56 protein-coding genes and 1 other annotated feature (1 of these 57 running past the window's edge) are annotated in these 57671 nt (G+C 59.0%); of the genes, 52 read left to right on the top strand and 4 right to left on the bottom strand.

Annotated features, from left to right (window positions below):
• Positions 1-404 precede the first annotated feature (404 nt).
• Together ACFOTD_RS30070 and ACFOTD_RS30075 are read right to left on the bottom strand one after the other, a co-directional pair.
• On the bottom strand, positions 405-833 hold the full coding sequence (locus ACFOTD_RS30070; protein ID WP_378123657.1) for a VOC family protein: 429 nt from the start codon (positions 831-833) through the stop codon (positions 405-407).
• Between the two features lie 107 nt (positions 834-940).
• On the bottom strand, positions 941-1258 hold the full coding sequence (locus ACFOTD_RS30075) for an ArsR/SmtB family transcription factor (RefSeq protein WP_378123658.1): 318 nt from the start codon (positions 1256-1258) through the stop codon (positions 941-943).
• 120 nt (positions 1259-1378) lie between these two features.
• On the opposite strand from ACFOTD_RS30075, the gene ACFOTD_RS30080 reads away from it, so the two are divergent.
• Complete coding sequence (locus ACFOTD_RS30080; protein WP_378123659.1) at positions 1379-2785, top strand: MFS transporter; 1407 nt, start codon at positions 1379-1381, stop codon at positions 2783-2785.
• Between the two features lie 40 nt (positions 2786-2825).
• On the top strand, positions 2826-3992 hold the full coding sequence (locus ACFOTD_RS30085; protein ID WP_378123660.1) for a GNAT family N-acetyltransferase: 1167 nt from the start codon (positions 2826-2828) through the stop codon (positions 3990-3992).
• Between the two features lie 108 nt (positions 3993-4100).
• Here the strand turns inward: ACFOTD_RS30085 and ACFOTD_RS30090 are convergent, their stop codons facing one another.
• Positions 4101-4235: a hypothetical protein gene (locus ACFOTD_RS30090; RefSeq protein WP_378123661.1), complete on the bottom strand. Its 135-nt coding sequence runs from the start codon at positions 4233-4235 to the stop codon at positions 4101-4103.
• Between the two features lie 258 nt (positions 4236-4493).
• On the opposite strand from ACFOTD_RS30090, the gene ACFOTD_RS30095 reads away from it, so the two are divergent.
• The 12 genes from ACFOTD_RS30095 (at position 4494) to pssA (ending at position 18032) form a co-directional block, all read left to right on the top strand.
• Positions 4494-4952 (top strand): CtsR family transcriptional regulator, encoded by a 459-nt coding sequence (locus ACFOTD_RS30095; protein WP_378123662.1) that lies wholly within the window; start codon positions 4494-4496, stop codon positions 4950-4952.
• Positions 4953-5005: 53 nt separating this feature from the next.
• Positions 5006-5527 carry a protein-arginine kinase activator protein McsA gene (gene mcsA / locus ACFOTD_RS30100; protein ID WP_378123663.1) on the top strand — a complete coding sequence of 174 codons (522 nt, stop codon included), beginning with the start codon at positions 5006-5008 and terminating at the stop codon, positions 5525-5527.
• Between the two features lie 12 nt (positions 5528-5539).
• Positions 5540-6604 carry a protein arginine kinase gene (locus ACFOTD_RS30105; RefSeq protein WP_378123664.1) on the top strand — a complete coding sequence of 355 codons (1065 nt, stop codon included), beginning with the start codon at positions 5540-5542 and terminating at the stop codon, positions 6602-6604.
• Positions 6605-6643: 39 nt separating this feature from the next.
• On the top strand, positions 6644-9112 hold the full coding sequence (locus ACFOTD_RS30110) for an ATP-dependent Clp protease ATP-binding subunit (RefSeq protein WP_378123665.1): 2469 nt from the start codon (positions 6644-6646) through the stop codon (positions 9110-9112).
• Between the two features lie 234 nt (positions 9113-9346).
• Entirely contained in the window at positions 9347-10039 is a 693-nt protein-coding gene (locus tag ACFOTD_RS30115) for a response regulator (protein ID WP_378123666.1), read from the top strand.
• Positions 10040-10048: 9 nt separating this feature from the next.
• Positions 10049-11170 (top strand): sensor histidine kinase, encoded by a 1122-nt coding sequence (locus tag ACFOTD_RS30120; RefSeq protein ID WP_378123667.1) that lies wholly within the window; start codon positions 10049-10051, stop codon positions 11168-11170.
• Positions 11171-11290: 120 nt separating this feature from the next.
• The gene (locus tag ACFOTD_RS30125; protein WP_378123668.1) at positions 11291-12226 is read left to right on the top strand and encodes an ABC transporter ATP-binding protein; all 936 of its coding nucleotides are present in this window, start codon (positions 11291-11293) and stop codon (positions 12224-12226) included.
• A 13-nt stretch (positions 12227-12239) separates the two neighbouring features.
• A complete protein-coding gene (locus ACFOTD_RS30130; RefSeq protein ID WP_378123669.1) occupies positions 12240-13358 on the top strand; it encodes an ABC transporter permease in 1119 nt (372 codons plus the stop codon).
• A 2-nt stretch (positions 13359-13360) separates the two neighbouring features.
• Positions 13361-14506: an ABC transporter permease gene (locus ACFOTD_RS30135; protein ID WP_378123670.1), complete on the top strand. Its 1146-nt coding sequence runs from the start codon at positions 13361-13363 to the stop codon at positions 14504-14506.
• Between the two features lie 160 nt (positions 14507-14666).
• Positions 14667-16037 carry a DNA repair protein RadA gene (gene radA, locus ACFOTD_RS30140; protein WP_378123671.1) on the top strand — a complete coding sequence of 457 codons (1371 nt, stop codon included), beginning with the start codon at positions 14667-14669 and terminating at the stop codon, positions 16035-16037.
• A 14-nt stretch (positions 16038-16051) separates the two neighbouring features.
• Positions 16052-17146, top strand: coding sequence for a DNA integrity scanning diadenylate cyclase DisA (disA, locus tag ACFOTD_RS30145; protein WP_378123672.1), 1095 nt, complete (start codon positions 16052-16054; stop codon positions 17144-17146).
• 145 nt (positions 17147-17291) lie between these two features.
• Positions 17292-18032, top strand: a complete 741-nt coding sequence (gene pssA, locus ACFOTD_RS30150) for a CDP-diacylglycerol--serine O-phosphatidyltransferase (protein ID WP_378123673.1) — start codon at positions 17292-17294, stop codon at positions 18030-18032.
• Between the two features lie 475 nt (positions 18033-18507).
• Here pssA and ACFOTD_RS30155 read toward each other — a convergent pair whose 3' ends face one another.
• A complete protein-coding gene (locus ACFOTD_RS30155; protein WP_378123674.1) occupies positions 18508-18903 on the bottom strand; it encodes a nucleoside triphosphate pyrophosphohydrolase family protein in 396 nt (131 codons plus the stop codon).
• A 285-nt stretch (positions 18904-19188) separates the two neighbouring features.
• Between ACFOTD_RS30155 and ACFOTD_RS30160 the strand changes: the two genes are divergently transcribed.
• The 38 genes from ACFOTD_RS30160 to rpsS form a co-directional block, all read left to right on the top strand.
• Positions 19189-20295, top strand: coding sequence for a PIN/TRAM domain-containing protein (locus ACFOTD_RS30160; RefSeq protein ID WP_378123675.1), 1107 nt, complete (start codon positions 19189-19191; stop codon positions 20293-20295).
• 167 nt (positions 20296-20462) lie between these two features.
• The gene (ispD, locus tag ACFOTD_RS30165; protein ID WP_378123716.1) at positions 20463-21167 is read left to right on the top strand and encodes a 2-C-methyl-D-erythritol 4-phosphate cytidylyltransferase; all 705 of its coding nucleotides are present in this window, start codon (positions 20463-20465) and stop codon (positions 21165-21167) included.
• Entirely contained in the window at positions 21164-21643 is a 480-nt protein-coding gene (ispF, locus tag ACFOTD_RS30170; protein ID WP_378123676.1) for a 2-C-methyl-D-erythritol 2,4-cyclodiphosphate synthase, read from the top strand. The genes ispD and ispF overlap by 4 nt, the downstream gene beginning before the upstream one ends.
• Positions 21644-21675: 32 nt before the next feature.
• On the top strand, positions 21676-23160 hold the full coding sequence (gene gltX / locus ACFOTD_RS30175; protein ID WP_378123677.1) for a glutamate--tRNA ligase: 1485 nt from the start codon (positions 21676-21678) through the stop codon (positions 23158-23160).
• 873 nt (positions 23161-24033) lie between these two features.
• The gene (gene cysE / locus ACFOTD_RS30180; protein WP_378123678.1) at positions 24034-24849 is read left to right on the top strand and encodes a serine O-acetyltransferase; all 816 of its coding nucleotides are present in this window, start codon (positions 24034-24036) and stop codon (positions 24847-24849) included.
• A gap of 6 nt (positions 24850-24855) precedes the next feature.
• Positions 24856-26259, top strand: coding sequence for a cysteine--tRNA ligase (gene cysS, locus ACFOTD_RS30185; protein ID WP_378123679.1), 1404 nt, complete (start codon positions 24856-24858; stop codon positions 26257-26259).
• Entirely contained in the window at positions 26256-26741 is a 486-nt protein-coding gene (locus ACFOTD_RS30190; RefSeq protein ID WP_378123680.1) for a Mini-ribonuclease 3, read from the top strand. Before cysS ends, ACFOTD_RS30190 begins: the two co-directional genes overlap by 4 nt.
• 353 nt (positions 26742-27094) lie before the next feature.
• On the top strand, positions 27095-27898 hold the full coding sequence (rlmB, locus tag ACFOTD_RS30195) for a 23S rRNA (guanosine(2251)-2'-O)-methyltransferase RlmB (protein WP_378123717.1): 804 nt from the start codon (positions 27095-27097) through the stop codon (positions 27896-27898).
• A complete protein-coding gene (locus tag ACFOTD_RS30200) occupies positions 27885-28436 on the top strand; it encodes an NYN domain-containing protein (RefSeq protein WP_378123681.1) in 552 nt (183 codons plus the stop codon). The genes rlmB and ACFOTD_RS30200 overlap by 14 nt, the downstream gene beginning before the upstream one ends.
• A 222-nt stretch (positions 28437-28658) precedes the next feature.
• Positions 28659-29315: an RNA polymerase sporulation sigma factor SigH gene (sigH, locus tag ACFOTD_RS30205; RefSeq protein ID WP_378123682.1), complete on the top strand. Its 657-nt coding sequence runs from the start codon at positions 28659-28661 to the stop codon at positions 29313-29315.
• Positions 29316-29699: 384 nt separating this feature from the next.
• A complete protein-coding gene (gene rpmG, locus ACFOTD_RS30210; RefSeq protein ID WP_271754013.1) occupies positions 29700-29849 on the top strand; it encodes a 50S ribosomal protein L33 in 150 nt (49 codons plus the stop codon).
• Positions 29850-29869: 20 nt separating this feature from the next.
• Positions 29870-30079: a preprotein translocase subunit SecE gene (gene secE / locus ACFOTD_RS30215; RefSeq protein WP_277568446.1), complete on the top strand. Its 210-nt coding sequence runs from the start codon at positions 29870-29872 to the stop codon at positions 30077-30079.
• A gap of 26 nt (positions 30080-30105) precedes the next feature.
• Positions 30106-30639: a transcription termination/antitermination protein NusG gene (nusG, locus tag ACFOTD_RS30220; protein ID WP_090117935.1), complete on the top strand. Its 534-nt coding sequence runs from the start codon at positions 30106-30108 to the stop codon at positions 30637-30639.
• A 108-nt stretch (positions 30640-30747) separates the two neighbouring features.
• Positions 30748-31173, top strand: coding sequence for a 50S ribosomal protein L11 (gene rplK / locus ACFOTD_RS30225; RefSeq protein ID WP_090117934.1), 426 nt, complete (start codon positions 30748-30750; stop codon positions 31171-31173).
• Between the two features lie 108 nt (positions 31174-31281).
• On the top strand, positions 31282-31977 hold the full coding sequence (gene rplA / locus ACFOTD_RS30230) for a 50S ribosomal protein L1 (RefSeq protein WP_277533364.1): 696 nt from the start codon (positions 31282-31284) through the stop codon (positions 31975-31977).
• 49 nt (positions 31978-32026) lie between these two features.
• Positions 32027-32188, top strand: a sequence feature (ribosomal protein L10 leader region).
• A gap of 63 nt (positions 32189-32251) precedes the next feature.
• A complete protein-coding gene (gene rplJ / locus ACFOTD_RS30235; protein ID WP_378123683.1) occupies positions 32252-32755 on the top strand; it encodes a 50S ribosomal protein L10 in 504 nt (167 codons plus the stop codon).
• 76 nt (positions 32756-32831) lie between these two features.
• Positions 32832-33191, top strand: coding sequence for a 50S ribosomal protein L7/L12 (gene rplL / locus ACFOTD_RS30240; RefSeq protein WP_090117931.1), 360 nt, complete (start codon positions 32832-32834; stop codon positions 33189-33191).
• Between the two features lie 82 nt (positions 33192-33273).
• A complete protein-coding gene (locus ACFOTD_RS30245; protein WP_378123684.1) occupies positions 33274-33879 on the top strand; it encodes a class I SAM-dependent methyltransferase in 606 nt (201 codons plus the stop codon).
• 485 nt (positions 33880-34364) lie between these two features.
• On the top strand, positions 34365-37907 hold the full coding sequence (gene rpoB, locus ACFOTD_RS30250) for a DNA-directed RNA polymerase subunit beta (protein WP_378123685.1): 3543 nt from the start codon (positions 34365-34367) through the stop codon (positions 37905-37907).
• 140 nt (positions 37908-38047) lie between these two features.
• Positions 38048-41665, top strand: a complete 3618-nt coding sequence (gene rpoC, locus ACFOTD_RS30255) for a DNA-directed RNA polymerase subunit beta' (RefSeq protein WP_378123686.1) — start codon at positions 38048-38050, stop codon at positions 41663-41665.
• 209 nt (positions 41666-41874) lie between these two features.
• Positions 41875-42186 (top strand): hypothetical protein, encoded by a 312-nt coding sequence (locus ACFOTD_RS30260; RefSeq protein ID WP_378123687.1) that lies wholly within the window; start codon positions 41875-41877, stop codon positions 42184-42186.
• A 338-nt stretch (positions 42187-42524) separates the two neighbouring features.
• Entirely contained in the window at positions 42525-43403 is an 879-nt protein-coding gene (locus ACFOTD_RS30265; protein ID WP_378123688.1) for an ATP-binding cassette domain-containing protein, read from the top strand.
• Positions 43404-43405: 2 nt separating this feature from the next.
• On the top strand, positions 43406-44110 hold the full coding sequence (locus tag ACFOTD_RS30270) for a hypothetical protein (RefSeq protein WP_378123690.1): 705 nt from the start codon (positions 43406-43408) through the stop codon (positions 44108-44110).
• Positions 44111-44225: 115 nt separating this feature from the next.
• Positions 44226-45263: an iron-hydroxamate ABC transporter substrate-binding protein gene (locus ACFOTD_RS30275; protein WP_378123691.1), complete on the top strand. Its 1038-nt coding sequence runs from the start codon at positions 44226-44228 to the stop codon at positions 45261-45263.
• A gap of 77 nt (positions 45264-45340) precedes the next feature.
• Positions 45341-46345: a FecCD family ABC transporter permease gene (locus ACFOTD_RS30280; protein ID WP_378123692.1), complete on the top strand. Its 1005-nt coding sequence runs from the start codon at positions 45341-45343 to the stop codon at positions 46343-46345.
• Positions 46342-47352, top strand: coding sequence for a FecCD family ABC transporter permease (locus ACFOTD_RS30285; RefSeq protein WP_378123693.1), 1011 nt, complete (start codon positions 46342-46344; stop codon positions 47350-47352). The genes ACFOTD_RS30280 and ACFOTD_RS30285 overlap by 4 nt, the downstream gene beginning before the upstream one ends.
• Before the next feature lie 185 nt (positions 47353-47537).
• Positions 47538-47792 (top strand): ribosomal L7Ae/L30e/S12e/Gadd45 family protein, encoded by a 255-nt coding sequence (locus tag ACFOTD_RS30290; RefSeq protein WP_378123694.1) that lies wholly within the window; start codon positions 47538-47540, stop codon positions 47790-47792.
• Between the two features lie 153 nt (positions 47793-47945).
• Positions 47946-48365, top strand: coding sequence for a 30S ribosomal protein S12 (gene rpsL / locus ACFOTD_RS30295; protein ID WP_090117921.1), 420 nt, complete (start codon positions 47946-47948; stop codon positions 48363-48365).
• Between the two features lie 57 nt (positions 48366-48422).
• Positions 48423-48893, top strand: a complete 471-nt coding sequence (gene rpsG, locus ACFOTD_RS30300) for a 30S ribosomal protein S7 (protein ID WP_090117920.1) — start codon at positions 48423-48425, stop codon at positions 48891-48893.
• A 36-nt stretch (positions 48894-48929) separates the two neighbouring features.
• Positions 48930-51005 carry an elongation factor G gene (gene fusA / locus ACFOTD_RS30305; protein ID WP_378123695.1) on the top strand — a complete coding sequence of 692 codons (2076 nt, stop codon included), beginning with the start codon at positions 48930-48932 and terminating at the stop codon, positions 51003-51005.
• Positions 51006-51098: 93 nt separating this feature from the next.
• Positions 51099-52289, top strand: coding sequence for an elongation factor Tu (gene tuf, locus ACFOTD_RS30310; RefSeq protein ID WP_271754036.1), 1191 nt, complete (start codon positions 51099-51101; stop codon positions 52287-52289).
• A gap of 316 nt (positions 52290-52605) precedes the next feature.
• Entirely contained in the window at positions 52606-54219 is a 1614-nt protein-coding gene (locus ACFOTD_RS30315; RefSeq protein WP_378123696.1) for a methyl-accepting chemotaxis protein, read from the top strand.
• A 352-nt stretch (positions 54220-54571) separates the two neighbouring features.
• The gene (gene rpsJ, locus ACFOTD_RS30320; protein WP_027087350.1) at positions 54572-54880 is read left to right on the top strand and encodes a 30S ribosomal protein S10; all 309 of its coding nucleotides are present in this window, start codon (positions 54572-54574) and stop codon (positions 54878-54880) included.
• A 56-nt stretch (positions 54881-54936) separates the two neighbouring features.
• Positions 54937-55557: a 50S ribosomal protein L3 gene (gene rplC, locus ACFOTD_RS30325; protein WP_090117916.1), complete on the top strand. Its 621-nt coding sequence runs from the start codon at positions 54937-54939 to the stop codon at positions 55555-55557.
• Between the two features lie 30 nt (positions 55558-55587).
• Positions 55588-56211 (top strand): 50S ribosomal protein L4, encoded by a 624-nt coding sequence (gene rplD / locus ACFOTD_RS30330; RefSeq protein WP_378123697.1) that lies wholly within the window; start codon positions 55588-55590, stop codon positions 56209-56211.
• Positions 56211-56504, top strand: a complete 294-nt coding sequence (rplW, locus tag ACFOTD_RS30335) for a 50S ribosomal protein L23 (RefSeq protein ID WP_090117914.1) — start codon at positions 56211-56213, stop codon at positions 56502-56504. Before rplD ends, rplW begins: the two co-directional genes overlap by 1 nt.
• 29 nt (positions 56505-56533) lie before the next feature.
• Positions 56534-57361, top strand: coding sequence for a 50S ribosomal protein L2 (gene rplB / locus ACFOTD_RS30340; RefSeq protein ID WP_378123698.1), 828 nt, complete (start codon positions 56534-56536; stop codon positions 57359-57361).
• Positions 57362-57398: 37 nt separating this feature from the next.
• Positions 57399-57671, top strand: partial view of a 30S ribosomal protein S19 gene (rpsS, locus tag ACFOTD_RS30345; protein WP_271754045.1) — the 5' portion only. The gene runs 9 nt beyond the window's last position; the window shows 273 of its 282 coding nt (coding positions 1-273); its start codon is at positions 57399-57401; its stop codon lies beyond the right edge, outside the window.

A 57671-nucleotide genomic window follows, 5' to 3' on the forward strand; every position in this document is an offset into this window, starting at 1 on the left:
GCAACGCAGTTTGCACGCATTCGCTCCGTCGTCTCCACGCTCCTCAAACAAAACCTTTCCGTCCTCAAATCCCTCTCACTCGCCATTCACGGGCAGTTTCAGTTCTAACTCACCTAAGTAGTAACCAACTGTGCAGGTATTTCGATCCGGAACGGCGACACGCTGGGGAAAAGATGCAAATATGCAGGTAAAATCAAGGCCCACGCCGGAAATGAGGCTATTTAAGGAAATTAACTGCACTTTGGCATTTATTCTATCCAAACGGGTCCACATCGGCGTAAAAAGATGTATATCTGCAGGTATTGCAGTAAAGGAACGCGGGCGACGACACGCGGACACACTGGAACGGCTGACGGATGAGCCGGTTTCATTTTCGCATGGCGGGCTAGCGTCCTTGTCGGGCGCTAGCTGCGCCGTCTCGAAGTGAAGCACTGGAACGTGACGCCGAACTTGTCCTTAACGACGCCGTAGGCAGGGCTGAAGTGAAAGGCGCCGAGCGGCGTGATCGCTTCTCCATCTTCGAGTAGCGCATGGTACATACGCGTAGCCTGTTCGGCATCGGAGGTCGTAATACAGACCGTGAGCAGGTCTCCTTGGCGCGGGCTCTTTCCCGGCTCGGAGTCGGCGACCATGAGCTGGGCCTCGCCGATTTTTAATTCGCTGTGCGCGATCCTTTCTTTCACGGCTTCCGGCATATTGCCGTCCGACGCGCCGGGGCCGGCGCCGAAGGTCTGGCTGAACGTCACTTCTGCGCCAAGCGCTTTGACATAAAAATCGATGGCTTCCCGAGCACGGCCGTCTAATTGAATAAAGGGTACAAATTGAACGCTCATTGCGATCAGCTCCTTGGCTCTTATTGGGTCGCCGAACGGCGTCCTCAAGAAAAGCTTACCCGCTGATAGTGACAAGTCCTGTCATCAATGCATAAAAAACTGAGAGCTTAAAGCTCGTCGGTTTCTTCGTAAGAAGCTAAGACCGCATTTAGCAGCCCTGGGAAGCGCGCCTCCAGATCTTCTTCACGCAGGGATAAAAGGCGTTGGGTACCGTGAGCCCGCGTCCGTACGACGCCGGCTTCGCGCAGCGTGCGGCTGTGGTGGGAGACCGTGGACTTGGCGATCGGCAGCTCGATATCGCCGCAGGCTCGTTCGCCGTTCTGCCTCAGCTTATAGACGAGCATAAGGCGAACCGGGTCGCTAAGCGCATATAGAACGGATGAGAGCTGGATATCCGCTGTATCCGGATGAAAGAGCGGCTTCATGGCGGAGCCCTCCTTGGTTTAGATTCGTAATTGCATTTTAGCACAAGGGATGTTATATTTCTATTGTTCGATAATCATAGAACATTAAAACATTGAAATAAGCGAATGGAGATGAACGAAATGAACGCAACAAGGGCCGTTAACGGCGCAACTGGGGGAACGGAAAATCCGGCGTTTAAGTCGGAGAAGGTCGCTACGTTTATTCTTGGCCTGGCTATGGTACTCGTTATTATGAATACGATGATGTTCAATCTGGCGCTGCCGGACGTCACGCACGACTTCGAGCTATCGCCGTCAAGCGCATCGTGGATCGTGACCGGTTATTCTATCGTATTCGCGATTTCATCCATTACGTACAGCCGGCTGTCGGACTACGTGCCGATCAGACGGCTCGTCGTGATCAGCCTGCTGCTCTTCGGTCTTGCCGCTATCGTCGGTCTATTCGCCAACAGCTTCCTGATGCTGCTTATCGTACGGATCGTGCAGGCGACGGGAGCAGGCGCGATTCCTTCATTATCGCTGGTGCTTATCAGCCGGTATGTACCGGTTGAGCGCAGAGGCGCCGCGATGGCAATCATTATGTCCGCCGCATCGCTCGGTCTCGGACTGGGTCCGGTCGTCGGCGGAGCCGTCGTACAATACCTCGGCTGGCACTTCCTGTTTGCCGTCAGCGCTCTTACGCTCATCCTCGTGCCCCTGCTGGCGATCGTACTGCCGCGCGAACGCAAGGGCGCCGGCTCGCTCGACTTGCCGGGCGCGCTGCTGGCCGCGATCAGCACGACGGGCCTGCTCTTATTTTTGACGAACCACCAATGGTACATGCTCGCCGGCGGAGCCTTGGCGCTGATCTTGTTCGCCGTCCGCATCCGAACGGCCCGTAATCCATTCGTGATGCCGGCGCTGTTCGCGAACCGCAAGTACCTGTTGCTCAGCGCAGTCGGCGTCGCGGCGTATCTGTCCAGCTTCGCCACGCTGTTTCTGCTGCCTCAGATCCTGGTGCATCTCCACGGTCTCAGCGCGATCGAGTCGGGTCTCGTGATCTTCCCGGGTTCCCTGCTCGCGCTTCTGATGTCCCGGAAGGTCGGCGGCATCATCGACCGCAGCGGCAACGCGGCGATTATCCGTTACGTCCCGGTGCTTATCCTGCTCTCCGTCGCCTTGTTCGCGCTGTTGTCCGGGACGTCATACATGTCGATCCTGCTGATCTACATGCTGCTCAGCCTCGGCTTCACCTTCATGACCAGCAGCATCTCCAACGAGATGTCGCGGCTGCTGCCGGCCTCGCAGATCGGCTCCGGCATGGGGCTGTTCCAGCTTCTCCAGTTCGTGAGCGGCGCCTTCGGCGTAGCGTTGTCCGCGAGCGCGATCGACTGGCAGAAAAACCTGCCGCTGCACGAAGCCTACAGCAACATCTATTGGGGGCTGGTCGTCGTCGTGCTGCTGTCCATCGGCTGCGCCTACCTTTACCTCCGCGGCAGAGGCGCGAAGCCTGTGCTTGCTCCGGCCGTGCAAGCGGAACGTCCTTAAGCTATGATAGTTGTAGCATGAGGGAGGTTGGGAAAATCGCATGGACATTCGCCATTTGACGCTCGAGGATTTCGACGAGCGAATCGCATTATCCGAATTCGCCTTTCAATTCAAGCTGCCGCAGGACCGTCGGGAGACGGAGCTGCAGTACTTCCGGCCCGAGGAGCATCTTGGCGCCTTTGACGATCAAGGCAAGCTGCTGTCGGCGCTGATCCTGCTTCCGTTTCGCGTATGGGTGAACGGCACCAGCATGGAAATGGGGGGCATCGCGGGCGTGGCGACCTGGCCCGAGGCCCGTCGCCACGGCTGCGTATCTCGTCTCTTGCGCGCATCGTTGGAGAAAATGCGCGAGCAAGGGCAGACGGTCAGCATGCTGCATCCGTTCGCCTTTCCCTTCTATCGCAAATACGGCTGGGAAATGACTTGCGAGCGCAAAAAATACGAGCTCGAGCCGCGTCACTTTCCGGCGAAAAGAAATGAGCCCGGAAACGTCGAGCGCATAGCGCCGGATACGGCGGCGGTCGCGGGGCTGTATGCCAAAGCGGCATTGCGATATACGGGCACGCTGGACAGAACCGAGGAGTGGTGGACGCGCAAGCGGTGGAGCACGCCGGGCCTGCTTGCCTTGTATCGCAACGAGGCGGGCGAGCCGGAAGGCTATCTCCATTATCAGGTGGAAAATCGGGTCATGACGGTGCTCGAGTGGGTATCCGTCACGGAAGGGGCCCGCAGAGGGCTGTGGGACTTCGTCGGCAACCATGATTCCATGATCGACCGGCTCCTGTTGACGATGCCTTCGGATGACCCGCTGCCGTTTCTGGTCGCCGATCCCCGCTTCAAGCAGGAAACGCATCCGTACTTCATGTCGCGAATCGTAGATGCCGAAGCGTTCGTATCCCAATACCGGTTCGCCTCCGGCGCGGAAGATTCGCTGCTGCTTCGCCTCCAGGATGCGCATGCCGCCTGGAACGACGGTACGTTCCGGCTGTCGATCGGGGCGGACGGGAAAGCGGAGATGGCTCGCGCGGAAGACGATTCCGCTGCTGCGGTCACGCTCGATATTCAGACGCTGACCGCGCTGCTATTGGGCGGGCGCCGTCCGGGATTGTTGGCCGAGGCCGGAAGACTGGGCGGCGATTCGTATGTCGTCGATCTGCTCGAGCGCCGCGTGCCGAGATACGATACGTATTTGATGGACTTTTTCTGAAAGACCGAGAAAGGCGCATTGCCAATTCGTCCAATTTGGGCGGCATTTGCATTGCGCCTTTTGCAACCATTGCAGCTCGGTGACTGCTGCTCAAGTAGGAGGCCGGCGCTACGACTTTGGACCTTTGGCAGCTTCGTACCTGTCGAGCGCCTCCTGGACGAGATCCCTGCCGGGGAGCTTCGAATTGATACGCAGCAGTAGAACGATTGCGATTACGAGCAGAATCGTATTAACAATGGCCATGAAGGATCACCGCTTCCAATGAGATTTATAATGTAAATGATAACCAGTTCGGTAGGAGAAGAAAAGCGCAAGCACACGATCGTTAAACAGACCCGAATCGGTGCATACTGAGGAGGAGAGCGACTAGGCGCCCGCTGCCGGACGGAATAACCGGCGGGGTTGCATTTTATTATAAAGTGCGTATAATATGGTTATAGTCAAAGAAAGTCAAAGTCAGAAGTCGAAGCCGTTCTCCGGAAAGGGGGTTAGGCTCTTGCTATGCGTAACATATCCGATCTGATCGAGCACTATCTGAAGCAGATTTTGCAGAGCAGCGCAGGCTCGATCGAGATTCAGCGGGGTGATCTCGCGGAGAGGTTCTCATGCGTGCCCTCCCAGATCAACTACGTCATCAGCACGCGGTTTACGCTCGAAAAGGGGTATAGTGTAGAGAGTAAACGAGGAGGCGGAGGCTACATCCGCATTCAGCGCGTGGACCTCCCCTCGCTGGAAGCCGTGCAGCGTCTGCTGCATCAGAGCGCAGGCAGCCGTATTGACGAAAACAAGGCCAACGGTTTGATCTATCAGCTCGAAGAGGCCGGCATCGTTACCGCCCGGGAGGCGCATCTAATGCGCACCGCGCTGTCAACGGAGGCGCTGCCGCTTAAGCAGCCGTTGCAGGACGAGCTGAGGTCCAACCTGATGCGGGTCATGCTGCTGGCGCTTCTCGCGCGTTAGATTTTTCCAATATCATGTTACCTAACCTATATAGCCGTGGGGAGGAGATCAAGGTGGTATGCCAGGAGTGCGGCCAGAGGCCGGCTACGCTTCATTTTTCAAAGTACGTCAACGGAGAAAAGACGGAGCTGCACATATGCGAGGCATGCGCGAGGGAGAAGGGCGAGCTCATTCCGGGCACGTCGTCAGGCTTTTCCATCCATAATCTGCTCTCCGGCCTCATGGACTTCGACCCCTCCGGATTGTCCGGCGCCAAAGCGCAAGTCCAACAGCAGCAGCGCTGCGAGGGCTGCGGGATGACGTACGGTCAGTTCAGCAAGCTCGGCCGGTTCGGCTGCGCCCATTGCTACAAGCAGTTCGCGGAACGGCTCGATCCTTTGTTGAAGCGGGTGCACGGGAATACGGTCCATGTAGGCAAAGTACCGAAGCGGGCCGGCGGACTGGTCAGGCTGCGTCGCGAGATCGACGGCTTGAAGCGGGAGATGCAGAGCCGGATCGAAGGCGAGGATTTTGAATCCGCGGCCGACCTGCGCGACCGCATCCGCGAGCTCGAGCGCGAAGTCCAGAACGGTTAGGGGGCACGGCACATGGGTAATCGGAAATATACCGCGGAGGCGCTGAGCCCCTGGATGAAGGAAGACGCGCCGGATCGCGACGTCGTGCTGAGCAGTCGGGTCCGCATCGCCCGGAACTTGCGGCATCTGCCGTTTCCGATGATGTCCAGCGCCGACCAAGCTTCCGAAGCGATGGATCGGCTGCTGTCGGTAAACGAGAGCGGCAGGCTGAACGGGCTCGGGGAAGTCAGCAGCGTGCGCCTGTCCGAGCTGAGCGAGCTGGAGAAACAGGTGCTGGTGGAAAAGCATCTGATCAGCCCGGCGCTTGCGAATCAGGCCCAACATGCCGCGCTGATGCTCGGCCCCGGCGAAGACGTCAGCCTGATGGTGAACGAAGAGGACCATTTGCGCATTCAATGTCTGCATGCGGGATTTCAATTAAAGGAGACCTGGGATACCGCGAGCAAGATCGACGATATCTTCGAGGAGGCCGTCGACTATGCCTTCGACGAGAAGTACGGCTTCCTGACCAGCTGTCCTACTAACGTCGGCACGGGCATTCGCGCTTCTGTCATGATGCATCTGCCTGCGCTCGTCATGACAGGGCAGATCAACCGGATCCTGTCGGCGGTCACGCAGGTCGGTCTGGCGGTCAGGGGCATGTACGGCGAAGGCAGCGAAGCGACGGGCAACCTGTTTCAGGTATCCAACCAAATCACGCTCGGCCAGTCCGAGACCGAGATCATCGACCATCTGCATGCGGTCGCCCGCCAGATCATCGAGCACGAGAAGGCGGCGCGGGCCAAGCTGATGGGCGAATCGAGACTCAAGGTCGAGGACCGCATCAAAAGGTCGTACGGCATTCTGAGCTATGCGGCCGTCATCGATGCGAAGGAAGCTTCTCAGCGTCTGTCGGATCTGCGGCTGGGCATCCATCTGGGCCTGCTGCCCGAGGTGGAAGAGGGAACGCTTAACGAGCTGCTCGTCTCGATCCAGCCGGGATTTTTGCAGCAGGCGTACGGTGACGCGCTTAGTCCGGAGCAGCGGGACATGACCCGCGCCCAAATGATCTCGTCCAGACTGGCAACTCATGCCTAAATCATCTATTCTTATATTATACGGAGGAGGTGCTGTCTCATGATGTTCGGACGATTCACCGAACGCGCACAAAAGGTTCTTGCATTGGCACAGGAAGAAGCGGTGCGCTTGGGACACAACAATATCGGCACGGAGCACATTTTGCTCGGTCTTATCCGCGAAGGCGAGTCCATCGCCGCCAAGGCGCTGATCGCGCTGGGCCTCGGACTCGAGAAGATCCAGGACGAAGTCGAATCCCTCATCGGACGCGGCCAGGAGCAGCCGACCAACATCGCTTACACCCCGCGCGCGAAAAAGGTCATCGAGCTGTCGATGGACGAAGCGCGCAAGCTCGGCCATACGTACGTCGGCACGGAGCATATCCTGCTCGGTCTGATCCGCGAAGGCGAGGGCGTGGCGGCACGCGTGCTCAATAACCTCGGCATCAGCCTGAACAAGGCGCGCCAGCAGGTATTGCAGCTCCTCGGGAGCAGCGAGAGCGTATCTCAGAATCACGGGCCTTCTAACAATGTAAGCACGCCTACCCTCGACGGCCTCGCCCGCGACTTGACGGCGAGCGCCCGCGACAACAATATCGACCCGGTCATCGGGCGCGCCAAGGAGATCGAACGCGTGATCCAGGTGCTCTCCCGCCGGACCAAGAACAACCCGGTCCTCATCGGCGAGCCCGGCGTCGGCAAGACGGCGATCGCCGAAGGTCTGGCGCAACGCATCGTGAACAACGAGATTCCCGAGACGCTGCGCGACAAGCGCGTCATGACGCTCGACATGGGCTCCGTCGTCGCCGGTACCAAGTACCGCGGCGAATTCGAAGACCGTCTGAAGAAGATCATGGACGAGATTCGCCAAGCCGGCAATGTCATCCTGTTCATCGACGAGCTGCACACGCTGATCGGCGCCGGAGGCGCGGAAGGCGCGATCGACGCGTCCAATATTCTGAAGCCGGCGCTCGCGAGAGGCGAGCTCCAGTGCATCGGCGCGACGACGCTCGACGAATACCGCAAGTATATCGAGAAGGATGCCGCGCTCGAGCGCCGCTTCCAGCCGATTACCGTCGACCAGCCGTCGCCCGAAGAAGCGATTCAGATTCTGAATGGCTTGCGCGATCGCTACGAGGCGCATCACCGGGTCAAGATCACGGACGAGGCGATCGAAGCCGCAGTCAAGCTGTCCGACCGCTACATTACGGACCGCTTCCTGCCGGATAAAGCGATCGACCTGATCGACGAAGCCAGCTCGAAGGTGAGACTGCGCTCGTATACGGTACCGCCGAATCTTAAGCAGCTCGAAGCGCGCCTTGAAGATATCCGCAAGGAAAAGGACGCCGCCGTGCAAAGCCAAGAGTTCGAGAAGGCTGCGGCGCTGCGCGACACCGAGCAGAAGATCCGCGAGGAGCTCGACTCCACGAAGAACCAGTGGAAAGAAAAGCAAGGCCGCACGGACTCCGAGGTGACGCCGGACGATATCGCCCAGGTCGTCGCGAGCTGGACCGGCATTCCGGTCGTCAAGCTGGCCGAGGAAGAAACCGAGCGCCTGCTCAAGCTGGAGAGCATCCTGCATGACCGCGTCATCGGCCAGGAAGAAGCCGTCAAGGCCGTCTCCCGCGCCGTGCGCCGCTCCCGTGCGGGACTCAAGGATCCGAAGCGTCCGATCGGCTCGTTCATCTTCCTGGGCCCGACGGGCGTCGGCAAGACCGAGCTGGCCCGCGCGCTGGCCGAAGCGATGTTCGGCGACGAGAACGCGGTCATCCGCATCGACATGTCGGAGTACATGGAGAAGCACTCGACGTCCCGTCTCGTCGGCGCGCCTCCAGGATACGTCGGCTACGAGGAAGGCGGTCAGCTTACCGAGAAGGTTCGCCGCAAGCCATACTCGGTCGTCCTGCTCGACGAGATCGAGAAGGCGCATCCCGAAGTGTTCAACGTGCTGCTGCAGGTGCTCGAAGACGGCCGTTTGACCGACTCCAAGGGCCGCACGGTAGACTTCCGCAACACGCTGATCATCATGACGTCGAACGTCGGCGCCGATCAGATCAAGCGCAACTCCTCGCTCGGCTTCACCGCCGTGCAGGATTCGGGCAAAGACTACAACAACATGAAGGATAAGGTGCTCGGCGAGCTGAAGAAGTCGTTCCGCCCCGAGTTCCTGAACCGGATCGACGAGACAATCGTCTTCCACCCGCTCGCCGAAGAGCACATCGCGCAGATCGTCACGCTCATGGCGGACGACCTCAAGAAGCGTCTCGTCGAGCACAACGTCAAGTTCGAGCTGACCGAGGCGGCCAAGAACTTCCTCGCCAAGGAAGGCTTCGATCCGGCCTACGGCGCGCGCCCGCTGCGCCGCGCGATCCAGAAGCACATCGAGGATCGCCTGTCCGAGGAGCTGCTGCTCGGCAAGATTCAAAAGGGCGACTCGCTCGAGATCGACGAGAAGGAAGGCGCGCTGGTCGTGAACACCACGAGCCCATCCTCCTCGGAAGAGAACGAAGCGGTCAAGAACAACAGCTGATCCAATAGCATGCAACGTCCGCGCCGGCGGGACACTCGTTAGAGTCGTCCCCCGGCGTTTTTTACGTTGGCGGGCCGTTCTAACTCCCTGGCCCTTCTGCGTTCGTGCACCATTGTTGTGCACGAACGATCCCGCGCCTCACCCGCGACCGGCACGCCTACTTCAATCTAACCGATTGCGCCGCGCACTCGCAGCGCTTATGATCAACATAGACCTAAAGCGAGGTGGAAGAGTTTGCCGATCAAAGTGCTGATCGCCGACGACAACTCATTTATCCGGGAAGGGATGAAGATCATCCTGACCAGCTTCGAGGAGTTCGAGGTGGTGGGGACGGTCGAGGACGGTGCCCAGGCCGCCGCGTTCTGCGAAGCGCATGCGCCGGACGTGGCGCTGCTCGACGTTCGCATGCCGAACATGAACGGCGTGGAGGCGGCGCGGCTCATCGCGGCCAACACGAAGACCAAGCCGCTCATTCTGACGACCTTCGACGACGAAGAGTACATTCTCGAAGCGATCAAAGCGGGGGCAAGAGGCTACCTGCTGAAAAATAACGACCCGGAGCGGATTCGCGACGCCATCAAAAGCGTGCATAACAACCACGACGTGCTCCAGGACGTCGTGCTGGACAAGATCAAGGCGCAGCTCGCGCAGGGCGCAGCCCCGCAGCAGCCGGCCCCGGCCGCGGCACGGTCCATCAAGCCGGGCGAAGCGATCGACCGCAGCCTGTTCACCGAGCGCGAGCTCGACATTATGGAGCAGATCGCCCGCGGCTTGTCGAACAAGGAGATCTCGCGCAAGCTGTTTATTTCCGAAGGCACCGTGGCGAACTATATTACCTCGATCTTAAACAAGACGGGCCTCGAGCATCGCACGCAGATCGCGATCTACTACCTCACGGGCGAAGCTCGCGTGCCGGAAGAGGAGTAGGAAGCGCCGATGGAGCTATGGCTGCTCGGGAACAAAGCCGCTCTGCTGCTATTTATCGGATACGTGCTGTACGGCGCGCCCCATGAAGGGGCTTTCCGGCCGGCTTATATGCTCGTCCTGTTATTGTACACGTGCCTGAGCTTTGGCCTTCCGCCCCTTAGGCGGATCAACAAGGCGTCGCTCGCGTTGTCGGCGCTGTCCGCCGCCCTCGCGATCTACGGTTCGCTGGAGCTGCATCCGCTGTTCCTGCTGCTGGCCATCCCGAATCTGTACGAAGCGGCTTCGGGACTTGGCGCCGCCAACTGGCAGTCCGCCGTCGTGCTGGCCGCGGCAGGCTTGCTGCTGCCTGCACCGTACAGGCCGACCTATGCGCTGGCGGCTGCGCTTTGCTTTATGCTCTATATCTCGACCTGCAAGCTGTACGCGCGGCTTGCCCTTCGCGAGGAGGAGCGGGACAAGCTCCAGGAAGACGCGCGCAGGCTGACCCGCGCGCTCACGGACAACGAGGAATACGCGCGCCAAGCCGAGTACACGATCAAGCTGGAGGAGCGGGGGCGGCTGTCGCAGCAAATCCACGACGAGATCGGACATTCGATGGCCGGCGCGCTCATTCAGATGGAGGCGGCCAGGCGGCTGCTCGACACGAACCGGACCAAGGCAGAAGAGCTGCTGGGCAATGCCATCGTCATCTCCAAAGAAGGCCTGGAGCGCATCCGCCTGACGCTGAAGCAGTCCAAGCCGCCTGCCGAGCAGCTCGGCATCGGACGCCTGCAGCTGTTCGTGGACGAGCTATCCGCCAAGCAGGACATTCGGGCGACGCTGAATTACGCTGGCGATCTGGATACAATTACCCAGCTCCAGTGGCGCATCATCCAGGCGAACGTCACCGAGGCGGTTACCAATTCGCTCAAGTACAGCGGCGCCGAGTCGATCGCGGTCGAGGTGCTCGTCTTAAACAAATTCGTCAAGGCGGTCGTGCGCGACGACGGACGCGGGGCGGACAAGGTCGTCAAGGGACTCGGCATCGTCGGCATGGAAGAGCGGGCGGCAACGGAAGGCGGGACGATTATCGTCGACGGCTCCCGCGGCTTCAGCGTGACGACGCTGCTTCCCGTACGCGCAGGCTCATGAGATTCTCATGAGCCAATCATATGAGATTTCTCATGCCAAAGGATGAACTTATGCACTGACATAAGAGCGTCCTTTTTTTTATGATTAGATTAACAAATGAACGACGGGAGCGAATGCGCGATGAACATTATCGAGATCGGCGGACTGACCAAGAAGTTCGGAGACTTTGCGGCGGTGGACAATATGACGCTCAATCTGAAGGAAGGAGAGATCTTCGGCTTCCTCGGCGCGAACGGGGCCGGCAAGAGCACGACGATCAGCATGATCGCCTCGCTGCTCCGTCCGACGAAGGGCGAGATCAAGTTTCTCGGTAAAAACATCGCCAAGCACGCGCATTTCGCCAAGATGAACATCGGCATCGTGCCGCAGGACCTGGCTATTTACGAGGATATGACCGCCTTCGAAAACGTGAAGTTTTTCGCCGGGCTGTACGGCTTCCGCGGAAGCGAGCTGAAGGCTCGGGTGGAGGAGGCGCTCAGCTTCGTCGGACTCGGCGACAAGCACAAGGAGCTGCCCAAAAACTTCTCGGGCGGCATGAAGCGCCGGCTCAACATCGCCTGCGCCATCGCGCATCGGCCGAAGCTGATCATCATGGACGAACCGACGGTCGGCATCGACCCGCACTCGCGCAACTACATTTTGCAATCGGTCAAAGAACTGAACCGCATGGGCTGCACGATTCTCTACACCAGCCACTACATGGAAGAGGTCGAGGAGATATGCACGCGCATCGCGATCGTCGACCACGGCAAGATCATCGCGGACGGCACCAAGGAACAGCTCAAGGCGATCATTACGGATTCCAAGGAAATCTGGATCGACGTGAAGAGCATCGAAGGGCTGGATCAGGAGCGTCTCAAAGAAATCCGCGGCGTCCTCGCCGTCCGGATCGAGGAACAACGGATCAAGATTCAATCGCGCGCAGAGATCGCCAACTTGAACGATATCGTCCAGCAGCTCATCCGCGACGGCATGGAGATTCGGGCGGTAGAAGAGCAGGCGCCGAATCTCGAAACGGTATTCCTGACGCTGACCGGCCGCAATCTGAGAGACTAAGGGGGACAAGAGCGTGAATACGCTGCATATCGCAAAAAAAGAAATCGTGTCGGCGCTGCGCAACAAGTCCACCTTTCTCTTCATGCTCGCCTTTCCGATCGCGCTCATGCTCATCCTGGGGCTGGCGTTGTCCAACGCCTTCTCGGGCAGCATCGAGATCGGCGACATCAAGATGGCTTATTCGATCGACCAGGCGAGTCCGGCGCTGGCTGCCGGATGGGAGAGCTTCGCCAAAGCTGCCGAGGACAGCGGAGTTTCCATTCAGCCGCTGCCTCCCGGACAGGACGGCAAGCAGGCCGTCGCGGAAGCGCAATACGCGGCTTTCGCCGACGTCTCCGACAAGGGCATCGCATACTACGACAACAGCCGGAGCACGATCGAGAGCAACATCCTGCAGGGCATGCTGACCTCTTTCGCAGACCGTTACAATTTGGAGGCGGCCTTTGCGAGGGCGGGCGCATCCCCACAAACGGACGGCAGCGGCCAATCGCCCGCTCAACTCGTGAAGGCAACGTCGCTTACGGCGGACAGCCAGCCGAATTCCATGGACTACTATGCGGTCGCCATGACGACCATGATTGCCTTGTACGCGGCGCTTAACGCCTCCGCGCTCATCGAGAGCGAACGGACCCGCCACACGATCGTCCGGCTGTCCGCCGCTCCGGTGTCCAAGGCCGAGATCTTCGCCGGCAAGGTGCTTGGCAGCACCGCCATCAACGCGATCTTCATCGTCGCCGTGATGCTGATCAGCCATTTCGCGTTCGGCGCGAACTGGGGGAATCATCCGGGGCACGTCCTGCTTGTCCTGATCACGGAGGTGCTCATGGCGATCGGCTTCGGCCTCGCGGTCGGCATGATCTTCCGCAGCAAAGCGTCGCATTCGTTCCTGCTCATCTTCATCCAGATCGCCTCGTTCGTAGGCGGCGCATACTTTCCGGTGAATGACTTTACCGGCTTTATCGGCGCCGTATCCTACTACTCGCCGCTGCGCTGGAACAACGCCGGCGTCATCGAGACGGTGTTCGGCGGACATACCGCCCCGGCTTTGCAGGCCGCCGGTTTTAATCTTGCGGGAGCCGTCGTCCTGCTCGCCGTATGCATGTTCCTGATCCGCAGAAGGGAGACGATCTAACCGTGAAAACGATCCTCTGGCTCATGGCCCATACTTTTCGCAACACCTTCCGCAAACGCTCGAATATGATTTTGTTTCTGCTGCCCGTCGCCGGCGTCCTGATATCCGCCGCTCTCTACGGAAACGCCGGCGGCACGGGTCTCCGCATCGGCATCGTGCAGCAGGACGGCGCAGACGCCGTCGGCCGCGACGTCGCCGCCTTCATCGGCGCGCTCGACGGCGTCAAGGTGACGGAGACGTCGGACGCCGATCTGAAGGATCAGATCGCGGCCGGCAAGCTGGATGCGGGCATCGTCATCCCGGCAGGGTTCGGGGAGACGCTCAAGGCGGGTTCGCCGCGGCAGCTCGAGCTGCTGTCCGTCAAAGGCGCGCAGGTGACGGCTTACGTCCAGGCCATGTTGGACGGTTATCTGAACAACGTCGCTTCGATCGCCGCGGAATCGCAGGGAGACAAGGCACGCTTCGAGCAAATCTACGGCGAGTATACGCAGGGCGGCTTTAAGGTCAACCGCGAACGCCTGAACGACGCTTCCAACGTCAAAGACACGACGTACCAGTCGCTGGGCTTCCTGGTCGCCTTCATCATGTTCTCGTCCGTCAACATGTCGGAGATGATTCTGCGCGAGAAAGAAAACCGCACGTTCCTGCGCCTCCTCTCCTCGCCGGTCACCGCCAGGTCGTACGTCGCGGCGAACGTCGCGGTCAATATCGTCGCCATGGTATGCCAGATCGCCCTGACGCTGACCTTCATGCGGGCGGTGCTCCATATCGACTCTGGCGTGCCGGTCATGCAGCTCGCCTTGGTCCTGGTGCTGTTCGGCCTCGGCGCGATCGCGCTGTCGCTGCTCATCGTCTCGCTCTCCAAGTCCAAGGGCCAGTCCAGCGCGCTGCAAAACCTTATCATAACGCCGACATGCGTGCTTGCCGGCTGCTACTTCCCGATGGATATCATGCCCGACGCCATCCGCAAGATCGGCGCGTTCCTCCCGCAGCACTGGCTGCTCGATACGGTGAACCGCCTGCAGCACGGCGACAGCTTCGGCAGCCTGTACATGAATCTGCTCGTGTTGGCCGCCTTCGCCGCCGCCTTCGCGGCGATCGCGATCTTCCGGTTCAGCCGCAACAACGACACGAGAACCTTCGTCTAACCATTGCCGCGGAAACGCCGCCAAGGCCGCTCTACCTATAATCCGTCGCCAGGTTGGTTCCCGGCGGCGGATTTTGGCGTTCGGGCGGGCGCCGGACTTTAACCGGGGAGAGCAAGTGTGATACACTTCTTGTAACTAGCGAAATAATGAAGGGAATCCCATGGCCAAGCTGAAAATCAAGTTCGTCTGCACCGAATGCGGCACCGAATCGCCCAAGTGGATGGGGAAGTGCCCGGGGTGCGGCGCCTGGAACACGATGGTGGAGGAAGCCGAGCAGGTCGTCAAGGCGAACGTCGGCCGCAGCAGCGAGCTGACCCGGACGAAAGAAAGTGCCCAGTCCATCATACACATAGAAAGCGGCAAGGAACCTCGGATCCCGACGGGAAACGGGGAGCTTAACCGCGTGCTCGGCGGCGGGCTCGTGCCGGGCTCGCTGCTGCTCGTCGGCGGCGACCCGGGCATCGGCAAGTCGACGCTCCTGCTGCAGACGTCGAACACGCTTGCGGGCCAAGGTCTTACCGTGCTGTACGTGTCGGGGGAAGAATCCGTCCGCCAGACCAAGCTTCGCGCCGACCGGCTGGGCGCGCTTAGCGAGCGCCTGTTCGTGCTGTGCGAGACGAACCTGGATCTCGTGGAGCAGTCCATTGAGGAAGTGAAGCCGGACTTTCTCGTCATCGACTCGATCCAGACCGTCTACCGTCCCGACGTGCCGTCCGCGCCGGGCAGCGTCGCGCAGGTGCGCGAGTGCACCGCCCAGTTCATGCGCATCTCCAAACAGGGCGGCGTCGCGACCGTGCTCGTCGGCCATGTCACCAAGGAAGGCGCGATCGCCGGCCCGCGGCTGCTCGAGCATATGGTCGACTGCGTGCTCTATTTCGAGGGAGAACGCCATCATTCTTACCGGCTGCTCCGCGCGGTCAAGAACCGCTTCGGCTCGACCAACGAGATCGGCATCTTCGATATGTCGGAGGAAGGTCTGCGAGAGGTGTCCAACCCGTCCGAGCTGTTCCTCACCGAGCGGCCGCTCGGCGTGTCCGGCTCGACGGTCGTCGCGAGCATCGAAGGGACGCGGCCCGTGATGGTCGAGCTGCAGGCGCTCGTGGCGCCGACGCACTTCCCTTCGCCGAGGCGCATGTCCTCGGGCCTGGACCATCATCGGATATCGCTCGTTATCGCGGTACTCGAGAAGCGCATGGGCATGTTTTTTCAAAATCAGGATGCATACGTAAACGTCGCCGGCGGCATCAAGCTGGACGAACCGGCGGCCGACCTGGCCGCCGCGGTCAGCCTGGCGTCGAGCTTTCGCGACCTGCCTACCAAGCCCGACGACGTCGTTTTCGGCGAGGTGGGACTTACGGGAGAGGTACGGGCGGTCTCCCGCGCCGAGACGCGCGTCAAGGAAGCGCTCAAGCTCGGCTTCAAGCGGGTCATCCTGCCCGAAGCGAGCATGAAGGGCTGGCAGCCGCCCGCGGGCATCCGGCTGGTGCCTGTCAAGTCCGTAGCCGAGGCGCTCAAGGCGGCATTGGAATAGGGGGAACGAATCGCGTGACGAAGGAGATCAAAGACAAAGAACGCGAGCAGCAGGACGTCATGAACCAGCTGCTCCGGATGGTCGCGCCGGGCACGCCGCTGCGCGACGGGCTCGAGAACGTGCTGCGCGCCAAGACCGGCGCGCTCATCGTCGTCGGCTACGGCCCCGAGGTCATGGAGGTCGTCGACGGCGGTTTTTCGATCAACTGCGACTTCAGCCCGAACTATCTGTACGAGCTCGCCAAGATGGACGGCGCGATCATCCTGAGCGAAGACGCCAAGCGCATTTTGTACGCCAATACGCAGCTGATCCCCGATCCCTCGATCTCCTCGATCGAGACGGGCATCCGGCACCGTACCGCCGAGCGGGTGGCGAAGCAGACGGGGCAGCTCGTCGTCTCCATTTCCCAGCGGCGCAATATCATCACCCTGTACCAGGGACAGCTGCGCTACGCGCTCAAGGACATGGCCGTTATCCTGACCAAGGCGAACCAGGCGATCCAGACGCTGGAGCGTTACCGGGTGGTCTATACGCAGACGCTGACGGATCTGTCCGCGCTGGAGTTCGAGAACCAGGTGACGATGCACGAGGTCGTCTACGCCCTGCAGCGCGCCGAGATGGTGCTGCGCATCCGGATGGAGATCAAGCGGTACGTGCTCGAATTGGGCAACGAAGGCCGTCTGATTAACATGCAGATGGAGGAGCTGGTCGGCCATGCCGAAGAAGAAGCGCGTCTCTTGCTCAAGGATTACGCCAAGGACGCCTCGGAGGAGCGCATCCGCGAGATTCAGCACGCGCTCAAGAAGCTGAACTCAGACGAGCTGTTGGATTCGGTGCTCATCATCCGGCTGCTGGGTTACGTGTCGCTGAGCGCCGTCGCGGAGGAGGGGCTGCCGTCCCGCGGCTATCGGATCCTCGGCAAGATCTCGCGTCTGCCGGCCGTCATTATCCACAATCTCGTCGATCGCTTCGGCGCGCTGACGCATATCGCCCAAGCTTCGATCGAGGACCTCGACGAGGTCGACGGCATCGGGGAAGTCCGCGCCAGAGCGATCCGGGACGGACTGAAGCGGATTCGGGATCAGGTGTTCATTGACAGACAGATATAGGCATCATACAATGGGGAATGTTGCCTGCGGAGACGATATCTGCATCCGCTCGCACCCGGCTCTTAGACTAGCCCGGCCGGGTCCATGCCGACTCGTGCGTTGGCGACAGGTCCGATCGGGTATAGTAAAGTAGAGGTGAAGTCCAATGTTTGCAAAGTCATTGCCGAACCTGTTCACCATAGGCAATTTATTTTTAGGCGTATTATCGATCATATTGGCGTTTAACGATCGTGCGGACGGCGCGGCCCTGCTCGTCATCATCGCGATGCTGCTCGACGGTCTCGACGGCCGGGTAGCCCGGGCGCTGAACGTTCAGAGCGAGTTCGGCAAGGAGCTGGATTCGCTGTCCGACGTCATCTCGTTCGGCGTCGCGCCTGCCTTCATCATGTACCAGGCTGCCTTTACCGATGTCAATCCGGCGCTAGCGTGGATTATCACCGCCATCTTCCCGATCTGCGGCGCCTTGCGTCTTGCCCGCTTCAACGTGATCGAGGGCATCCCCGGATACTTCATCGGACTGCCGATTCCGGCGGCCGGCGGCGTGCTGGCGACGCTGGCGCTGTTTCACGCCGATCTGCACGTGTACCTGCTGCTCGTCGCCACGCTGGCGCTGTCCTTCCTGATGGTCAGCAGCCTGAAGTACCCGAACTTCAAGAAGCTTGGGCTGCCCAAGGCGGCGATCTGGGCGGTGCCTCTCGTCGTCGCGGCCGCGGTGATCCTGGCGTTCATGTTCCCGCACGCGATTCCGAACTTCATCCTTGTGATGCTGCTCCTGTACGCGCTCTGGGGCTTAAAAAAAAACGTTGAGCGGATGTTCTCCGGCGCCTACAAGCGCCTGCGCCGCAAACGCCGCAAAAACGAGGAGCGTCCCCGCCGCGGCGCGTAGAAGCTGCGCGGGCCGACTTGAGCAAGGCAATAAAAAAGCCATCCTTCGCCATTTCGGCGCCGGACGGCTTTTTTTATTACATTCAGGCGGCGATTCGCGCCAGGTAGGCGTATATTAGGCGTGCCGGAGTTGCTTCGGAAGTTTGGAGGGTCGAAAAAGCTGCATTTTTACATGTATTTTTCACCAACACACTACTCTTCACAAAATACCTGCAATTATGCAGGTAAATGTAAAGCGCAAACCGGAAATGGGGCTGACGGGGGATAATGCCTGCATTTTCGCATCTATTCTTCTAAGATGGATAGATTCCGGCGAAATTGGATGTATATTTGCAGGTATTTCGGCGAATAAACGACGTTGGCGACCATGGTCCGGCCTATCGGAACGGCTGTCGGATGACCGCAATAAAAAAAGAGACCGCCAGGGCGATTCTCCCTGACGGTTCTCTTAGCGTGCGCGGACGTCCGTTCCCGATCTAGGTCAGGTTAAACCATCCGAGCGTGCTGCACTTTTCCGATTCCTTGGTGACGACTTCATCCAGGTTGACGCCAAGCAGATTGCAATAAGCGGACAGATAGAACAGATTCTTGCCCATCTCCGAACGGATGATGTCGGCGCATTGCTCGCAGAGCTCGCCTGCCATGTGGGACTTGGTCTGGCGTATGGCTTCGCCGAGCTCCAGGTCGGGGGAGAAACCCTGCTGCCTGGCATTCAGCTCGATGCACCCGCATTCGGTGATGGACTTGGACACAGCCCGGTTGACCGAAGCGTTCGATTGACTGTACTTGGTCATAACATCCAGCAAGCTGCGGTGACGAAGCAAAAGCTCAGACACCTGCTGCTGAAATTCCTGCAGTGTTGGCGCGCTCATCCCATCCACCTCGATTGCCTGTATTGGCGTTGCATAGAACTCATTATAGAACAAGGGCTTCCGTAATACAAAACAATACAAAACGAAAAGCGACCGGACTGCTGCGCATCGGAATGAAAAGCAGTCAGACAAGCCCCATCCCTTCAATAGCTGCTCCCTTCTATAGCTGCTCCCATCAAAAAGCTTGAGCCGACACATTCGCTTTCCGCTCCCGAGACAGGATTAATCCGCCTGAATTTGGACCATACTGGTAGCAAATCAGGTTATTCTTGGGAGTGATACTTTATGTTGATGAAACGATTGATACAAGCCTTCGGGCTGCTGGCGGGTCTTGCGATCGGACAAGGGTTCGCGTCTTCTGCCGGCGCGTCCGGCGGTAGCCGGACGTCCTGGATGGGCGGCGCGCTCGGCGCGGCGGCTTACGGCGGAGGGATCGGCGCCTACGCGACCTGGATCGGCGCGGCATTGGGGCTGCTCGTCGCGACGGCTTGCGCGGGACCGCTCTCGGAGCTGCTGCGCAGGGGCGTCGAGCGGCTCTCGGTTATGCCTGCCACGCAGCTGATCGCAGGGCTCGCGGGCGGCGGTACGGGGCTCGTCCTCGCGATGCTGCTCATGCCTTATCTCGGCGCCGTTCCGCGCGTCGGCGCGCTGCTCTCCGCGGCGACGGCGCTGACGTTCGCCTACGCGGGGACGCATATCGGCCTGCGCAAGCAGGAGGAGGTCGCGGGCTGGAGCGCGGACAGGCGCAAGCCGGAGCCGCCGGCAGAGGATGCCCCTAGATTCGAGGAGCATAAGATCTTGGATACGAGCGTCATTATAGACGGCCGCATCGCCGACATCTGCAAGACGGGGTTCATCGAGGGCACGCTGGTCATTCCCGAGTTCGTGCTGGAGGAGCTTCAGCATATCGCGGATTCTTCCGACCTGCTCAAGCGCAACCGCGGCCGCCGGGGACTCGACATTCTGAACAAGATTCAAAAGGAACTGGACGTAAAGGTGCTCATCTACGAGGATACCGGCGACGAGACCGGCGAGGTCGACAGCCGTCTCGTGAAGCTTGCGAAGGCGATGCGTGGCAAGGTCGTCACCAACGACTTCAATCTCAACAAAGTATGCGAGCTGCAGGGCGTATCCGTGCTGAACATCAACGATCTGGCGAACGCCGTGAAGCCCGTCGTGCTGCCGGGCGAGGAGATCGTCGTGCAGGTCATCAAGGACGGCAAGGAGCACGGCCAAGGGGTCGCGTACCTCGACGACGGCACGATGATCGTGGTGGAAGGCGGGCGAGACTTCATCGGCACGACCATGGAAGTGCTCGTCACGAGCGTCTTGCAGACGTCGGCGGGCCGGATGATTTTCGCGAAGCCGAAGCTGCTGGAGCGGGCTTTGTAAAAGGACGACTCGTCCCCACCTCTTGGAAAATGAACGCCGACCGGGTATGATGGAAGGGTATACGGGCGGGACCCGCTGGGGTCCCGTCCTTCTTCACGATTGCGGACGGTGCAGGGGGCTTTAGGCCGTCCGTCCGCGATCATGCCAAGGGGAAAGAGGGCATGGACATGGATTGGGGAGCGGTCATCGTCGCGGCGGGCAGCGGGAAGCGCATGGGCGCCGGAATGAATAAGGCGTATCTGCCGCTGGACGGACGCCCGGTGCTGGCGCATACGCTGGAAGCGTTCGAAGCTTGCGAAGCGGTGAGCGAGATCGTGATCGTGGCGGCGGCGGGCGAAGAAGCGCAGGCCGAGGCGCTCGCGCGCGAGCGCGGCATCCGCAAGCTGACGGCCGTCATCCCCGGCGGCGCCGAGCGGCAGGACAGCGTGTACGCCGGCCTGGCGGCGCTGCGTGCCGAGGGCGCGCTCGTCCATGACGCGGCGCGGCCGCTCGTGACGCCGGAGCGGATCGCGGCCTGCTGCGCGGCGGCGGAGGCGAGCGGCGCTGCCGCGCTGGCGGTGCCGGTCAAGGACACGATCAAGCTGTCCGACGGCGGCGGAATGATCGTGTCGACGCCGGAGCGGAGCCTGCTGTGGGCGGTCCAGACGCCGCAGGCGTTCCGCCGCGCGGAGCTGATGGAGGCGCACGAGCGCGCCCGCCGCGAAGGCGCGCAGGCGACGGACGACGCGATGCTGCTGGAGCGGCTCGGCCGCAAGGTTGCGATCGTGGAGAGCGATTATTCCAACTTGAAAATTACGACGCCGGAGGACCTGCCCATCGCTGAATTGCTGCTGGAACGGCGCCGGCGCGACGGATCGGAGCGAATCGGATGATTAGAGTAGGACAAGGCTTTGACGTGCATCAACTGACCGAGGGGCGCGCGTGCATCATCGGCGGCGTGCATATCCCGTACGAAAAGGGATTGCTCGGCCACTCCGACGCGGACGTGCTGCTGCATGCAATAAGCGATGCCGTGCTCGGCGCGCTGGCGCTCGGCGATATCGGCAAGCATTTTCCCGATACGGACGAGGCCTTTAAGGACGCGGACAGCGTCGGGCTGCTCGAGCGGGTATGGGCGCTCGCGACGGAGCGCGGCTACCGGCTCGGCAACGTCGACGCGACGATCATCGCCCAGGCGCCCAAGATGGCGCCGCATATCCCTGCGATGGTCGACGTGATCGCGCGCGCGCTCGGGGGCGAAGCCGATCAAGTGAACGTGAAGGCGACGACTTCGGAGCGGCTCGGTTTCACGGGCCGCGGCGAGGGCATCGCCGCGCAGGCGGTCGTCTTGCTCGTTAAGGAAGCTTAAAGACTGGAACGGGAACGGGAGGAGCAATGAACATGAGCAACGGACAAACCGGCAAGGTCAGGGTTCGCTACGCGCCGAGCCCGACTGGGCATCTGCATATCGGCAACGCGCGCACCGCTATTTTTAACTACTTATTCGCTCGCCATCACGGCGGGGACTTCATCATCCGGATCGAGGACACCGACGTCAAGCGCAACGTCGCAGGCGGCGAGGAGAGCCAGCTGACCTATCTCAAATGGCTCGGCGTCGATTGGGACGAGAGCGTGGACCGGCACGGGGATTACGGTCCGTACCGGCAGACCGAGCGTCTGCATATTTACGACGAGTTCACCAAGCAGCTGCTCGAGCGCGGGCTCGCTTACCGCTGCTATGCGACCGAGGAAGAGCTCGAGGCGGAGCGCGAGGAGCAGCTCGCGCGCGGCGAGACGCCGGCGTACTCTGGCAAGTACCGCGATATTACGAAGGAGCACGAGGAGCAGCTGATCGCAGAGGGACGCATTCCGGCGATCCGGTTCCGCGTGCCGGAAGGGCGTACTTATACTTTTGACGACATGGTCAAAGGCGAGATCACGTTCCGTTCGGAGGACTTCGGAGACTTCGTCATCGTCAAGCGCGACGGCATACCGACCTACAACTACGCGGTGGCCGTGGACGATCATCACATGGCGATCAGCCACGTGCTGCGGGGCGAGGACCACATTACCAATACGCCGCGCCAACTGATGATTTACGAGGCGCTTGGCTGGGAACCCCCGGTGTTCGGCCACATGACGCTCATCGTCAACGAGAGCCGCAAGAAGCTGTCCAAGCGAGACGAGTCGATCGTCCAGTTCATCGAGCAGTACGACGGTCTCGGCTATTTGCCGGAGGCGCTGTTCAATTTCATCACGCTGCTCGGCTGGTCGCCGGAGGGCGAAGAGGAGATTTTCACCCGCGAGCAGTTCATCGAGATCTTCAAGTCGGAGCGGCTGTCCAAGAGCCCGGCCGTGTTCGATACGGTGAAGCTCAACTGGATCAACCAGCATTATCTGAAAAGCGTCTCGCCGGAGCGTCTGCTCGAGCTGTGCCTGCCGCATCTGAAAAAGGCGGGCCGCATTGCCGAGCAGCCGGACGATAGCGAGATGGCCTGGGCCGCGGCGCTCGTGACGCTGCTGCGCGAGCATCTGCGTTACGGCGCGGAGATCGTGCCGCTGTCCGAGCTGTTCGTCCGCGAGCGGATCGAGGTCGACGACGAGGCGCGCGAAGTGCTGGCGGATCCGCAGGTGCCGACGGTGTTGCACGCGTTCGCGGGGCAGATCGAGGCCGCCGGCGAAGAAGGCTTCACGGTCGAGGGCATGAAGGCGCTCATCAAGGCCGTGCAGACGGAGACCGGCGCCAAGGGCAAAGGCCTGTTCATGCCGATCCGGGTGGCGCTGACCGGCCAGATGCACGGGCCGGACCTGAACGGCACGATCTGGCTGCTCGGCCGCGACCGCGTGCTCTCGCGGCTGCGGGAGACGGCGGCTTCGCTCGGCTGATCGGAGAGCGCTAGGGTCGGCTGCCGGCGGGCCGGGGCTGGCATTATAGAACGGAGAGGCGTTCTTGCTGGGTATAGCGAGTGAAGAAGGGATAGCGTAACTTTTTGCCGCTATTGCCTCGGATGCGGCGGAATAGCGATGTACGACATCGTTATTTGGCTGCGGATGTGAGAATGCGGCGGAATAGCGATGTTCGACATCGTTATTTGGCCGTGGATGTGAGAATGTGACCGAATAGCGATGTGCGACATCGTTATATGGCTGCGGATGTGAGAATGCGGCGGAATAGCGATGTGCCCCAGGCAGCGTGCAATGACGCTTGAACGGTCCTGTGTGTTGCTGCCGGACACGGTGCCCTTGCGTTGTATAACGCTAGCGGACAATAATTCCAGCCCGCGCTCCGCGCTTGCCCGCTCGCGCCCCTTGCCACCTGCCGGACCTTGCACTATACTTGCTGTAATAGCGACGAACAGGAGAGTACGCCACGACGAGGAGCGGCCAGAGAGGACTGCCTAGGGTGAGAGCAGTCTCGTATCCGACGTGGGGGAAATGCGCCTGGGAGCCGCAGCGCCGAGCGGAGCGCCGGTCGCCGCCGATTCGATTCCATCGAATCGGCCGGCCGGCAAGCTTGTGTTAGGCGTTGCCGGGGGGGCCCCGTTAACGGCCGAATGAGACGGGCGATCCGCCGCGCCTTGCTGGAAGAGCAAGAGCGCCGATCGCGCCAAGCAGAGTGGGACCGCGTCCGAAGACGCCTCTGCAGCGAGAGCTGCCGGGGCGTCTTTTTTTTGCGCATAACGCGCGCCGCCGCGCAGCTCCCGCGATTGTTTCGCATCCTGCGGTAGTTATGGCAGCACATATCAAGGGGGGAAGAACATGGGCTTCTGGGAAACGGTGCGTTCCGACGTAGAAGCGGTGTTCGAAAACGATCCGGCGGCCCGGAGCCGGTTCGAGGTCATCTTCACGTATTCGGGGCTGCACGCCATCTGGGCGCACAAAATCGCGCACGGCTTTTTTAAAAGAAGATGGTTTACCGCGGCGCGCGTCATCTCGCAGGTGAGCCGGTTCATGACCGGCATAGAGATCCACCCCGGCGCGAGAATCGGGCGCAAGCTGTTCATCGACCACGGGATGGGCGTCGTCATCGGGGAGACCTGCGAGATCGGGGACGAGGTCGTTATCTACCAAGGCGTGACGCTCGGCGGGACCGGCAAAGAAAAAGGCAAGCGCCACCCGACGATCGGCAACCGCGTCGTCATCGCTTCGGGCGCCAAAGTATTGGGTTCGTTCAAAGTGGGCGACAATTCCAATATAGGCGCGAATTCCGTCGTGCTCCGGGAGGTGCCGCCGGACAGCACGGTCGTCGGAATTCCGGGGCGCGTCGTTAAGCGGGGCGGACAACGGATCGGCGACCGTCTCGACCATACGAACCTGCCGGACCCGGTCATCGAGACGTTTCGCTTCATGCAAAAGGAAATCGACGATCTCAAGGGCGAGCTGGAGCATCTGAAGCGGGAACGCAACGGATACTTCGATCCGCCGCCGCTCAAGCTCAAAGCGAGATGCGACTCGGCAACCGACAGCGGCGACGGCCAGCCGGCCGAAGGCGATGCCGCGCCAGGGGACGACCGCGAGCGCCAAGCGGAGCCCGTGTATTCTTCCGCCCGTTCAAGAACATCAAAGGAGCCATAATCGAACATGACCCTTCGCATTTACAACACGTTGACCCGCGAGGCCGAACCATTCGTGCCTCAACAGCCCGGCCAAGTCACGATGTACGTATGCGGACCGACCGTATACGGGTATATTCATATCGGGAACGCGCGTCCCGTTATCTTTTTCGATGTCGTGCGCCGGTACATGGAGCATATCGGCTACAAGGTCAATTACTTGACTAACTTCACCGACGTCGACGACAAGATGATCCGGCGCGCGGAAGAGATGGGCATCACGGTACCCGAGCTCGGCGAGATGTTTATCAAGGCTTTCATCGAGGATACGACCGCGCTCGGCGTCATTCCGGCTACGCAAAATCCGCGGGTGACGGACACGATCCCGGAGATAATTTCGTTTATCCGAACGCTTGAGGAAAAGGGCTTCGCCTACGAGAGCGGCGGAGACGTCTATTACCGGACCGCGCGGTTCCCCGACTACGGCAAGCTGTCGCACAAAAACCTTGCGGATCTGCAGTACGGCATCCGGATCGAGGTCGACGAGCGCAAGGAAGCGCCGCAGGATTTCGTCCTCTGGAAGGCGGCCAAGCCGGGTGAGATCAGCTGGAGCAGCCCATGGGGCGAGGGGCGTCCGGGCTGGCACATCGAGTGCTCGGCGATGGTGCTTAAGTACGCGGGCGAAACGCTCGACATCCACGGCGGCGGCAACGACCTGCAGTTCCCGCACCACGAGTGCGAAATCGCGCAATCCGAGGCGTTGACGGGCAAGCCGCTCGCACGCTACTGGATGCATAACGGCTTCGTCAATATCGACAACGAAAAAATGTCCAAATCCATCGGCAACGTGGTCAATCCGCGCGAGTTGCTGCAGAAGACGAGCGCGCAGGCGATCCGCTATATTATGCTGACCGGCCATTACCGGAGCCCGATCAATTTCAGCGACGAATCGGTCGCGCAGGGCGAAAACAGCATTCAGCGTCTCGCCAACGCGCGCGACAACCTGAAGCATCGGCTGTCCTCCGTCTCCGAGCTGGTGCCGGCCGATCCTTCCGTGGCCCCGAGGCTTGCGCAGTTCCGGGCGGCGTTCGACGCCAAGATGGACGACGACTTCAACACGGCCGACGCGATCACGGTTTGGTTCCAGACGGTGTCCGACGCCAATACGTATCTTAAGCGCGATGCGGCGTGCGCGGCGGATATTCACGCGTATCTTGAACTTATCGCGGCGTTCGACCGGGTGCTCGGACTGCTGCCGCCGGAGGCGGGCGCAGAGCTGCTGGACGCGGAGGTCGACAGCCTGCTCGCCGAGCGCGCCGACGCGCGCAAGCGCCGCGACTTCGCGAGGGCGGACGAGATTCGCGACCTGCTGGCGGACAAGGGGATCATCCTCGAAGATACGGCACAGGGGATGCGGTGGCGCCGGAAATGACGGAGCTTCGCACGCATGTGCCGTCGCTTCCGGTCATCGCGCCGGAGCTGCCTTCGGATCAGCCGGTCAATCTGCTCAATCCGATCGTGCTTGCCTACGTTGGGGACGCCGTGTTCGAGGTGTACATCCGTCAGCGGCTGATCGCCTCTTCGTCGCGCAAGCCGCATGAGCTGCACAAGGCGGCAACCAGGTACGTATCCGCCGCCGCGCAGGCGCGGCTGCTGGTGCGGTGGGGGCCGCTGCTGACGGAGGAAGAAGCCGACATCGCAAGGCGCGGCCGCAACGCGAAGTCGGGGGCGCCCCCGCGCAATGCGGATCCGGGCGATTACCGCCACGCGACCGGTTTGGAGGCGCTGGTGGGCTATTTGTATTACCGAGGGGAACGGGAGCGGCTCGAGAAGTTGATAGGGCTGGCCTTCGAGCCCGAAGAAACGAAGCCGGAGGGGTCCGCGCGACCCGGGCGAAAGGAAGAGACGACATGAGCAGCAATCGCAGCAATCGCCCGGGAGGACCGGGGAAAACGGATCGTCCCGCGCGTGGCGCGGGCGGGCCGACCGCCAATGGCGGGGCCGCCGCAGGGGGACGGGACGGACGCCGTCAGGCGGAAGGCCGATCGACCGGCCGGGACGAGGGGCGGGCCGATCGGCGCGCGGCGGACAAGCCGACTGCCGGGGGCGCACGCAAGCCCGCGGGCGGCGCCTACAAGCCCGGCTTCGCGGCGGACCGCAGAGGCGGATCCGGGCAACAGGCGCAGGGCCGCCGGCATGAAGCAGACGCTGCCGAGCGCGAGGCTCGCGCTCGCGTCGCAGCTTTTGAGGATGAAGCGGCCGATGCCTTGCCGGCGGACGATGCGGAAAGCGAAGGCGAGCAGTACCTGGCCGGCAAGCATCCGGTGCTCGAAGCGCTTAAAGCGGGCCGCGCGCTGAACAAGATCTGGCTCTCGAACCAGGCTCAGAAAAGCCTCGTTCAGCCGATCCTGGAAGAGGCCAAGGGGCGCGGCGTTGTGGTCCAGTATGCGGACAAACGCAAGCTGGACAGCCTGGCGCCGGGCATCCAGCACCAAGGGGTCGTGGCACAGGCGGCGGCGGTATCTTACGCCGAGCCGGAAGAACTGCTCGCGCGGGCGGCCGAGCGCGGCGAGGCGCCGCTCATCGTGCTTCTCGACGAGGTCGAGGATCCGCATAACCTCGGCTCCATCCTGCGGTCGGTCGACTGCACGGGCGCCCATGGCGTCATCGTGCCCAAGCGCCGCAGCGCGAGCCTCACGGCCGTCGTCGCCAAGACGAGCGCCGGCGCGGTCGAGTACGTGCCCGTCGCGCGGGTATCCAACCTGGCGCAGACGATCGACCGGCTGAAGGAAGCAGGCGTCTGGATCGCGGGCGCGGCCGGCGAGGCGAAGGCCGACGTCTACGCCACGGACCTGACTGGACCGATCGCCATCGTTATCGGAAGCGAAGGCAAGGGCTTGTCCCGCCTGATCCGCGAGAAATGCGATTTTTTGATCTCCCTGCCGATGTTCGGCAAGCTCAACTCGCTCAACGCTTCGGTAGCCGCGGGCATCATCCTCTACGAAGCCGTGCGTCAGCGGCTCGCGAAGCGCGGCGGCGATCCGGGCAGTGGCGGCCATGCTTCGCCGTGAGGACGTTCTCATCGTCGACGGCTACAACATGATCGGCGCGTGGCCAGAGCTGGACCGCCTGAAGGCGACCCGGCTGGAGGACGCGCGCGACCGGCTGCTCGACATGCTGGCGGATTACCAGGGGTACCTGGGACTGAAGGTCATAGTCGTATTCGACGCGTTTCGCGTGCCCGGCGCGGGCGCCAAGCTCAAGCAGCATCGGCTCGGCGTCGTATACACCCGCGAGAAAGAAACGGCGGACGAATGCATCGAGCGCCTCGTCGGCGAAGTGACTTCGGTCCGGCGGGACGTATACGTCGCTACTTCCGACCAGACCGAGCAGCACGTGGCGTTCGGTCGCGGCGCGCTGCGGCTGTCCGCGCGGGAACTGCTGCTCGCGGTGGAAGAAAGCCGGCGCGAGATCGGCAAGACGATTCGCAAGGCGCCGCCGCCCAAGCGCAATCCGTTGGGCGGCGTGCTAAGCGACGACGTGGCGCGGGTCTTGGAGCAGTGGCGCCGGGGCGAGCGTGCGTCCGACGATTCGGGCGGCAAGTCCTAGGACGGGAGCAGGGCGGGACCTGTCTCCCGCCGCTGCCCCGGCGATCGTTGCGCCCGAAGTAGGCTGCAAGTCTCTTGGCCAAAACGCAAACACATGTCCGCATTGCCCGGAAGCCTTGAATTATAAGGGTTTTCTTCATTGACGCTATCGGCTGCATCAAGTATATTGGTAATAGTTTGGTAGATCCAGAGTGTATCCTTTTAAAGTCTTGAAGCCGGAGGGATGACCGTGAGCGTCGACGTTAACGACCTTGTCACATATGAATACGACTTCAAGACCGACGAGGATATCGTCGAGTCGGTACGCGCGGGCGATGCCGAGGCACTGGAGTATCTGATCAATAAATACCGCAATTTCGTCCGGGCGAAGGCCCGTTCTTATTTTTTGATCGGTGCGGAGCGCGAGGATATCGTGCAAGAGGGCATGATCGGCCTTTACAAGTCGATCCGCGACTTCAAGGGGGACAAGCTGGCCTCCTTCAAGGCGTTCGCGGAGCTGTGCATCACGCGCCAGATCATCACCGCGATCAAGACGGCGACCCGTCAGAAGCATATTCCGCTCAACTCTTATGTTTCCCTGGACAAGCCGATCTATGACGAGGACTCTGACCGTACGCTGCTGGATGTCATCTGCGGCTCACGCGTCTGCGATCCCGAGGAGATGATCATCAACCAGGAGGAGTTCTACGGTCTCGAGGACAAGATGTCCGAGATTCTGAGCGACCTGGAACGCAAGGTGTTGATGCTTTATCTGGACGGGCGCTCCTACCAGGAGATCGCCGTCGACCTCGATCGCCACGTCAAGTCAATCGACAATGCCCTTCAGCGCGTGAAGCGCAAGCTCGAGCGATATCTAGAGGTCAGGGACATCGGTCTGTAGGCCGGCCGAAGCCGTCAGCTACATAGGGGAAGCGTACAGAGGCAGCGCCGGACGGCAGGCTGCTTTTTTCGTTTTTTCAGCGGCTGCGCCGTTCCGGGTTTAAAGACCGCTTCAGGTGGGCTAGAATAATAGAGAGCTCTGTGGCCGCAGAGTCTTAATAACGTCCCGCACCTGCCGCCCGTACTCGATTGTCAAGCTTTCTCGTTGACATTGCGTATGGGCTATGATAAATTACTTTAGTAACCTTAAGGTGGAGTTTTATGCGCAGCCCTGAATATGGTGTGATACGCCAGGTGTCGTTGTCGTACGTAACGGCTTAGGCGTATTAACCCGGATTCAATGTCTTTTTTTTTGTGATCTGGCACAGCCCGGGAGGTGGAACAGATGCGGGTAATCATCACTCTCGCTTGCACGACCTGCAAGCAGCGGAATTATGCGACGACCAAGAACAAGCGCACGCACTCCGATCGCATCGAACTGAAGAAGTTCTGCAAGTTCTGCAATGAGCACACGGCTCATCGCGAGACTCGCTAAGCTCTAGGAGGTTTTGGGACGTGACTTTCCTGGCCAAAATGAAACAGAGCTTTGGGTCCTTTACTTCGTTCTTTGCCGATAGTTGGAGTGAACTGAAGAAGGTCCGTTGGCCCAAGCGTAAAGAGTTGATCAGCTACACGCTCGTCGTTATTGTGACGGTGCTGATCGTTACGATTTACTTCTGGGTGCTGGACGTCATCATTTCGCGCTTGATCGACCTCGTCATTTAACGCGGAACCCAAAGGTGGCTTTTCCGATGGAAAAAAGATGGTATGTAGTACACACGTACTCCGGTTACGAGAACAAGGTTAAGACGAACCTGGAGAAACGCGTGGAATCGATGGGCATGCAGGACAAGATTTTCCGTGTGCTCGTGCCCATGGAGGAAGAGCTCGTCAACAAGGACGGCAAGAAAAAGACCGTGATGCGCAAGGTGTATCCGGGCTACGTCCTCGTCGAGATGGTCCAGACGGACGATTCCTGGTACGTGGTCCGCAACACGCCCGGCGTTACCGGGTTTGTCGGATCGACCGGATCGGGATCGAAGCCTACGGCCCTGCTGCCCGAAGAAGTGGATCAGATTCTGAAACACATGGGCATGGAGGAACCGAAGCCGGTCATCGACTTCGAATTGAAGGAGAATGTCCGCGTCAAGGTCGGTCCTTTCGCGAACTTCGTCGGGTCGGTCGAAGAGATCCTTCACGACAAGAGCAAGCTGAAGGTGCACGTCAACATGTTCGGCAGAGAAACCCCGCTTGAGCTGGATTACACTCAGGTGGAGAAGATATAATAGTCTGGCGGATGGGGGCGTTCGCGCCGCCGCTCGCAGGTTTCTGGATTTGAGCGGGAGGGACCAAGCATCCCGTTATACCGCATTTTGAGCTGGAGGTGCAACAACATGGCAAAAAAGGTCATTAAAATGGTCAAGCTGCAGGTGCCGGCCGGCAAGGCTAACCCTGCGCCGCCTATCGGTCCCGCACTGGGTCAAGCAGGCGTTAATATCATGGCCTTCTGTAAGGAATTCAACGCGCGTACGGCTGACCAAGCCGGCCTGATCATTCCGGTCGTCATCACCGTATTCGAAGACCGTTCCTTCACGTTCGAGACGAAGACGCCGCCTGCGGCAGTATTGCTTCGCGTCGCTGCTGGCATCCCTAAGGGATCCGGCGAGCCGAACAAGAAGAAGGTCGCTACCGTTAAGCGTGCGAAAGTTCGCGAGATCGCCGAGCAGAAGATGCAGGATCTCAACGCGGCTTCCGTCGAAGCGGCTATGCGTATGGTCGAAGGCACGGCGCGCAGCATGGGCGTCGTCATCGAAGACTAATTGCAGCGGACCTGATATAGGGATCGCGATCGCGCTTCGGACCGTCCTTGGGACGAAGAGCGAAGTGGGAGGAGACTTCCGTTACTACCACACAAGGAGGAGAACTACATGGCTAAGCACGGCAAGAAGTACCAAGAAGCCGCCAAGCTGATCGACCGCGACGCAACTTATGAAGCTGCGGAAGCGATCGAGCTTGTGAAGCAAGCGGCCAAGGCTAAGTTCGACGAGTCCGTCGAAGTAGCTGTCCGTCTCGGCGTCGATCCGAGAAAGCAAGACCAGAACGTGCGCGGCGTCGTCGTCCTGCCTCACGGCACGGGTAAGACCCAGCGCGTGCTTGTATTCGCCAAGGGCGACAAGCTCAAAGAAGCCGAAGCCGCTGGCGCTGACTATGTCGGCGACACGGACCTCATCAACAAGATCCAGCAGGGCTGGTTCGAATTCGACGTCTGCGTAGCGACGCCGGACATGATGAGCGAGGTCGGTAAGCTCGGCCGTATCCTCGGCGGTAAGGGCCTCATGCCTAACCCGAAGGCCGGCACGGTTACGAACGACGTGACCAAGGCCGTCCAAGAGATCAAGGCCGGTAAGATCGAGTACCGTCTGGACAAGGCAGGTCAGATTCACGCTCCGATCGGCAAGGTATCCTTCGATTCGGCGAAGCTCGCCGACAACCTGAAGGCCCTGGTCGACGCGCTGAACCGTGCCAAGCCATCCGCTGCGAAGGGCGTATACCTGAAGAACATCTCGATTTCCTCGACGATGGGCCCAGGCGCGCGTCTCAACGTTTCGGCATACCGTCTCTAATCGCCAGCTTCTGGCGGTTGACAGACCGAGTATGGACGTGTTACTTTAATCAAGTTGAATATTGATACCGTAGACCGTAGGTGCCGCGAGGCTTAATTTCCTACCGAGGTGTGTGCATACATTCGTTACCCGTCCTTGCCTTGCAGGGATGCGTAAGATTAATGTAACGTCATGCCTCCGCGATGTCTGCGGGGGCATTTTTAATGCCTTCGTGAAGGCTGTAGCCTTATAGACGATCGATACGGTGAAGTCCTACGACCAGGAGGTGTACCAAATGGCAAATGCAAAGATTATCGAAGCCAAGCAGCAGGAAGTCGAAGCGATCGCTGCCAAGCTGAAGTCCAGCGCGAGCACGGTTGTTGCCGATTACCGCGGCCTGAACGTCGCTCAAGTCACGGAACTTCGCAAGCGTCTGCGCGAAGCCGGCATCGAATTCCAAGTATTGAAGAACTCGCTCGTCAGCCGCGCTGCGGCTAGCGTTGAGCTGAGCGACCTGGATTCCGTCCTGACGGGTCCTACCGCTGTAGCGTTCAGCGCTACGGACGTCGTTGCCGCAGCGAAGATCCTCAACGACTTCGCCAAGAAGAACGATGCGCTTAAGTTGAAAGGCGGCGTCATCGAAGGTCGCTTTATCGACGCTGTTCAAGTCAAGGCGTTGGCTGACCTGCCTTCCCGCGAAGGTTTGCTCTCCATGCTCCTCAGCGTCCTGCAAGCGCCGATGCGCAACTTCGCGCTCGCCGTCAAGGCTGTCGCCGAGAAGAACGAAGCAAGCGCATAAGTCGAACGCCTCGGTCATCGGGGCGCCCGAATTGACTTTCCACCAACAAATTATCTAATTTAACGGAGGTACTACCATGAGCAAAGAGTCCATCTTGGAAGCCATCAAAGGCATGAGCGTCCTGGAACTGAACGACCTGGTCAAAGCAATCGAAGAAGAATTCGGCGTAACTGCTGCAGCACCTGTTGCTGCTGGCGCAGTTGCAGTAGCAGAAGTTGAAGAGCAAACTGAATTCGACGTTATCCTGCTCGAAGCTGGCGCTTCCAAGATCAACGTTATCAAGGTTGTTCGCGAAATCACGGGTCTCGGCCTGAAGGAAGCGAAGGACGTTGTCGACAACGCTCCTAAAGCTGTTAAAGAAAAAGTGGCTAAGGACGAAGCTGACGCTGTTAAGGCTAAGCTCGAAGAAGCCGGCGCTAAGGTCGAAGTTAAGTAATTTAGCTTAACAATCGAATCGCGAACCCCTTGAAGCTTGCCTTCGAGGGGTTTGTGCATGTTTGTGCAGAGGGGACGAGGAGATGGCTGATCATTATTATACGCAGCAGCCCAGCGCGCGCAGCGACCGCAAAAAAATCGAGGCCGTGCTGCGGGGGCAAAAGTTGCAGTTCGTCTCCGACTCCGGCGTGTTCTCGCGGGACGGGGTGGACTACGGCAGCCGGGTGCTCATCGAGCATGTCGAGCTGGAGCAGCAAGATCGCGTGCTTGATGTCGGCTGCGGGTACGGCCCGATCGGACTGACGGCGGCCCGCCTGGTGCCGCGAGGACATGTGACGATGCTGGACGTGAACGAAAGGGCAGTCGCGCTGAGCCGTGAAAATGCGGCGCTCAACGGCATCGACAACGTGGACATTCAGGTTAGCGATCTATATGAAGCGATAGGCGGCAAGACGTTCGACGTCATCTTGTCCAATCCGCCGATTCGGGCGGGCAAGGCGGTCGTGCACCGCATTCTCGAAGAAGCGGCAACGCACTTGAACCCCGGCGGTTCGCTCTGGATCGTCATTCAGAATAAGCAAGGCGCGCCGAGCGCAAGAGCCAAGCTGGAAGCGTGCTTCGGTGAAGATCGGGTGAGCGAAGCAGGCAAGGACAAAGGGTATCGCGTGTACAGGGCGGTTAAGGCTTAAACAGAAAAGCGGCTTTTGCACAGAAGCGTAAGGGCGTTGTTTTGACAAATGTCAAAGCGTGCATGGGGCTTTCCCCGTCTTTCCTTTTCCCCCGCCCGAAAAACGGGTTTGACCTGGGTAGGCGCTTGTGTTACTATTGGAAGATGTCAGATTTAAGATGGGCTAGTTGTCTGTATGTAAAGAAGTTATGCGATTAGCGCCATTCAGAGGAATAAAAATACGCCGTTTGGCGTATATTGGGTGAATGGGCTGGATACGAGTGCCATTGTGCCTCCGTTTGGGGCATAGGGGCTTTTATTTGTTTGCCGCTGTGATTTTGTATGCACAATTGCGCTTATAGCGTCCTCCCGATGTTATTTTACCCACTTTCCGCGTTTTATCATAACCGCAGGGTTCTCCGCGGACGGCTGCCTCTGCTAGTGCTGGAGAGAGGATCTCGCTCCGCTACCATAAGCTTCACAGTAGACTGAAGGGGTGAGGATAAGTTGGCAGGACATCTTGTTCAGTATGGTCGCCGCACCAGGCGCAGTTATGCCCGCATTCATGAGGTGCTGGACATCCCGAACCTGATTGAGATCCAGCAGCAATCGTACCAGAAGTTCCTGGACGACGGGCTGCGCGAGATCTTCCAGGACATTTCTCCGATCTCGGACTTCACGGGCAACCTCGTGCTCGAGTTCGTCGATTACAGCCTTGGAGAGCCGAAGTATTCGGTTGACGAGTCCAAGGAGCGCGACGTGACTTACGCGGCTCCGCTGCGCGTCAAGGTTCGCCTTCTTAACAAGGAGACGGGCGAAGTCAAGGAACAGGAAGTGTTCATGGGCGATTTCCCGCTCATGACGGAGACCGGTACCTTTATCATCAACGGCGCTGAGCGCGTCATCGTCAGCCAATTGGTACGTTCGCCTAGCGTCTACTACAGCACCAAAATCGACAAAAACGGCAAGAAGACGTATACCGCAACAGTCATTCCGAACCGCGGCGCTTGGCTCGAGCTCGAGACGGACGCCAAGGATATCATCTACGTACGTATCGACCGCACGCGCAAGATTCCGGTAACCGTACTGCTTCGCGCACTCGGATTCGGCATGGACGCCGAGATTCTGGACTTGCTCGGTCAGGACGAGTTCATCCGCAATACGCTCGAGAAGGACAACACCGACTCCACCGAGAAGGCGTTGATCGAGATTTACGAGCGCTTGCGTCCGGGCGAGCCCCCGACGCTGGAAAATGCGCGCAGCCTGCTGATCGCCCGCTTCTTCGATCCGAAGCGCTACGATCTGGCTAACGTCGGCCGCTACAAGATTAACAAGAAGCTTCATATTAAAAACCGTCTGTTCAACCAGCGTCTCGCGGAGACCCTTGTCGATCCGTCGACCGGCGAGATTATCGCCGAATCGGGACAGGTCATCGATCGCCGTCTGCTCGACCAGATCCTCCCGATGCTGGAGAAGAACGTCGGCTTCAAGAACTACCGCGTAACGGGCGTCAACGAAGCGGAAGACATCCCGCTGCAGAGCATTCTCGTGCACTCGCCGGTCGAGGAAGGCAAGGTCGTCAAGATCATCTCCAACGGCATCATCGACAAGTCGGTGAAGCACATCACGCCGGCGGACATCATTTCGTCCATTAACTACTTCATCGATTTGCTGCACGGCATTGGCAGCACCGACGATATCGACCACCTGGGCAATCGTCGTCTGCGTTCGGTCGGCGAGCTGCTGCAGAACCAGTTCCGCATCGGCCTGTCCCGGATGGAGCGCGTCGTGCGCGAGCGGATGTCGATCCAGGATCAGAACGCGATCACGCCGCAGGCGCTGATCAACATTCGTCCGGTTATCGCAGCGATCAAGGAGTTTTTCGGCTCGTCCCAGCTGTCGCAGTTCATGGACCAGACGAACCCGCTTGCCGAGCTGACGCACAAGCGTCGTCTGTCCGCGCTCGGCCCAGGCGGTCTGACGCGGGAACGCGCAGGCTTCGAAGTGCGCGACGTTCATCCGTCCCACTACGGCCGCATGTGTCCGATCGAGACGCCTGAAGGTCCGAACATCGGTCTGATCAACTCGCTGTCCACGTTCGCGCGGATCAATGAGTATGGCTTCATCGAAGCGCCTTACCGCAAGGTCGATCACAGCAACGGCGTCGTCACCGAAGAGATCGTTTATATGACCGCCGACGAGGAAGACAACTACATCATCGCTCAAGCGAACGCCCAGCTCACCGAAGAGGGCAAGTTCGCAGACGATATGGTCATCGTTCGTTACAACAAGCAGGCAGACAACATCCTGACAATGCCGAGCGATCGCGTCGACTACATGGACGTTTCGCCGAAGCAAGTCGTATCCGTCGCGACCGCGATGATTCCGTTCCTCGAGAACGATGACTCCAACCGCGCGCTGATGGGTTCGAACATGCAGCGTCAAGCGGTGCCGCTGCTCGTCCCGGATTCGCCGTACGTCGGCACCGGCATGGAGCACAAGGCTGCGAAGGACTCCGGCGTCTGTATCGTCGCCAAGCACGACGGCGTTATCGAGCGCGTCACAGCCAACGAGATCTGGCTGCGCCGCATCGAGCTGCTCGACGGCAAGGAAGTCAAGGGCGACGTCATCAAGTTCAAGCTGCAGAAGTTCATGCGTTCGAACCAAGGCACTTGCATCAACCAGCGCCCGATCTGCCGCAAGGGCGACATCGTCAAGAAGGGCGACATCCTTGCCGACGGTCCGTCCACGGATACCGGCGAATTGGCGCTCGGACGCAACGTCGTCGTCGCGTTCATGACGTGGGAAGGCTACAACTACGAGGATGCGATCCTGCTCTCCGAGAAGCTCGTGAGAGAAGACGTCTACACCTCGATTCATATTGAAGAATACGAGTCCGAAGCGCGCGACACCAAGCTCGGACCGGAAGAAATCACGCGCGACATCCCGAACGTCGGCGAAGACGCGCTCCGCAATCTCGACGAGCGCGGCATCATCCGCGTCGGTGCCGAGATCAGCGCGGGCGACATCCTCGTAGGCAAGGTTACGCCGAAGGGCGTTACCGAGCTGACCGCGGAAGAGCGTCTCCTGCACGCCATCTTCGGCGAGAAGGCGCGCGAAGTGCGCGACACGAGCTTGCGCGTACCGCACGGTACCGACGGCATCGTCGTCGACGTCAAAGTGTTCACGCGGGAAAACGGCGACGAGCTGCCGCCAGGCGTCAACCAGCTGGTGCGCGCTTATATCGCGCAAAAGCGGAAGATCTCCGAAGGCGACAAGATGGCCGGACGCCACGGCAACAAGGGCGTTATCGCGCGCATCCTGCCTGAGGAAGACATGCCGTTCCTGCCGGACGGCACGCCGGTTCAGGTCGTTCTGAACCCGCTGGGCGTACCGTCGCGGATGAACATCGGTCAGGTGCTCGAGGTTCACCTCGGCATGGCTTGCCGTTACCTCGGCATTCGCGCCGCTACGCCGGTATTCGACGGCGCGCGCGAGCACGACGTGTTCGACACGATGGAAGAAGCCGGCATGCAGCGCAACGGCAAGACGAAGCTGTACGACGGCCGCACGGGCGAACCGTTCGAGCGCGAAGTCACCGTCGGCGTTTTGTATATGATCAAGCTCGCGCACATGGTCGACGATAAGATCCATGCGCGCTCTACCGGTCCTTACTCGCTCGTCACGCAGCAGCCGTTGGGCGGTAAAGCCCAATTCGGCGGCCAGCGCTTCGGGGAAATGGAAGTTTGGGCGCTGGAGGCCTATGGCGCTGCCTATACGCTGCAAGAAATTCTGACCGTGAAGTCCGACGACGTCGTCGGCCGCGTGAAGACGTACGAATCGATCGTCAAGGGCGAGAATGTCCCTGAACCTGGCGTGCCGGAATCGTTCAAGGTCTTGATCAAGGAGCTTCAGAGCCTTGGCATGGACGTGAAGATCTTGTCCGGCGACGAGCAGGAGATCGAGATGAGAGAGATCGACGACGAGGACGATACGACCGGCGACAAGCTGAACTTGAACCTGGAAGGCTCAGAGGTCAGCGCCGAGTAATACCGACAGGATCCGGACGGGGCCCGTGCGTGAACCGCAATGGATCCCGTCCGGCCATCGCCGACGAAGCAGCACGAGATCGTCACGACCGTTCGTCAATCGCAACGTAATCCGAGCCACGATGAAGGAGGGCTTGCTCCTTGTTAGACGTTAACAATTTTGAGTTTATGAAGATCGGGCTGGCTTCCCCGGACAAGATCCGTTCTTGGTCCCGAGGCGAAGTCAAAAAGCCTGAGACGATTAACTATCGTACCTTGAAGCCGGAGAAAGAAGGTCTTTTCTGCGAAAAGATCTTCGGACCGACCAAGGACTGGGAATGCCATTGCGGCAAGTACAAGCGCGTCCGCTACAAGGGCGTCGTGTGCGACCGCTGCGGCGTCGAAGTCACCCGCGCGAAGGTGCGCCGCGAACGCATGGGCCACATCGAGTTGGCCGCTCCGGTTTCGCATATCTGGTATTTCAAAGGCATTCCGAGCCGCATGGGTCTCGCTCTCGACATGTCGCCGCGTTCGCTCGAAGAGATCATCTACTTCGCGTCGTACGTCGTGACGGATCCGGGCGACACGCCGCTTGAAAAGAAGCAGCTCCTGTCGGAGAAGGAATACCGCAGCTACCGCGAGAAGTACGGCTACGCGTTCAGCGCAGGCATGGGCGCCGAAGCGGTGAAAAAGCTGCTGCAGGACATCGATCTCGACCGCGAGCTCGACATGCTGAAGGAAGAGCTCCGCACGGCGCAAGGCCAACGCCGGAACCGCGCGATCAAGCGTCTTGAAGTCGTCGAGTCGTTCCGCAACTCCGGCAACCTGCCGGACTGGATGATCCTTGACGTTCTGCCGGTCATCCCGCCTGAACTGCGTCCGATGGTACAGCTCGACGGCGGCCGCTTCGCGACCTCCGACCTTAACGACCTGTACCGCCGCGTCATCAACCGGAACAACCGTCTGAAGCGCCTGCTCGACCTGGGCGCGCCGGACATTATCGTACAGAACGAAAAGCGGATGCTTCAGGAAGCCGTCGACGCCCTGATCGACAACGGCCGCCGCGGCCGTCCGGTCACGGGTCCCGGCAACCGTCCGCTCAAGTCCCTCAGCCACATGCTGAAGGGAAAGCAAGGCCGCTTCCGTCAGAACCTGCTCGGCAAGCGCGTCGACTACTCGGGCCGTTCGGTTATCGTCGTAGGTCCGAGCCTCAAGATGTTCCAATGCGGTCTGCCCAAGGAAATGGCGCTCGAGCTGTTCAAGCCGTTCGTCATGAAGGAGCTCGTGCTCAAGGGCCAGGCGCACAACATCAAGAGCGCGAAGCGCAAAGTCGAACGCGTCAGCCCGGAAGTATGGGACGTGCTCGAGGAAGTTATCAAGGAGCACCCGGTTCTGCTGAACCGTGCGCCTACGCTTCACCGTCTCGGCATTCAGGCGTTCGAACCGATCCTGGTCGAAGGCCGCGCGATCAAGCTGCACCCGCTCGTTTGTACGGCTTACAACGCCGACTTCGACGGCGACCAGATGGCCGTTCACGTACCGCTGTCGGCCGAAGCGCAGGCTGAAGCCCGCCTGCTCATGCTGGCGTCCGGCAATATCCTGAACCCGAAGGACGGCAAGCCTGTCGTCACGCCTTCGCAGGATATGGTACTTGGTTGCTACTACCTGACCATGGACAACAAGGACGCGCATGGCGCCGGCATGCGCATATCCGAAGTGAACGAAGCCGTATCCGCGTACCAACGCGGCGCAGCTGACCTTCATGCGCGCGTTGTCATTCCGGTCAAGGCGTTGAACAAGAAGACGTTTAACGAGAAGCAGCAAGGCGCGCTGCTCGTGACGACGATCGGCAAGATCATTTTCAACGAGATTTTCCCGGATACGTTCCCGTACATCAACGAGGCGACCAAGGACAATCTGCTGAAGGGTACGCCTGAGAAGTACTTCATCTACGACAAGGGCGCGGATCTCGATCAGATCATGCAGGATATCCCGACGCCGGGCGCAGTAGGCAAGGAATATCTCGGCCATATTATCGGCGAGTGCTTCCGCATCTACCATACGATGAAGACGTCGATCATTCTCGACGACATCAAGCAGCTCGGCTTCACGTACTCGACTCGCGCAGGCATCACGGTTGCTGTGTCGGATGTTACGGTACCTGTGGAAAAGGTCGAGATCCTGAAGAAATCCGACGAAGCCGTCAGGACGATATCGAACCAGTATCGCCGAGGTCTGATCACGGACGCCGAGCGTTACGATCGCGTCATCGACATCTGGTCGAAGACAAAGGACGAGATCACGGAAGTGCTCATGAAGTCGATGGATCGTTACAACTCCATTATGCTCATGGTCGATTCCAAGGCGCGGGGCAACAAATCGCAGATCACCCAGCTGGGCGGCATGCGGGGTCTGATGGCGACGCCGTCGGGCCGAATCTTCGAACTCCCGATCAAGTCGAACTTCCGCGAAGGCCTGACGGTCCTCGAGTACTTTATCTCGACGCACGGAGCGCGTAAAGGTTTGGCCGATACGGCGCTTCGTACCGCCGACTCGGGCTACCTGACCCGCCGTCTCGTCGACGTCGCGCAGGACGTTATCGTCCGCGAAGAAGATTGCGGCACGGATAAGGGCATCATCGTCAGCCGCATCGAGGACGGCAAGGAAGTCATCGAGGAACTGTTCGACCGAATCGAAGGACGCTATGCTTTCGAGACGATCCGTCATCCGGAGACCGGCGAGATCATCGTCGGCCGCAACGATCTGATCGATACGCCGAAGGCGGAAGAACTGATCCGCGCAGGCGTTCAGAAGCTGCAAATTCGCTCCGTACTGAGCTGCCGCGCTCGCCACGGCGTGTGCAAGATGTGCTACGGCCGCAACCTGGCAACGGGCAAGAAGGTCGAGATCGGCGAAGCGGTCGGCATCATCGCCGCCCAATCGATCGGCGAGCCGGGCACCCAGCTGACGATGCGTACGTTCCACACCGGCGGCGTTGCCGGAGACGATATCACCCAAGGTCTTCCGCGTATCCAGGAGCTTTTCGAGGCCCGGAATCCGAAGGGCCAGGCGGTCATCTCCGAGATCGACGGCGTCGTCAAGGAAATTCGCGAGACCAAGGATCGCCGCGAGATCGAAGTGCAAGGGGATGCCGAGACCAAAGTATATCCCGTCACTTACGGCTCCCGTATCCGCGTCTACGAAGGTCTGCACATCGAAGCAGGCGACGAACTCACCGACGGTTCGATCGATCCGAAGGAAATGCTCCGGATCAAGGGCGTACGCGGCGTGCAGAACTACATTCTGCAAGAGGTACAGCGCGTATACCGGAACCAGGGCGTAGAAATCAACGACAAGCACGTCGAAGTTATGATCAAGCAAATGCTTCGCAAGATCCGGATCGTCGATCCGGGCGACACGACGCTGCTGCCTGGTTCCTTCGTCGACGTGCACGAATACGAAGCAGCGAACCGCGAAGCGATCTTCGCAGGCAACGAGCCTGCGGTCGCGCGTCCGGTCCTGCTCGGCATCACGAAGGCGTCGCTCGAGACCGACTCGTTCCTCTCGGCCGCGTCCTTCCAAGAGACGACTCGCGTCCTCACCGACGCAGCCATCAAGGGCAAGGTTGACCGCCTGCTCGGCCTGAAGGAGAATGTCATCATCGGCAAGCTCATTCCGGCGGGCACGGGGATGTCGCGTTACCGCAACATCCGCGTCGTCGATCCGACCGAAGAAGGCTACGAGGACGAAGCCGAGCTGGAGCCGGTATCGGCGGACTAATGCGCCGCCGATCGGCCGAACGCTTCAATTAAGTAAGCCATGCATCGCAGACTGCCGGGCACGCTGCCCGGCAGTTTTTCTGTTGAGCGAGGTTTACGAAACCCTAAAAGTATGGGTAAAATCTAGGAAAGCCCTGTGCGATCGGAGAGGAAGGCCGTTGCGCCAACGTCTTGCAGACGGGGACCTAAGGGAAGGAGGCGATATGCGCCTTGAAAAACGCTAAAGCAGTAGCGACGCTATTGATTTGCCAACTCATCTTCGTCCTTCTCGTTGTCCCCTGGGTAGTCGTCGCCCTCACGTCATTTATCGCCTTGGATTCTCCGGACTCCGTCATAGAAACATGGCCGTTCGCAGTTGTCGTTTTTTACTGGGCTTATCCGGTCGCGCTGATTGTCAGTCTGATCATCAGTTGGGCGCTTTACCACAAGCGCAGGTTCAAAGGCGCGCTCTGGTGGGGCTTCATCCCTGTGCTATGGCTGCTGGCCGCAATCTACGTCGTCTTTTTCCTCGACGCCTTCTAAACGCCGCATGGGAGCCCGCTTCAATTGTTTCGTAGGACCGTCCCAAACGCCTGTTTGCCTCCTTCTTATGAAGCGAGCGGACAGGCTATTTGACGTGCCGGCGCTTATCCACATGTGGATAGAGACAATCTCCGCTAACTTGTCCACGGGGGATAGCCGTTGAATAGATTATTCGCCTGTGCATAAGTGAGAAAAGCATGAAATACCCCCAATATCTCCCCAAACTGCCCACAAGTTCGGGATAATTCCGCCGAAAATGTGAATAATCGCATTGTGAAACGGACTTTAATTTTAATAGTATTAATATAAATGTCCGTTAACGAACGGGAGGAAGGACCGTGAATCCGAACGTCGTACTCCGTCTTGTGCAGGCGAGCAAGCAATATAAAGGAAAAACGGTGCTTAACCGCGTTACCCTGGAGATGAGCAGGGGAGAGACGGTGGCTCTTACCGGACCGAACGGCTCGGGCAAGAGTACGCTGCTAAAACTGATGGCGGGACTTTCGGCGCTTTCTTCCGGCAAAAGAGAAGTGCGCGGATCCGGCGAAGGGGGCAGCCTCATCATCGGTTACGCGCCCGATCATCTGCCAAAGCTCAAATTTACGGCTCGCGAGTACTTGCACCATATGGCTTCGATTCGAGGGCTGGAAGCGGCGGCGAGGACGAGAAGAATCGAGGAGCTTCTTGAATTGGTGGACCTGCGGGACAAGCCAGGGCAGCAAATGAAATTTTTTTCGAAAGGCATGCTCCAAAAAGTGAATCTCGTGCAGGCACTGCTTGGCGATCCGGAACTGCTTTTATTGGACGAGCCGATCGGCGGGTTGGACGAAGAAGCGCAAGGCGTGCTAGCTTCCATGCTGATGAGCTTGAGGCAGAAGGGGACGGCTATCGTGGCGGCAAGCCATGAGCGGGCGCTGATCGGTCAATGGACGGACCGGATCGTGGCGATCTCGGAAGGTCGAATCCAGTCGGTCGCGGCGAACGCTGCCTCGATAGAGGGCAAGCGCTGGCGCCGTATCGTGTCTCGATGGCCGGAAGGGCGGGGGGAGGATGCGAAGGCTTTCGCAAACTGGCCGGGAACGATAAAATGCAGAGCGGAGAATCAAGAGGCCGTATACTGGACCGAGCCTGCAAGCAGCGATGCGTTGCTTAAAGAACTGCTGGAGGCGGGAGCCTCCATTGATTCGGTTGCAACGGGCGCCGGAAGGATGGTGTAAACGTGCTGCCGCTGATTCGATACCATTTAACCTATTACACGAGATCTTACCGATACGTGGCTCCATTGATCGCCTATGTCGGCTTACTCCTTTTTATCTACACGATATCGCCGAATCCGGTCTTGGAGAGCTATGCGTTCTCGTCCGTCTGGTTGTTCGTCATATCCGCCTGGATCATCTGGGGCTTGACGGACCTGGAGCCGGAAGCCCAACAATCGGTGACGGCCATGCATGCCGGCAGTGCCAACGCTTATTATCTGTCCAAACTGCTGCTGATGGCGGCTATCGGCTTGCTGCTCGCTGCTTTTGCCGTCCTCTATCCGGCGTTAGCCGGGAAGCTGGAACGGTGGCCCGCTCCGGAGGAATGGTTGGTCGCCGCTTGTGTCCATATCGCTTCTTCTCTGTTGGGCACGGGAATCGCGCTTTGGTTCACGGACCGCGGCTTCGGCAGGTCCGCGGCCTCGCTTCCCGCCCTGATCGGTTTCATGGTACTGTCGCTTGCTTCCGCCAGCGCGGTTGCGCAGCTCCCTGAGCGCATGACGTTCGTCCGCTGGCTGCTGCCGCCTGCCGGCGTCTTGTCGGAGGTTCTGAGCGGGTTGGAACATACCTCGTCGTGGACGGCGGTAGGCACCATTTTGTATGCGCTTGCGTATGCACGGCTATTATGCGGAGGTTATGTCGTACGGGCCGCTGTTAAAAAGTTTTAGACTGCAGCATGGCGTGTGCCGCTAGTTTTTCGTTGACAAAACAGACGGGAACCCCTAAAGTAATGATAAACGTTATCAATGATAATGATAATCATTCATAGTTGGGGGCAGAGAAATGAAAAGACAGGCACATTCGCAATTCAATCGCACTACACTTGGCAGAGGTCTGCTACTGATCGCCTTATTCATGGTCGCAGCATTTGCGCTGGCCGCATGCGGCAACAATAATAAAGGAAGCAATGCATCGCCTGCCGCGAGCAGCTCCGCCGCCGCGACAACCGGCGCTTCCGAGAGCGCTTCGGCCAGTCCTTCCGTCAGCCCGTCGGCGGAGGCGCAGACCGGGACGATTACCTACCAGTCGGAGACCGGTCCGGTTGAAGTTCCCGCGAATCCGCAGCGCGTGGTCGTACTGACCGGCTATACAGGCGACGTGCTCCAACTCGGCGTGCCGATGGTCGGCGTCGATTCGTGGTCGTTGAACAATCCTAAATTCGCCGAAAAGCTGCAGGGCGTAACCGAGGTGTCCGACGAAGATCTGGAAAAGATCATCGAGCTTAAGCCCGATCTCATTATCGGCTCCTCCGACAGCAAAAATCTCGATAAGCTGAAGAAGATCGCGCCGCTCGTCACCTATACGTACAACAAGGTGGACTATCTGACGCAGCATCTGGAGATCGCCAAGGCATTGAACAAGGAAAAGGAAGGGCAAGCCTGGATCGACGACTTCAAGAAGCGTGCGGCGGACGTAGGCGAGCAGATCAAGGCGAAAATCGGCGCCGACGCCACCGTCTCGGTCATCGAGGCATACGACAAGCAAGTCTACACGTTCGGCGATGCATGGGGACGCGGCACGGAGATTCTGTTCCAGCTGATGGGCCTCAACATGCAGCCCAAGGTAAAGGAAGCGACCGCAAAAGACGGCTATTTCACGCTTTCGGCAGAGGTGCTGCCCGACTATGCCGGCGACTATATCATTTTGAGCAAGGACCCTGGCGCCGACACTTCCTTCCAGCAGACCGCTACCTACAAGAACATTCCGGCAGTGAAAAACAACCGCGTATACGAAGTCGACTCGCGGACGTTCTACTTCAACGACGCCATGACGCTGGAATGGCAGCTGGAGTTTTTCAAGGATAAGTTCCTCGGCAACTAACGGTCCCCGTATACACCGGGAATTTCGCGCGCGCGAAGTTCCCCTTTCCTATTTTTAAATAGAAAGCGGAGCGGCAGATGAATTCGAATAGAAAATGGAATTTTGCTTTGGCCATCGTCGTGGGATTGATCGCGCTCGCGGGCATGTTTACGATCTCGATGGTTTATGGTGCCAAAGACACGACGCTTAGCGACGTATGGTTAGCGTTAACGACCCATGCTGTCGGCGAGCAGCTTACCGTCCTTCGCGAGCTCCGGCTTCCCCGCGAGACGGCCGGCATGATCGTCGGGGCGGCGCTCGGGGTTGCCGGAGCCGTCATGCAAGGTCTGACGCGCAACCCGCTTGCCGATCCCGGATTGATCGGCTTGTCCTCGGGCGCCAATGCGGCGTTGGCGTTCACGATGGCGACGATGCCGGCTGTCGGATACTTCGGTACGATGGTCGCCTGCTTCATCGGCGCGGGGATTGGCGCTTGCCTGGTGCTCGGCATCGGCGCCTCGCGCAGAGGCGGCATGTCTCCGATCCGGATGGTGCTCGCGGGTTCGGCTGTGTCCTTATTTTTGTATGCCATAGCTGAAGGTATCGGTCTTTCCTTTAAAATATCAAAAAGCGTATCGATGTGGACGGCGGGGGGGCTTATCGGCACGACATGGCAGCAGATCGGCACGATCGCGCCGTTCATCGCCGCGGGCGTCGTCGCGGCGATCGTCCTGGGCAAGGCGCTCACGCTGCTCAGCGCCAACGAGGAGGCGGCCATCGGGCTCGGGCTCCGTACCGGCCAGATTAAGTTCGTCTTGTACGCCGCGGTCGTCGTTCTGACCGGAGCCTCCGTCGCCCTTATCGGCAACATGGCGTTTGTCGGCCTGATGATTCCGCATATCGTACGGTTTGTCGTCGGCACGGATTACCGCAAGGTAGTACCGATGTCCGCTGTCGTAGGCGCGCTCTTCATGCTGGCAGCGGACACGATCGCGCGGAACGCGATCGCTCCCTATGAGGCGCCGATGGCTTCCATCATCGCGGTCATGGGGCTGCCGTTCTTCTTGTTTATCGTGCGCAAAGGAGTGAAGACCACCCCATGACGGACGCCCGTTCGATTCGCAAGCAGCGTGTCTTGCTCGTGGCGCTGGCGGCACTCATTTTGTTGACCGTTATCTTAAGCCTGGGATTAGGCTCGTCTTCCGTCTCCTATGGAAGAATATTGCCGACCTTGCTCGGGCATGGAGAGTTCAAAGAAAAGTTCGTCTTGTTCGAACTTCGTCTACCCCGCATTTGCATCGTGCTGGCGGCCGGCATGGCACTGGCGCTGTCGGGCTCCATTCTGCAGGGAGTCACGAATAACGATCTGGCCGATCCCGGCATTCTCGGCATCAACTCGGGGGCGGGGCTCGGCGTCGCGGTAAGCTTTTTGCTCATTCCGGCCGATCCCGGCGCATTTGTTTACGTCATTCCGGTGTCTGCCTTTATAGGCGCGGTTTTGACGGCGGGTTTGCTTTACGCGTTTTCTTACAGCCGGGAATCCGGCCTTCATCCCATGCGGCTTGTCCTTACAGGCATCGGCTTTTCGCTCGGTTTATCGGGCTTGATGGTATTCATTACGTCCGCGGTCGATATTTACAAAGTCGACTTCATCTCGCGTTGGCTCGCTGGCAATGTGTGGGGGACGGACTGGACCTTCTTGTGGGCGCAGCTGCCATGGATTCTGGTACTCCTCCCGTATGCGATGTACAAATCCAACACGCTGAACTTGCTGTCGCTGAATGACGCGACTGCCGTCGGAAGCGGCGTCCGGATCTCACGCGATCGCGGTCTGCTGCTGCTTGCTGCGGTAGCGCTCGCTGCGTCCGCGGTAGCCGTAACGGGCGGCATCGCGTTCGTGGGATTGATGGCGCCGCATATCGCCAAGTCACTTGTCGGTCCCAGGTTTCAGCGTTTTGTGCCCGTGTCGGTGCTGATCGGCGGATTCCTGCTGCTGCTTGCCGATACGATCGGCCGGAACGTAGCGGATCCCGAAGGGATCGCGGCCGGCATCGTCGTTTCTTTTATCGGCGCGCCCTATTTTATCTACCTTCTTCTAAGAAGAGCGTGAGAACAAGCACCTCGCCGATGCCGGCGGGGCGCTTCTACGTCTGAACGAAGGGACGCGTGGAAAGCGATTCGGCTAAAAGATATTCGGGCCCAAGGTTCTCTTGACACTGCCTATACGAGGTGTTAAGATAGCCTATGTGTGTGCCCGACGTGGTGGATTTTGATCGTTTCGTAGGAGTTGTTTTGATGGACTTGATAGCTCATCATCTCGCGAACAACGTCAAAGTCGGCACCAAGCAGACGACCAAGATGGTAGAACAAGGCAAGGCCATCGGCGTCTATGTCGCGCAAGATGCAGATTCGCGCCTGATCGGCCGCATCGCGCAGTTATGCCAGCAACGCGGCGTTCCCTTAACCGAGGTGAGCACCATGCGCGAACTTGGCAGACGGTGCGGAATCGATGTCGGCACGGCGATGGCCGTGGTAGTAGAGAGAGCATGAACCGGGACCTAACCGCGCTTCTCGTATGGGGAGTACAGCGGGCGGACCCTTTCGTTTATCTCAAAATGAACCGCCTGGATCTGTGGGCTTCGCGCCGCGGGAACCGGTAGCCGTTAGTTTAATGCAAGGCAATCATGGGAAGGGGGTGGCAACATGCCAACAATTAACCAGCTCGTCCGCAAGGGTCGCGAGCCTAAGGTGGTCAAGTCCAAGTCTCCTGCTCTGCAAAAGGGATTCAATGCCCTGAAGCGCATCGAGACCGACCTGAGCGCTCCTCAAAAGCGCGGCGTATGCACGCGCGTAGGCACGATGACGCCGAAAAAACCGAACTCCGCACTTCGTAAGTATGCGCGTGTACGTCTGACGAACCGCGTAGAAGTCACGGCTTACATTCCGGGTATCGGTCACAACCTGCAAGAGCACAGCGTCGTACTGATTCGCGGCGGCCGGGTCAAGGACCTTCCGGGCGTACGTTATCACATCGTTCGCGGCGCGCTCGATACCGCAGGCGTCAACAACCGCAAGCAAGCTCGTTCCAAGTACGGTACGAAGCGCGCTAAGGTGAAGAAGTAAGATAATTCTGCCGGAACATTTCGGCTTTATCATTGATATGGGAAAGGAGGAACTCAGATGCCACGTAAAGGACCAGTACCGAAGCGGGACGTGCTCCCGGATCCGGTATACAACAGCAAGCTCGTCACTCGCCTCGTCAACCGCATCATGATCGACGGCAAGAAGGGCGTAGCCCAACAGCTGCTTTACAATGCGTTCACGCTGATTCAAGAGCGCTCCGGCAAGGATCCGATGGAAGTTTTCGAAGCTGCCATCAAGAACATCATGCCTGTGCTCGAAGTTAAGGCTCGCCGTGTAGGCGGTGCTAACTACCAAGTTCCGATCGAAGTCAAGCCGGAGCGCCGCACGTCCCTTGGACTGCGCTGGCTTGTCAACTACTCCCGCAACCGCGGCGAGAAGACGATGGAAGAGCGTCTGGCGGCCGAGATTCTCGACGCTTCGAACAACACCGGCGCTGCCGTCAAGAAGCGCGAAGACACGCACAAGATGGCTGAAGCCAACAAAGCGTACGCCCACTACCGCTGGTAATCCCGCGGACACTAGGGAACGAAAGGAGACCATTGCATGGCTAGAGAGTTCTCCTTGCAAAATACGCGCAACATCGGCATTATGGCGCATATTGATGCAGGCAAGACGACTACGACCGAGCGGATCCTGTTCTATACCGGCCGTGTCCACAAGATCGGCGAAGTGCATGAAGGCGCCGCTACCATGGACTGGATGGAGCAAGAGCAAGAGCGCGGCATCACGATCACGTCTGCTGCGACTACCGCTCAATGGAAAGGTCACCGCATCAATATTATCGACACACCGGGACACGTTGACTTTACGGTCGAGGTCGAGCGCTCGCTGCGCGTATTGGACGGGGCTGTCGGCGTATTTAGCGCCAAAGAAGGCGTAGAACCTCAATCCGAAACGGTATGGCGTCAAGCCGACCGTTACGGCGTTCCGCGCATCGCTTACGTTAACAAGATGGACATCATCGGCGCAGACTTCCTGAACGTTGTCCGCGACATGCGCTTGCGTCTGCAAGCCAATGCTGTTGCCATCCAGCTTCCGATCGGTGCAGAGAACGGATTCGTAGGCATGATCGACTTGATCGAACGAGTCGCTTATGTGTACGAGGACGACCTCGGCAAAGATCCGAAGACGGTTGAGATTCCGGCCGACTTGGCCGACCAAGCCGAAGAACTGCGTCTTGAGCTCGTCGAGAAGGTCGCCGAGCTTGACGACGATCTCATGGCGAAGTATCTTGAAGGGGAAGAACTGTCGGTCGCCGAGATCAAGGCAGCTCTTCGCAAGGGCGTCGTGGAAGTCCGTATCTTCCCGGTCGTCTGCGGCTCTTCTTACCGCAACAAGGGCGTTCAGCCAATGCTGGATGCTGTCGTCGACTTCCTCCCGGCTCCGATCGACGTCCCTGCAATCAAGGGCACGACCGAAGACGGCGAAGAGACGGTTCGTCATTCTTCCGACTCGGAGCCGTTCTCGGCGCTGGCGTTCAAGATCATGACCGACCCGTTTGTCGGCAAGCTGACGTTCTTCCGCGTCTATTCCGGCGTTCTGAACTCCGGTTCGTACGTCGTCAACGCGACGAAGAACAAGCGCGAACGTATCGGCCGTATTCTGCAGATGCACGCGAACAGCCGTCAAGAAATCAGCATCGTCTACTCCGGCGACATCGCCGCGGCAGTCGGTCTGAAGGACACGACGACTGGCGATACGCTGTGTGACGAGAAGAACCCGGTTATCCTCGAATCGATGAACTTCCCCGAGCCGGTTATCCAGCTTGCGGTTGAGCCTAAGACCAAGGCTGACCAAGACAAGATGGGTATCGCGCTCCAGAAGCTGTCCGAAGAGGATCCGACCTTCCGTGCGCATACGGACGAAGAGACTGGCCAGACGATCATCGCCGGTATGGGCGAGCTTCACCTGGAAATTCTCGTTGACCGCATGCTTCGCGAATTCAAGGTCGAGACGAACGTGGGCAAGCCGCAAGTTGCTTACCGCGAGACGTTCAAGACTTCAGCGAAGGTCGAAGGCAAGTTCGTTCGCCAATCCGGCGGACGCGGCCAATACGGCCATTGTTGGGTTGAGTTCGAACCGCTCGAAGCAGGCTCCGGCTTCGTGTTCGAGAACAAGGTTGTCGGCGGCGTAGTACCTCGCGAATACATCGCGCCGGTACAAGCCGGTATCGAAGAGTCGATGAAGAACGGCGTACTCGCCGGCTTCCCGCTCGTCGATATCAAAGCGACGATCTTCGACGGATCGTACCACGACGTCGACTCGAACGAAATGGCGTTCAAGATCGCCGGCTCGATGGCGCTTAAGGCTGCCAAGGACAAGTGTAATCCTATCCTGCTCGAGCCGATCATGAAGGTCGAAGTAACTGTTCCGGAAGAGTACATGGGCGATGTAATGGGCATGCTCAGCTCCCGCCGCGGACGCATCGAAGGCAGCGACACCCGTCACGGTGCGCTCATCGTGCGCGCCAAGGTGCCGTTGGCTGAAATGTTCGGCTACTCGACCGTCCTTCGTTCCGGTACGCAGGGCCGTGGCGTATTCTCCATGGAACTGTCGCACTACGAAGAAGTGCCGAAGTCGATCTCCGAAGAGATCGTCTCCAAGAGCAAAGGCGCTTAAGTTTTCGGGCATTCGGACGAGCCGCGGGGCCTGAGGTCTCCGGTTTGTCCTCCCTATAAAAATGGCTTTACTAACAAGGAGGAGAAAAGATCCATGGCAAAGGCTAAATTTGAACGTAATAAACCGCACGTTAACATCGGTACGATCGGCCACGTCGACCACGGCAAAACGACGCTGACGGCTGCCATCACGACGGTTCTGTCCAAGAAATACGGCGGCGCAGCTGTTGCGTTCGACCAAATCGACAAGGCTCCCGAAGAGCGCGAGCGCGGTATCACGATCTCCACGGCTCACGTTGAATACGAAACGCCTAACCGTCACTATGCTCACGTTGACTGCCCTGGACACGCCGACTATGTCAAGAACATGATCACCGGCGCTGCTCAAATGGACGGCGCGATCCTGGTTGTATCCGCAGCTGACGGCCCTATGCCGCAAACGCGCGAGCACATCCTGCTCTCCAAGCAAGTAGGCGTTCCTTACATCGTCGTATTCCTGAACAAGTGCGACATGGTTGAAGACGAAGAACTCCTCGAGCTGGTTGAAATGGAAGTTCGCGACCTGCTGAACGAGTACGAGTTCCCGGGCGACGACACGCCGATCATCCGCGGCGCTGCTCGTGAAGCTCTTCAAAATCCTGATGGCCCTTGGGCTGACAAGATCGTTGAGCTGTTCGAACAAGTCGACACCTACATCCCGCAACCAGAGCGCGACGTAGCTAAGCCTTTCCTGATGCCTGTCGAGGACGTGTTCACGATCACGGGTCGCGGTACTGTTGCTACGGGCCGTGTTGAGCGTGGTACGATCAAAATCGGCGATGAAGTTGAAATCATCGGTCTGGTTGAAGATTCCCGCAAATCCGTTGTAACGGGCGTTGAAATGTTCCGCAAGCTGCTTGACTCCGCTCAAGCCGGCGACAACGTTGGCGCACTGCTTCGTGGTGTTGACCGTAAGGACATCGAGCGCGGTCAAGTTATCGCTAAGCCGGGTTCGGTTAAGCCGCACACGGAATTCACGGCTCAAATCTACGTCCTGACCAAAGAAGAAGGCGGCCGTCACAAGCCTTTCTTCACGGGCTACCGTCCTCAGTTCTACTTCCGTACAACTGACGTTACGGGTATCATCAACCTGCCGGAAGGCACTGAGATGGTTATGCCTGGCGACAACATCACCGTTACCGTTTCGCTGATCGCTCCTATCGCTGTTGAAGAAGGCACTCGCTTCTCCATCCGCGAAGGCGGCCGTACGGTTGGCGCCGGCGCTGTTGCTTCCATCCAAAAGTAATTTCGCCTTACCTAGAGAAGACCTTATCGGGCACTGCGCCGGATAAGGTCTTCTTTTTGTTACGGTAAACAATGTCTGTGAAAGATACGACAATATGGGTCTTTATTCGACAAGAAATGACATGTATTTCTAACCTTTCTCCCTTATAATAGAAACAAATCCAAGGGCGAGGTGCATCCATCTGTCTAGACTTCAAATTCGCAAAAGCCTGGTTTTTACAAGCAGTCTTGTTCTGTCCGTGCTGTTTATCTTCCTGATTGGAATCATGTCGTGGCTTCAATACAACGCGCAGCGCGATGCTGCATACAAAGAGTTTATGTCCATAGGCGACCGGCTTGCTGCGCAGGCCTCGGCCAATACGAATCTGTTGCAGCCCGTAGCCGAAGCTTTTGAAAAGGGAGCGGAGCCCGACCAGGAGAGCCAGGGCATATTGCGCAGATTGCTGGATGCCATGACCGACGGAGACCTTATGATCAATTCCTATTACTTCTCGACATTCTCCGAAGAGACGGCGGAAGGGACGAAGGTCGTCCTGCTTCAAGTCAATCAAGCGTTGGATGAAGCCGGTAATCATACCGGGAACGACTACATGCTTTCCGGGGATTTTAAACGGGCATATATGGACGCTTTGGCCGGAAAGTCGTCGCTCAGCGATGCCTATACGGATAACGTCGGAAATTGGATATCCTATCAGGGACCGGTGAAGAACGACTCTGGACAAGTTGTCGCGGTACTCGGCCTAGACTATGATTACGGCAAGGTTCAAGGGCGGATCAACGGCTTGTTGATCCGCACGGTCTGGATTGGCGTTGCAATCGCAGCGGCCGCGATTTTGCTGCTTGTCCTCTTTATGCGTTACGCGCTGCGCCCGCTCAAGCGACTGGCCGCTCTCGCTCAAGAAGCGGCGAAGGGAGATCTGACCGTACAAGTGCCGGTGAGCTCGAATAATGAAATCGGACAGGCGGCGGAATCGTTTAATGCGATGGTCCGTAGCCTTAGGGATCTGACGGGGAGCGTTAAGCGTACGGCAGACGAGGTAACCGCCGCTTCGCGCACGCTAAAGGATACTTCCGCGCAAGCGGCTGTCGCCACAGGAGAGATTACGGAGTCGATTCAAACCGTGGCCTCGGGAGCCGAAGCGCAATTGACGAGCTCGCAGGAATGTCAGCGTGCGATGTCCGAGATCGCGATCGGGATCGGTCGTATCGCGGAATCGTCGGCAACGTTGTCCGAACTCGCGGGCGGTACGGCCGAGTTGGCGACGGCAGGCGAGCAAACCCTGGAGGATACGGCGCGGCAAATGCGGCAGATCGAGCAGGATGTGTTCGGTGCCAGCGATATAATAGGAGAACTGCAAGCTTCGAGCGTGAAAATTCAGGAAATCGTCAGCATGATCGCGGAAGTCGCCAATCAGACGAACTTGCTCGCGCTGAACGCATCGATCGAAGCGGCCCGCGCAGGCGAGCAAGGCAAGGGATTTGCCGTTGTCGCGCAGGAGATCCGCAAGCTGGCCGAACGCTCCAAGGAATCGTCCGAAGCGATTGCGACGATTCTGCATGCCGTAAGTGCCAAGACGTCCGCGGCGGCATCGACCTTGTCGCAATCGGCCGAAGAAGCGAGGGCAGGCACAGCGCTCGCTACGCGAACGGGCGATTCGTTCCGGACGATCCTTCAAGCGGTAAGGGATGTATCCGATCAAGTGCAGGACGTATCCGCCGCATCGCAACAGATGTCGGCAGGCAGCCAGCAGGTTGCCGCATCCATCGAGGAGCTTGAACGCGTAGCCAAGCGCTCTTCGGAAGAATCGCAGCAGGTGGCTGCGGCATCCGAAGAACAGCTTGCTTCCGTTCAAGAGATCGCCGGTTCTGCCGAACAGCTTCGGTCGCTTGCGACGGAGCTCAACGAAGCAGTCAGCCGGTTCCGCGTTTGACCGAACGATCGTTTAATTGAGAAAAGCCGACGCATACGCGATCGGCTTTTCTTTTATGGACGGAATAACAGTTATATAGAAGAAACACGATGACGGATCGCTTGATCAGGAGTGATGAAAGGGGTGTTCAAGGGACGTGCCATGATTACTTTTCATTTTGACTAAAAATTTGTTGCATTGATCTAGGCGAATCGCTATAATAATAAATGTTGGTCTGCGACTGTGCGATGATGTGAGAGGTTGCCGACACACCCGGCCCCTTTGCCATAGGGCGGCTGAGCGGTGAATGTCGGGGTATTCTCGCGGAGTATGTCCGATTCCAAAATTGGGCGAATGAAGGAGGGAATTTTCTATGGCAAAGCAAAAAATCCGTATCCGTTTGAAAGCCTACGACCACCGCATTCTTGATCAATCCGCGGAGAAGATCGTAGAAACGGCAAAGCGCACGGGTGCCGGCGTATCCGGTCCGATCCCGCTGCCGACCGAAAAGCAGATCATCACGATCCTGCGCGCGGTCCACAAGTACAAGGATTCGCGTGAGCAGTTCGAAATGCGTACGCACAAGCGCCTGATCGACATCGTCAATCCGACGCCGCAAACGGTCGACGCGCTGATGCGTCTGGACCTGCCGTCCGGCGTTGACATCGAGATCAAGCTGTAATAAGCACGACAAAGACTTATCCAGATGTGAATAAGAAGTAGAAGAGAGGTGTCAACATGCCAGGAATCTTGGGACGTAAGCTCGGTATGACGCAAGTGTTCGCGGCTGACGGAAGCGTCGTGCCGGTCACTGTCATCGAAGCAACGCCAAACGTCGTGCTGCAGAAGAAAACTTCCGACAACGACGGATACGAAGCTGTGCAACTCGGCTTTGCCGACAAGCGCGAAAAGCTCGCAAACAAGCCGGAAACGGGCCATGCAAAGAAGGCCGGTACGGCGCCCAAGCGCTTCATCCGCGAAGTTAGCGGATCTTCGGAACTCGAAGTCGGCGCTGAAGTTAAAGTTGACGTATTTGCCGAAGGGCAGTTTGTTGACGTAACGGGTATTTCGAAGGGTAAGGGAACTGCAGGCGCCATCAAGCGTTGGGGCTTCCAACGCGGCAAGATGACGCACGGTTCGAAGTACCACCGCGGTAACGGCTCGCTTGCTACGATCCGCGACGCAAACCGCGTACCGAAGGGCAAGAAAATGCACGGCCGTCTCGGCTCCGAGACGATCACGGTTCAAAACCTTGAAGTCGTCAAGATCGACGTTGAACGCAACGTTATCCTGATCAAGGGTTCCGTGCCGGGCGCTCGCAACAGCTACCTCAAACTCCGCTCGTCGGTGAAGAAATAATCCGATTCAACAAGAAAGGAGGACTACCACATGCCTAAAGTATCTGTATACAACGTGAGCGGCAGCGCGGTCGGCGAGATCGAATTGTCGGACCTGATCTTCGGCGTTAACCCGAATGCATCGGTCATGCACAGCGCGGTCGTGCTTCAACAAGCAGCCGTGCGCCAAGGCACTCACAAGACTAAAGGACGCTCCGAAGTACGCGGGGGCGGCCGCAAGCCATGGAAGCAAAAGGGTACCGGCCGCGCTCGTCAGGGCTCGATCCGCTCCCCGCAATGGAAGGGCGGCGGCGTTGTCTTTGGACCGACTCCGCGCAGCTACGGCTTCAAACTTCCTCGCAAGGTTCGCCGTCTGGCGATCAAGTCCGCGCTGTCCAGCAAAGTCATCGCCAGCGACATCATCGTCCTGGACCAACTGAGCCTGGCATCGCCTAAGACGAAGGAATTCAAAGGCATTCTGAACAACCTCAAGGTCGGTCGCAAAGCGCTCGTCGTCACTGCCGATTATGAGAATAATGTGGCCCTGTCCGCACGCAACATTCCTGGCGTCAAGTTCGTCTCCGCCAACGGAATCAACGTGCTCGATGTTCTTGTCCATGACAAGTTGATCATCACGAAGGACGCGGTCGCTAAAGTCGAGGAGGTATTCGCGTAATGAAAGACCCTCGCGATATTATCAAGCGCCCCGTCATCACGGAACGCACGAGCGAATTCATCGATCAGCTGAAGTACGTCTTCGAAGTCGACCTTCGCACGAACAAGACGGAAATCAAGCAAGCGATCGAAGCGATCTTTAAGGTGAAGGTCGTCAGCGTCAACACGATGCGCGTACCGCCGAAGCCGCGCCGCTACGGCCGTCACTCGGGCTACACTTCCGAATGGAAGAAGGCCATCGTGCAGCTGTCCGCGGACAGCAAGCCGCTCGAATTTTTCGAAGCATCGGTCTAACATCTTCGTAAAGTAAGGAGGGAAACCAAGTGCCAGTCAAAAAGTTTAATCCGACATCGCCAAGCCGTCGTGAGATGACGATGTCTACGTTCGAGGAAGTCACCACGAACGTACCGGAGAAATCCTTGCTTGCACCGCTGTCGAAGCGCGGCGGTCGTAACCACCAAGGTAAGATTACGGTTCGTCACCAAGGCGGCGGACACAAGCGCAAGTATCGTATCATCGATTTCAAGCGTAACAAGGACGGCGTACCGGGCAAGGTCGCTCAGATCGAGTACGATCCGAACCGTACCTCTTATATCGCTCTGATCCACTACCTGGATGGCGCAAAGAGCTACATCGTCGCTCCGAAAGGCTTGAAAGTCGGCGATCAAATCGTATCCGGCGCTGACGCCGACATCAAAGTGGGCAATGCCCTTCCGCTGGAGAACATCCCGGTCGGTACGGTTATCCACAACATCGAGCTGAAGCCAGGCAAGGGCGGACAACTCGTTCGCGCTGCAGGCACCGAAGCTCAACTGCTGGGTAAGGAAGAGACTTACGTCACGATCCGCCTGGCATCCGGCGAGATTCGCCGCATCCTGAAGCAGTGCCGCGCTACGATCGGATCCGTGGGCAACCAAGACCACGAGCTGATCAACATCGGTAAAGCCGGCCGCTCCCGCAACCTCGGCAAACGCCCGGTTGTCCGCGGTGTCGTCATGAACCCGGTCGATCACCCGCACGGCGGTGGCGAAGGCCGCGCTCCAATCGGCCGCAAGTCTCCTCTGTCCCCTTGGGGCAAGCCGACGCTCGGTTACAAGACGCGCAAGAAGAAGAAGGCCTCGAGCCAATACATCGTACGCCGCCGCAAGTAAAGGCGAGTCCATTCCGGGCTGAAGGGAGGATTTACCCATGGGTCGCAGCTTAAAGAAAGGCCCGTTCATCGACGGCTATCTGCTTAAGAAAGTCGAAGTGCTGAACGAGTCCAGCAAGAAAGTCGTCATCAAGACGTGGTCGCGTCGCTCGACGATTTTCCCGCAATTCGTAGGTCATACGTTCGCCGTCTACGATGGCCGCAAGCATGTGCCGGTATACGTATCGGAAGACATGGTCGGTCACAAGCTTGGTGAATTCGCGCCTACGCGCACGTACAAAGGCCATACCGCCGATGACAAGAAGACCGGC

This window comes from Cohnella sp. GCM10012308 (genome assembly GCF_042649185.1).
Classification (GTDB): Bacteria; Bacillota; Bacilli; order Paenibacillales; family Paenibacillaceae; genus Cohnella.

Coding starts and splice junctions, on each gene's coding strand:
- ACFOTD_RS30070 (WP_378123657.1), bottom strand. CDS start 833: ATGAGCGTTCAATTTGTACCCTTTATTCAATTAGACGGCCGTGCTCGG.
- ACFOTD_RS30075 (WP_378123658.1), bottom strand. CDS start 1,258: ATGAAGCCGCTCTTTCATCCGGATACAGCGGATATCCAGCTCTCATCC.
- ACFOTD_RS30080 (WP_378123659.1), top strand. CDS start 1,379: ATGAACGCAACAAGGGCCGTTAACGGCGCAACTGGGGGAACGGAAAAT.
- ACFOTD_RS30085 (WP_378123660.1), top strand. CDS start 2,826: ATGGACATTCGCCATTTGACGCTCGAGGATTTCGACGAGCGAATCGCA.
- ACFOTD_RS30090 (WP_378123661.1), bottom strand. CDS start 4,235: ATGGCCATTGTTAATACGATTCTGCTCGTAATCGCAATCGTTCTACTG.
- ACFOTD_RS30095 (WP_378123662.1), top strand. CDS start 4,494: ATGCGTAACATATCCGATCTGATCGAGCACTATCTGAAGCAGATTTTG.
- ACFOTD_RS30105 (WP_378123664.1), top strand. CDS start 5,540: ATGGGTAATCGGAAATATACCGCGGAGGCGCTGAGCCCCTGGATGAAG.
- ACFOTD_RS30110 (WP_378123665.1), top strand. CDS start 6,644: ATGATGTTCGGACGATTCACCGAACGCGCACAAAAGGTTCTTGCATTG.
- ACFOTD_RS30120 (WP_378123667.1), top strand. CDS start 10,049: ATGGAGCTATGGCTGCTCGGGAACAAAGCCGCTCTGCTGCTATTTATC.
- ACFOTD_RS30125 (WP_378123668.1), top strand. CDS start 11,291: ATGAACATTATCGAGATCGGCGGACTGACCAAGAAGTTCGGAGACTTT.
- radA (WP_378123671.1), top strand. CDS start 14,667: ATGGCCAAGCTGAAAATCAAGTTCGTCTGCACCGAATGCGGCACCGAA.
- pssA (WP_378123673.1), top strand. CDS start 17,292: ATGTTTGCAAAGTCATTGCCGAACCTGTTCACCATAGGCAATTTATTT.
- ACFOTD_RS30155 (WP_378123674.1), bottom strand. CDS start 18,903: ATGAGCGCGCCAACACTGCAGGAATTTCAGCAGCAGGTGTCTGAGCTT.
- ACFOTD_RS30160 (WP_378123675.1), top strand. CDS start 19,189: ATGTTGATGAAACGATTGATACAAGCCTTCGGGCTGCTGGCGGGTCTT.
- ispD (WP_378123716.1), top strand. CDS start 20,463: ATGGATTGGGGAGCGGTCATCGTCGCGGCGGGCAGCGGGAAGCGCATG.
- ispF (WP_378123676.1), top strand. CDS start 21,164: ATGATTAGAGTAGGACAAGGCTTTGACGTGCATCAACTGACCGAGGGG.
- gltX (WP_378123677.1), top strand. CDS start 21,676: ATGAGCAACGGACAAACCGGCAAGGTCAGGGTTCGCTACGCGCCGAGC.
- cysE (WP_378123678.1), top strand. CDS start 24,034: ATGGGCTTCTGGGAAACGGTGCGTTCCGACGTAGAAGCGGTGTTCGAA.
- cysS (WP_378123679.1), top strand. CDS start 24,856: ATGACCCTTCGCATTTACAACACGTTGACCCGCGAGGCCGAACCATTC.
- ACFOTD_RS30190 (WP_378123680.1), top strand. CDS start 26,256: ATGACGGAGCTTCGCACGCATGTGCCGTCGCTTCCGGTCATCGCGCCG.
- ACFOTD_RS30200 (WP_378123681.1), top strand. CDS start 27,885: ATGCTTCGCCGTGAGGACGTTCTCATCGTCGACGGCTACAACATGATC.
- sigH (WP_378123682.1), top strand. CDS start 28,659: ATGACCGTGAGCGTCGACGTTAACGACCTTGTCACATATGAATACGAC.
- rpmG (WP_271754013.1), top strand. CDS start 29,700: ATGCGGGTAATCATCACTCTCGCTTGCACGACCTGCAAGCAGCGGAAT.
- nusG (WP_090117935.1), top strand. CDS start 30,106: ATGGAAAAAAGATGGTATGTAGTACACACGTACTCCGGTTACGAGAAC.
- rplK (WP_090117934.1), top strand. CDS start 30,748: ATGGCAAAAAAGGTCATTAAAATGGTCAAGCTGCAGGTGCCGGCCGGC.
- rplA (WP_277533364.1), top strand. CDS start 31,282: ATGGCTAAGCACGGCAAGAAGTACCAAGAAGCCGCCAAGCTGATCGAC.
- rplJ (WP_378123683.1), top strand. CDS start 32,252: ATGGCAAATGCAAAGATTATCGAAGCCAAGCAGCAGGAAGTCGAAGCG.
- rplL (WP_090117931.1), top strand. CDS start 32,832: ATGAGCAAAGAGTCCATCTTGGAAGCCATCAAAGGCATGAGCGTCCTG.
- ACFOTD_RS30245 (WP_378123684.1), top strand. CDS start 33,274: ATGGCTGATCATTATTATACGCAGCAGCCCAGCGCGCGCAGCGACCGC.
- ACFOTD_RS30275 (WP_378123691.1), top strand. CDS start 44,226: ATGAAAAGACAGGCACATTCGCAATTCAATCGCACTACACTTGGCAGA.
- ACFOTD_RS30280 (WP_378123692.1), top strand. CDS start 45,341: ATGAATTCGAATAGAAAATGGAATTTTGCTTTGGCCATCGTCGTGGGA.
- ACFOTD_RS30285 (WP_378123693.1), top strand. CDS start 46,342: ATGACGGACGCCCGTTCGATTCGCAAGCAGCGTGTCTTGCTCGTGGCG.
- ACFOTD_RS30290 (WP_378123694.1), top strand. CDS start 47,538: ATGGACTTGATAGCTCATCATCTCGCGAACAACGTCAAAGTCGGCACC.
- rpsL (WP_090117921.1), top strand. CDS start 47,946: ATGCCAACAATTAACCAGCTCGTCCGCAAGGGTCGCGAGCCTAAGGTG.
- rpsG (WP_090117920.1), top strand. CDS start 48,423: ATGCCACGTAAAGGACCAGTACCGAAGCGGGACGTGCTCCCGGATCCG.
- fusA (WP_378123695.1), top strand. CDS start 48,930: ATGGCTAGAGAGTTCTCCTTGCAAAATACGCGCAACATCGGCATTATG.
- tuf (WP_271754036.1), top strand. CDS start 51,099: ATGGCAAAGGCTAAATTTGAACGTAATAAACCGCACGTTAACATCGGT.
- ACFOTD_RS30315 (WP_378123696.1), top strand. CDS start 52,606: ATGTCCATAGGCGACCGGCTTGCTGCGCAGGCCTCGGCCAATACGAAT.
- rpsJ (WP_027087350.1), top strand. CDS start 54,572: ATGGCAAAGCAAAAAATCCGTATCCGTTTGAAAGCCTACGACCACCGC.
- rplC (WP_090117916.1), top strand. CDS start 54,937: ATGCCAGGAATCTTGGGACGTAAGCTCGGTATGACGCAAGTGTTCGCG.
- rplD (WP_378123697.1), top strand. CDS start 55,588: ATGCCTAAAGTATCTGTATACAACGTGAGCGGCAGCGCGGTCGGCGAG.
- rplW (WP_090117914.1), top strand. CDS start 56,211: ATGAAAGACCCTCGCGATATTATCAAGCGCCCCGTCATCACGGAACGC.